The sequence below is a fragment of the Mesorhizobium sp. WSM3859 genome (assembly GCF_002295065.1).
In the GTDB taxonomy this organism is placed as follows: domain Bacteria; phylum Pseudomonadota; class Alphaproteobacteria; order Rhizobiales; family Rhizobiaceae; genus Mesorhizobium.
On sequence record NZ_NSGG01000008.1, the window covers coordinates 56,103 to 110,184 of the forward strand.

General features: G+C 63.3%; 60 protein-coding genes (1 of these 60 running past the window's edge). 33 read left to right on the top strand and 27 right to left on the bottom strand.

Annotated elements, in window-relative coordinates:
• Window positions 1-127: 127 nt before the first annotated feature.
• The 7 genes from sufB (at window position 128) to CK230_RS18215 (ending at window position 6,676) form a co-directional block, all read left to right on the top strand.
• Window positions 128-1,648, top strand: coding sequence for a Fe-S cluster assembly protein SufB (gene sufB / locus CK230_RS18180; RefSeq protein ID WP_095818527.1), 1,521 nt, complete (start codon window positions 128-130; stop codon window positions 1,646-1,648).
• Window positions 1,649-1,872: 224 nt separating this feature from the next.
• Window positions 1,873-2,628 (top strand): Fe-S cluster assembly ATPase SufC, encoded by a 756-nt coding sequence (gene sufC / locus CK230_RS18190; protein ID WP_042644485.1) that lies wholly within the window; start codon window positions 1,873-1,875, stop codon window positions 2,626-2,628.
• A 25-nt stretch (window positions 2,629-2,653) separates the two neighbouring features.
• Entirely contained in the window at window positions 2,654-3,925 is a 1,272-nt protein-coding gene (sufD, locus tag CK230_RS18195; RefSeq protein WP_095818724.1) for a Fe-S cluster assembly protein SufD, read from the top strand.
• Between the two features lie 96 nt (window positions 3,926-4,021).
• Window positions 4,022-5,263: a cysteine desulfurase gene (locus CK230_RS18200; RefSeq protein ID WP_095818528.1), complete on the top strand. Its 1,242-nt coding sequence runs from the start codon at window positions 4,022-4,024 to the stop codon at window positions 5,261-5,263.
• Window positions 5,264-5,268: 5 nt separating this feature from the next.
• A complete protein-coding gene (locus CK230_RS18205; RefSeq protein WP_095818725.1) occupies window positions 5,269-5,661 on the top strand; it encodes an SUF system Fe-S cluster assembly protein in 393 nt (130 codons plus the stop codon).
• Between the two features lie 103 nt (window positions 5,662-5,764).
• Window positions 5,765-6,151: a Fe-S cluster assembly scaffold SufA gene (gene sufA, locus CK230_RS18210; protein WP_095818529.1), complete on the top strand. Its 387-nt coding sequence runs from the start codon at window positions 5,765-5,767 to the stop codon at window positions 6,149-6,151.
• Complete coding sequence (locus tag CK230_RS18215) at window positions 6,152-6,676, top strand: DUF2199 domain-containing protein (RefSeq protein ID WP_176480141.1); 525 nt, start codon at window positions 6,152-6,154, stop codon at window positions 6,674-6,676.
• A 1-nt stretch (window position 6,677) separates the two neighbouring features.
• Here the strand turns inward: CK230_RS18215 and CK230_RS18220 are convergent, their stop codons facing one another.
• A complete protein-coding gene (locus tag CK230_RS18220; RefSeq protein ID WP_095818531.1) occupies window positions 6,678-7,175 on the bottom strand; it encodes a GFA family protein in 498 nt (165 codons plus the stop codon).
• A gap of 89 nt (window positions 7,176-7,264) precedes the next feature.
• Here CK230_RS18220 and CK230_RS18225 point away from each other — a divergent pair, with 89 nt between their 5' ends.
• A complete protein-coding gene (locus tag CK230_RS18225) occupies window positions 7,265-7,588 on the top strand; it encodes a TfoX/Sxy family protein (RefSeq protein WP_095818532.1) in 324 nt (107 codons plus the stop codon).
• A 205-nt stretch (window positions 7,589-7,793) separates the two neighbouring features.
• On the opposite strand, the gene CK230_RS18230 is transcribed toward CK230_RS18225, so the two are convergent.
• A complete protein-coding gene (locus CK230_RS18230) occupies window positions 7,794-8,711 on the bottom strand; it encodes a pseudouridine-5'-phosphate glycosidase (RefSeq protein WP_095818533.1) in 918 nt (305 codons plus the stop codon).
• 38 nt (window positions 8,712-8,749) lie between these two features.
• Window positions 8,750-9,703 carry a carbohydrate kinase family protein gene (locus tag CK230_RS18235; RefSeq protein ID WP_095818726.1) on the bottom strand — a complete coding sequence of 318 codons (954 nt, stop codon included), beginning with the start codon at window positions 9,701-9,703 and terminating at the stop codon, window positions 8,750-8,752.
• A gap of 283 nt (window positions 9,704-9,986) precedes the next feature.
• Between CK230_RS18235 and CK230_RS18240 the strand changes: the two genes are divergently transcribed.
• From CK230_RS18240 to alaS, 3 genes are all read left to right on the top strand, one after another.
• Complete coding sequence (locus CK230_RS18240) at window positions 9,987-10,778, top strand: hypothetical protein (protein WP_095818534.1); 792 nt, start codon at window positions 9,987-9,989, stop codon at window positions 10,776-10,778.
• Between the two features lie 334 nt (window positions 10,779-11,112).
• The gene (gene recA, locus CK230_RS18245) at window positions 11,113-12,210 is read left to right on the top strand and encodes a recombinase RecA (RefSeq protein ID WP_095818535.1); all 1,098 of its coding nucleotides are present in this window, start codon (window positions 11,113-11,115) and stop codon (window positions 12,208-12,210) included.
• 437 nt (window positions 12,211-12,647) lie between these two features.
• Complete coding sequence (gene alaS / locus CK230_RS18250; RefSeq protein ID WP_095818536.1) at window positions 12,648-15,317, top strand: alanine--tRNA ligase; 2,670 nt, start codon at window positions 12,648-12,650, stop codon at window positions 15,315-15,317.
• A gap of 99 nt (window positions 15,318-15,416) precedes the next feature.
• Here the strand turns inward: alaS and CK230_RS18255 are convergent, their stop codons facing one another.
• The 3 genes from CK230_RS18255 to CK230_RS18265 all read right to left on the bottom strand — a co-directional run bounded on the left by CK230_RS18255 (window position 15,417) and on the right by CK230_RS18265 (window position 17,989).
• Complete coding sequence (locus CK230_RS18255; protein ID WP_095818537.1) at window positions 15,417-16,010, bottom strand: demethoxyubiquinone hydroxylase family protein; 594 nt, start codon at window positions 16,008-16,010, stop codon at window positions 15,417-15,419.
• Window positions 16,003-16,617, bottom strand: coding sequence for a glutathione S-transferase family protein (locus tag CK230_RS18260; protein ID WP_095818538.1), 615 nt, complete (start codon window positions 16,615-16,617; stop codon window positions 16,003-16,005). The genes CK230_RS18255 and CK230_RS18260 overlap by 8 nt, the downstream gene beginning before the upstream one ends.
• A 160-nt stretch (window positions 16,618-16,777) precedes the next feature.
• Entirely contained in the window at window positions 16,778-17,989 is a 1,212-nt protein-coding gene (locus tag CK230_RS18265; protein ID WP_095818539.1) for an NADP-dependent isocitrate dehydrogenase, read from the bottom strand.
• Between the two features lie 208 nt (window positions 17,990-18,197).
• Between CK230_RS18265 and CK230_RS18270 the strand changes: the two genes are divergently transcribed.
• The 3 genes from CK230_RS18270 to murI all read left to right on the top strand — a co-directional run bounded on the left by CK230_RS18270 (window position 18,198) and on the right by murI (window position 20,708).
• On the top strand, window positions 18,198-19,046 hold the full coding sequence (locus CK230_RS18270; protein ID WP_095818540.1) for an RNA methyltransferase: 849 nt from the start codon (window positions 18,198-18,200) through the stop codon (window positions 19,044-19,046).
• An 81-nt stretch (window positions 19,047-19,127) separates the two neighbouring features.
• Entirely contained in the window at window positions 19,128-19,727 is a 600-nt protein-coding gene (locus tag CK230_RS18275) for a hypothetical protein (protein WP_095818541.1), read from the top strand.
• Window positions 19,728-19,907: 180 nt separating this feature from the next.
• A complete protein-coding gene (gene murI / locus CK230_RS18280) occupies window positions 19,908-20,708 on the top strand; it encodes a glutamate racemase (protein ID WP_095818727.1) in 801 nt (266 codons plus the stop codon).
• Between the two features lie 3 nt (window positions 20,709-20,711).
• Here the strand turns inward: murI and CK230_RS18285 are convergent, their stop codons facing one another.
• Complete coding sequence (locus CK230_RS18285; protein ID WP_095818542.1) at window positions 20,712-22,094, bottom strand: RNB domain-containing ribonuclease; 1,383 nt, start codon at window positions 22,092-22,094, stop codon at window positions 20,712-20,714.
• A gap of 192 nt (window positions 22,095-22,286) precedes the next feature.
• Between CK230_RS18285 and CK230_RS18290 the strand changes: the two genes are divergently transcribed.
• Window positions 22,287-22,469, top strand: a complete 183-nt coding sequence (locus CK230_RS18290) for a DUF3008 family protein (RefSeq protein ID WP_095818543.1) — start codon at window positions 22,287-22,289, stop codon at window positions 22,467-22,469.
• 66 nt (window positions 22,470-22,535) lie between these two features.
• Here the strand turns inward: CK230_RS18290 and CK230_RS18295 are convergent, their stop codons facing one another.
• A complete protein-coding gene (locus CK230_RS18295; protein ID WP_095818544.1) occupies window positions 22,536-22,739 on the bottom strand; it encodes a hypothetical protein in 204 nt (67 codons plus the stop codon).
• Window positions 22,740-23,108: 369 nt separating this feature from the next.
• On the opposite strand from CK230_RS18295, the gene rpsD reads away from it, so the two are divergent.
• The 3 genes from rpsD (at window position 23,109) to CK230_RS18310 (ending at window position 25,548) form a co-directional block, all read left to right on the top strand.
• Window positions 23,109-23,726 carry a 30S ribosomal protein S4 gene (gene rpsD / locus CK230_RS18300; RefSeq protein WP_095818545.1) on the top strand — a complete coding sequence of 206 codons (618 nt, stop codon included), beginning with the start codon at window positions 23,109-23,111 and terminating at the stop codon, window positions 23,724-23,726.
• Window positions 23,727-23,834: 108 nt separating this feature from the next.
• The gene (ttcA, locus tag CK230_RS18305; protein ID WP_095818728.1) at window positions 23,835-24,731 is read left to right on the top strand and encodes a tRNA 2-thiocytidine(32) synthetase TtcA; all 897 of its coding nucleotides are present in this window, start codon (window positions 23,835-23,837) and stop codon (window positions 24,729-24,731) included.
• Window positions 24,721-25,548, top strand: a complete 828-nt coding sequence (locus CK230_RS18310) for an inositol monophosphatase family protein (protein ID WP_095818546.1) — start codon at window positions 24,721-24,723, stop codon at window positions 25,546-25,548. The genes ttcA and CK230_RS18310 overlap by 11 nt, the downstream gene beginning before the upstream one ends.
• A 39-nt stretch (window positions 25,549-25,587) precedes the next feature.
• Here the strand turns inward: CK230_RS18310 and CK230_RS18315 are convergent, their stop codons facing one another.
• The 6 genes from CK230_RS18315 to CK230_RS18340 form a co-directional block, all read right to left on the bottom strand.
• Window positions 25,588-26,856, bottom strand: coding sequence for a multidrug effflux MFS transporter (locus CK230_RS18315; RefSeq protein WP_095818729.1), 1,269 nt, complete (start codon window positions 26,854-26,856; stop codon window positions 25,588-25,590).
• A 157-nt stretch (window positions 26,857-27,013) separates the two neighbouring features.
• Window positions 27,014-27,349: a Grx4 family monothiol glutaredoxin gene (gene grxD / locus CK230_RS18320; protein WP_040981263.1), complete on the bottom strand. Its 336-nt coding sequence runs from the start codon at window positions 27,347-27,349 to the stop codon at window positions 27,014-27,016.
• A gap of 251 nt (window positions 27,350-27,600) precedes the next feature.
• Window positions 27,601-27,834, bottom strand: a complete 234-nt coding sequence (locus CK230_RS18325) for a BolA family transcriptional regulator (RefSeq protein ID WP_006206026.1) — start codon at window positions 27,832-27,834, stop codon at window positions 27,601-27,603.
• Window positions 27,835-27,944: 110 nt separating this feature from the next.
• On the bottom strand, window positions 27,945-28,469 hold the full coding sequence (locus CK230_RS18330) for a hypothetical protein (protein WP_095818547.1): 525 nt from the start codon (window positions 28,467-28,469) through the stop codon (window positions 27,945-27,947).
• A complete protein-coding gene (gene purL / locus CK230_RS18335) occupies window positions 28,466-30,697 on the bottom strand; it encodes a phosphoribosylformylglycinamidine synthase subunit PurL (RefSeq protein WP_095818548.1) in 2,232 nt (743 codons plus the stop codon). The genes CK230_RS18330 and purL overlap by 4 nt, the downstream gene beginning before the upstream one ends.
• Window positions 30,698-30,844: 147 nt before the next feature.
• On the bottom strand, window positions 30,845-32,251 hold the full coding sequence (locus CK230_RS18340; RefSeq protein WP_095818549.1) for a PLP-dependent aminotransferase family protein: 1,407 nt from the start codon (window positions 32,249-32,251) through the stop codon (window positions 30,845-30,847).
• A gap of 91 nt (window positions 32,252-32,342) precedes the next feature.
• Here CK230_RS18340 and CK230_RS18345 point away from each other — a divergent pair, with 91 nt between their 5' ends.
• On the top strand, window positions 32,343-32,591 hold the full coding sequence (locus tag CK230_RS18345; protein ID WP_095818730.1) for a DUF1127 domain-containing protein: 249 nt from the start codon (window positions 32,343-32,345) through the stop codon (window positions 32,589-32,591).
• A gap of 98 nt (window positions 32,592-32,689) precedes the next feature.
• On the opposite strand, the gene CK230_RS18350 is transcribed toward CK230_RS18345, so the two are convergent.
• The 7 genes from CK230_RS18350 to purC all read right to left on the bottom strand — a co-directional run bounded on the left by CK230_RS18350 (window position 32,690) and on the right by purC (window position 36,425).
• The gene (locus CK230_RS18350; protein WP_095818550.1) at window positions 32,690-33,352 is read right to left on the bottom strand and encodes a Pr6Pr family membrane protein; all 663 of its coding nucleotides are present in this window, start codon (window positions 33,350-33,352) and stop codon (window positions 32,690-32,692) included.
• A 7-nt stretch (window positions 33,353-33,359) separates the two neighbouring features.
• Complete coding sequence (locus CK230_RS18355) at window positions 33,360-33,770, bottom strand: hypothetical protein (protein ID WP_095818551.1); 411 nt, start codon at window positions 33,768-33,770, stop codon at window positions 33,360-33,362.
• A gap of 38 nt (window positions 33,771-33,808) precedes the next feature.
• Window positions 33,809-34,477: a phosphoribosylformylglycinamidine synthase subunit PurQ gene (gene purQ, locus CK230_RS18360; protein WP_095818552.1), complete on the bottom strand. Its 669-nt coding sequence runs from the start codon at window positions 34,475-34,477 to the stop codon at window positions 33,809-33,811.
• Window positions 34,474-35,025, bottom strand: coding sequence for an RNA 2'-phosphotransferase (locus CK230_RS18365; protein ID WP_095818731.1), 552 nt, complete (start codon window positions 35,023-35,025; stop codon window positions 34,474-34,476). Before CK230_RS18365 ends, purQ begins: the two co-directional genes overlap by 4 nt.
• A 29-nt stretch (window positions 35,026-35,054) precedes the next feature.
• Window positions 35,055-35,309, bottom strand: coding sequence for a hypothetical protein (locus CK230_RS18370; protein ID WP_095818732.1), 255 nt, complete (start codon window positions 35,307-35,309; stop codon window positions 35,055-35,057).
• 19 nt (window positions 35,310-35,328) lie between these two features.
• A complete protein-coding gene (gene purS / locus CK230_RS18375) occupies window positions 35,329-35,568 on the bottom strand; it encodes a phosphoribosylformylglycinamidine synthase subunit PurS (RefSeq protein ID WP_095818553.1) in 240 nt (79 codons plus the stop codon).
• A 62-nt stretch (window positions 35,569-35,630) separates the two neighbouring features.
• Window positions 35,631-36,425, bottom strand: coding sequence for a phosphoribosylaminoimidazolesuccinocarboxamide synthase (purC, locus tag CK230_RS18380; RefSeq protein ID WP_042644540.1), 795 nt, complete (start codon window positions 36,423-36,425; stop codon window positions 35,631-35,633).
• Window positions 36,426-36,700: 275 nt separating this feature from the next.
• On the opposite strand from purC, the gene CK230_RS18385 reads away from it, so the two are divergent.
• Both CK230_RS18385 and CK230_RS18390 read left to right on the top strand, forming a co-directional pair.
• The gene (locus CK230_RS18385; protein WP_095818554.1) at window positions 36,701-37,021 is read left to right on the top strand and encodes a DUF1476 domain-containing protein; all 321 of its coding nucleotides are present in this window, start codon (window positions 36,701-36,703) and stop codon (window positions 37,019-37,021) included.
• 110 nt (window positions 37,022-37,131) lie between these two features.
• On the top strand, window positions 37,132-37,905 hold the full coding sequence (locus CK230_RS18390; RefSeq protein ID WP_095818555.1) for an HpcH/HpaI aldolase/citrate lyase family protein: 774 nt from the start codon (window positions 37,132-37,134) through the stop codon (window positions 37,903-37,905).
• 7 nt (window positions 37,906-37,912) lie between these two features.
• On the opposite strand, the gene CK230_RS18395 is transcribed toward CK230_RS18390, so the two are convergent.
• Entirely contained in the window at window positions 37,913-38,470 is a 558-nt protein-coding gene (locus CK230_RS18395; RefSeq protein WP_095818733.1) for an alpha/beta hydrolase, read from the bottom strand.
• 189 nt (window positions 38,471-38,659) lie between these two features.
• Here CK230_RS18395 and CK230_RS18400 point away from each other — a divergent pair, with 189 nt between their 5' ends.
• Window positions 38,660-39,472, top strand: a complete 813-nt coding sequence (locus CK230_RS18400; protein ID WP_095818734.1) for a VOC family protein — start codon at window positions 38,660-38,662, stop codon at window positions 39,470-39,472.
• 201 nt (window positions 39,473-39,673) lie between these two features.
• Here the strand turns inward: CK230_RS18400 and purB are convergent, their stop codons facing one another.
• Complete coding sequence (gene purB / locus CK230_RS18405; protein WP_095818556.1) at window positions 39,674-40,981, bottom strand: adenylosuccinate lyase; 1,308 nt, start codon at window positions 40,979-40,981, stop codon at window positions 39,674-39,676.
• Between the two features lie 305 nt (window positions 40,982-41,286).
• On the opposite strand from purB, the gene CK230_RS18415 reads away from it, so the two are divergent.
• A complete protein-coding gene (locus CK230_RS18415; RefSeq protein ID WP_095818735.1) occupies window positions 41,287-41,544 on the top strand; it encodes a DUF2171 domain-containing protein in 258 nt (85 codons plus the stop codon).
• Window positions 41,545-41,559: 15 nt separating this feature from the next.
• Here CK230_RS18415 and CK230_RS18420 read toward each other — a convergent pair whose 3' ends face one another.
• Window positions 41,560-42,576: a P1 family peptidase gene (locus CK230_RS18420; RefSeq protein ID WP_095818557.1), complete on the bottom strand. Its 1,017-nt coding sequence runs from the start codon at window positions 42,574-42,576 to the stop codon at window positions 41,560-41,562.
• Window positions 42,576-43,646 (bottom strand): branched-chain amino acid ABC transporter substrate-binding protein, encoded by a 1,071-nt coding sequence (locus tag CK230_RS18425; protein WP_095818558.1) that lies wholly within the window; start codon window positions 43,644-43,646, stop codon window positions 42,576-42,578. The genes CK230_RS18420 and CK230_RS18425 overlap by 1 nt, the downstream gene beginning before the upstream one ends.
• A 192-nt stretch (window positions 43,647-43,838) precedes the next feature.
• Here CK230_RS18425 and CK230_RS18430 point away from each other — a divergent pair, with 192 nt between their 5' ends.
• From CK230_RS18430 to CK230_RS18460, 7 genes are read left to right on the top strand one after another with little or no spacing between them, the layout of a single operon-like run.
• Window positions 43,839-44,333, top strand: a complete 495-nt coding sequence (locus CK230_RS18430; protein ID WP_095818736.1) for a flavin reductase — start codon at window positions 43,839-43,841, stop codon at window positions 44,331-44,333.
• Between the two features lie 29 nt (window positions 44,334-44,362).
• Entirely contained in the window at window positions 44,363-45,286 is a 924-nt protein-coding gene (locus tag CK230_RS18435) for a MoxR family ATPase (protein ID WP_095818559.1), read from the top strand.
• 5 nt (window positions 45,287-45,291) lie between these two features.
• Window positions 45,292-46,542 (top strand): VWA domain-containing protein, encoded by a 1,251-nt coding sequence (locus CK230_RS18440; protein WP_176480143.1) that lies wholly within the window; start codon window positions 45,292-45,294, stop codon window positions 46,540-46,542.
• Window positions 46,543-46,599: 57 nt separating this feature from the next.
• On the top strand, window positions 46,600-46,938 hold the full coding sequence (locus tag CK230_RS18445; RefSeq protein WP_095818560.1) for an XdhC family protein: 339 nt from the start codon (window positions 46,600-46,602) through the stop codon (window positions 46,936-46,938).
• A 5-nt stretch (window positions 46,939-46,943) separates the two neighbouring features.
• The gene (locus CK230_RS18450) at window positions 46,944-47,648 is read left to right on the top strand and encodes an XdhC family protein (RefSeq protein ID WP_095818561.1); all 705 of its coding nucleotides are present in this window, start codon (window positions 46,944-46,946) and stop codon (window positions 47,646-47,648) included.
• Window positions 47,645-49,261 (top strand): molybdopterin-binding/glycosyltransferase family 2 protein, encoded by a 1,617-nt coding sequence (locus tag CK230_RS18455; protein ID WP_095818562.1) that lies wholly within the window; start codon window positions 47,645-47,647, stop codon window positions 49,259-49,261. Before CK230_RS18450 ends, CK230_RS18455 begins: the two co-directional genes overlap by 4 nt.
• 33 nt (window positions 49,262-49,294) lie before the next feature.
• On the top strand, window positions 49,295-50,185 hold the full coding sequence (locus CK230_RS18460; protein WP_095818738.1) for an alpha/beta hydrolase: 891 nt from the start codon (window positions 49,295-49,297) through the stop codon (window positions 50,183-50,185).
• 12 nt (window positions 50,186-50,197) lie between these two features.
• Here CK230_RS18460 and CK230_RS18465 read toward each other — a convergent pair whose 3' ends face one another.
• Window positions 50,198-51,247 (bottom strand): DUF1176 domain-containing protein, encoded by a 1,050-nt coding sequence (locus tag CK230_RS18465; RefSeq protein ID WP_095818563.1) that lies wholly within the window; start codon window positions 51,245-51,247, stop codon window positions 50,198-50,200.
• 142 nt (window positions 51,248-51,389) lie between these two features.
• Between CK230_RS18465 and CK230_RS18470 the strand changes: the two genes are divergently transcribed.
• Window positions 51,390-51,896 carry a DUF1993 family protein gene (locus CK230_RS18470; RefSeq protein ID WP_095818564.1) on the top strand — a complete coding sequence of 169 codons (507 nt, stop codon included), beginning with the start codon at window positions 51,390-51,392 and terminating at the stop codon, window positions 51,894-51,896.
• 49 nt (window positions 51,897-51,945) lie between these two features.
• On the opposite strand, the gene CK230_RS18475 is transcribed toward CK230_RS18470, so the two are convergent.
• Complete coding sequence (locus tag CK230_RS18475; protein ID WP_095818565.1) at window positions 51,946-52,110, bottom strand: DUF1127 domain-containing protein; 165 nt, start codon at window positions 52,108-52,110, stop codon at window positions 51,946-51,948.
• A gap of 385 nt (window positions 52,111-52,495) precedes the next feature.
• Here CK230_RS18475 and CK230_RS18480 point away from each other — a divergent pair, with 385 nt between their 5' ends.
• Together CK230_RS18480 and CK230_RS18485 are read left to right on the top strand one after the other, a co-directional pair.
• Window positions 52,496-52,954 carry a hypothetical protein gene (locus CK230_RS18480; protein WP_095818739.1) on the top strand — a complete coding sequence of 153 codons (459 nt, stop codon included), beginning with the start codon at window positions 52,496-52,498 and terminating at the stop codon, window positions 52,952-52,954.
• 108 nt (window positions 52,955-53,062) lie between these two features.
• A protein-coding gene (locus tag CK230_RS18485; RefSeq protein ID WP_095818566.1) for an aldo/keto reductase crosses the window boundary here: on the top strand, window positions 53,063-54,082 show its 5' portion. The gene runs 48 nt beyond the window's last position; only the first 1,020 of its 1,068 coding nucleotides appear in the window; it begins with the start codon at window positions 53,063-53,065; its stop codon lies off the right edge, out of view.

Here is a 54,082-nt window from a genome sequence, read left to right on the forward strand (position 1 = left end):
TGAATTTCCGGTGGATACGCACTATATGGAGCTTACTCCGTTGCGCACCCCCGCCGGGATGCGATCACAGCGGTGCCATAGTTTGAAAACTGCCGGGCCTTGACCCCGGCGTGGATGGAGAACGCTTATGCCTGCTGTGCAGGAGACGATCGATCGAGTCCGAAAGATCGACGTCGACCAGTATAAATACGGATTCCAGACAGAGATCGAGATGGACAAGGCCCCGAAGGGCCTGAGCGAAGATATTATTCGCTTCATCTCGGCCAAGAAGGATGAGCCGGACTGGATGCTGGAATGGCGTCTGGGGGCCTATCGCCGCTGGCTGACGCTGGAAGAGCCGACCTGGGCGCGCGTCCATTATCCGAAGATCGACTTCCAGGACATCTATTACTACGCCGCGCCGAAGAGCACGCCGGGGCCGAAGTCGCTGAGCGAGGTCGATCCTGAACTGCTAAAGGTCTACGAAAAGCTTGGCATTCCGCTCAAGGAGCAGGAGATACTGGCCGGCGTGCAGAAGCCCGCGGTTGCGGACGAGGAAGCGGAGATAGGCGACAACGTCTACAAGTCCGGCCGCGTTGCGGTCGACGCCGTGTTCGATTCCGTTTCGGTGGTCACCACCTTCAAGGAAGAGCTCGCCAAGGCGGGCGTTATCTTCTGTTCGATCTCTGAAGCGATCCGCGAGCATCCGGAACTGGTCAAGAAATATCTCGGCTCGGTCGTGCCGACCTCGGACAATTTCTACGCGACGCTGAACTCGGCCGTGTTCACGGACGGCTCCTTCGTCTTCGTGCCCAAGGGCGTCCGCTGCCCGATGGAGCTCTCGACCTATTTCCGCATCAATGAGAAGAACACCGGCCAGTTCGAGCGCACGCTGATCATCGCCGAGGAGGGGGCTTACGTCTCCTATCTCGAAGGCTGCACGGCGCCGCAGCGCGACGAGAACCAGCTGCATGCCGCCGTGGTCGAGTTGATCGCGCTAGACGATGCCGAGATCAAATATTCGACGGTGCAGAACTGGTATCCCGGCGACGCCGAGGGCAAGGGCGGCATTTATAACTTCGTCACCAAGCGCGGCGACTGCCGCGGCGACCGCTCGAAGATCTCGTGGACGCAGGTCGAGACCGGCTCGGCCATCACCTGGAAATATCCGAGCTGCATCCTGCGCGGTGACGATTCCAGCGGCGAGTTCTATTCGATCGCGGTGTCGAACGGCTACCAGCAGGTCGACAGCGGCACCAAGATGATCCATCTCGGCAAGAACACGTCGAGCCGCATCATCTCCAAGGGCATCGCCGCCGGATTCTCGCAAAACACCTATCGCGGCCAGGTCTCGGCGCACCGCAAGGCGACCAACGCGCGCAACTTCACCAATTGCGACTCGCTTCTGATCGGCGACCAGTGCGGCGCGCACACCGTGCCCTACATGGAAGCCAAGAACGCGACGGCGAAGTTCGAGCACGAGGCGACGACGTCGAAGATCTCCGAGGACCAGAAGTTCTACGTCATGCAGCGCGGCATCCCCGAGGAAGAGGCGATCGCGCTGATCGTCAACGGCTTCGTCAAGGACGTCATCCAGCAGTTGCCGATGGAGTTCGCCGTCGAAGCGCAGAAGCTGATCGGCATCAGCCTCGAGGGGAGTGTGGGGTGACAAAGTCGCCCAAGCGCGAATCCGCGGAAAAGCATGTGTATCTGCGGGAGTGGATGGACGGTCTGCGGGTTTGGAATTGGCGTTGTATTCGGCCGCACTCGGCGTTGCCTTGCTCGTCGCGGCCTACTCGCCGGCTGGCTTTTGGCACGGGTTTCTGGAAACCCTGAAGCAGTTGTTAAATCAAGTTTAGCCGAGCAGACGGCTACGCATAGGACGAAATAGAAATGCTTGAGATCAAGAACCTTCACGCCCGCATCGTCGATGACGGCACCGAGATCATCCGCGGCCTGAACCTGACGGTGAAAGCCGGCGAGGTCGCCGCCATCATGGGGCCGAACGGCTCGGGCAAATCGACGCTGTCCTACATCCTTGCCGGCCGCGAGGACTATGAGGTCACCGAAGGCGATATCCTCTATAACGGCCAGTCGATCCTCGAGATGGATCCGGCCGAGCGCGCCACGGCGGGCATCTTCCTCGCCTTCCAGTATCCGATGGAGATACCGGGCGTGGCGACCATGGAATTCCTGAAAGTGGCGATGAACGAGCAGCGCAAGGCGCGCGGCGAGGAACCTCTGAAGGTGCCGGAGTTCCTGAAGCGCGTGAAGGAAGCGGCGGCCTCGCTCAGCATGGACATGAACATGCTGAAGCGGCCGCTCAATGTCGGCTTTTCCGGCGGCGAGAAGAAGCGTGCCGAGATCCTGCAGATGAAGCTGCTCGAGCCGAAGCTCTGTGTGCTGGACGAGACCGATTCCGGCCTCGACATCGATGCGCTGAAGATCGTCTCCGACGGCGTCAACGCGCTGCGTTCGCCGGAACGCGCCATTGTCGTCATCACCCACTACCAGCGCCTGCTGGAGCACATCGTGCCGGATTCGGTGCACGTGCTCTACAAGGGCCAGGTCATCAAGTCGGGCGACAAGTCGCTGGCGCTCGATCTCGAGGCCAACGGCTACGCCGGCGTGATTGGCGAAGCCGCGTGAGATGGGAGCAGTCGAGGCGAAAGTCATGAACATGCACGCACAGCCCCAGCGGACCTTGGCCGAGACGGCGCTGATCGACGCCTTCGGCGAGCGTCTGTCGCTGCTGCCCGGCGACGGCGCGGTGATGGTGAAGCGCGACGACGCGATCGAGGCGATCAAGCACGGCCTACCGACGCGCCGCGTCGAATCCTGGCACTACACGGATCTGCGCCGGCTGCTGACCTCGGTGCCGGCTTTCGAAGTCGGCGCGGTCGTCAAGGCGCTTGCGCCGGTTCTTGAAGGGTCGGCCGTGCTGCCTGTGCTGAACGGAGTCTCACAAACGAAGCTGCCGGAGGTCGAGGGCGTCACGGTGCAGCGCTTGTCGGAGAAGCTGACCGACGGCAGCGTGGCGCCGGGGCTCGATCCCTATGGCGATGACGACGCGATCGGCGCGCTCAACACCGCCTTCGTCGCTGACGGCTATTTCGTCGATATCGCCGACGGCGCCGAGCTGGAAAAGCCGGTCGAATTGCAGAACCTGCAGGCCGGCGGCCAGTCGCATGTACGGCTCTTGGCGCGTGTCGGGGCCGGCGCCAAGGCGATAATCGTCGAGCGCCAGACGGGTGAGGGCGACGAGACGCTGGTCTCGTCGGTCAGCCAGCTCGTGGTCGGCGACGGCGCGGAAGTGACCTGGCTGATCGTGCAGGAGCAGCCGGACACGGCCACGCATCTCGCCCAGTTCAAGGCGCATATCGGCAAGGACGCAAAGCTGACACTGTTCGTGATGAATGCCGGCGGCAGGCTGGTGCGCCAGGAAGTCGTCGTCAGGACGACGGGCGAGGGCGCCGATTTCAAATTGCGCGGCATCAATCTTCTGGCCGGCGACACGCATACCGACACCACCATGGTGCTCGACCACGCCGTGCCGCACACGACGTCGACGGAAGTGATCCGCAACGTGGTGACCGGCAAGGCGCGCGGCGTTTTCCAGGGCCGCATCAACGTGCATCAATACGCGCAGAAGACCAACGCCAAGATGGCTTGCAACACGCTGCTTCTGTCGGATGACGGCGAGTTCTCGACCAAGCCGGAGCTGGAGATCTTCGCCGACGACGTGGTCTGCGGCCACGGCGCGACGGTCACTGAGATCGACCACAACCATTTGTTCTACCTGATGGCGCGCGGTATCGACGAGAAGTCGGCACGGGGCCTGCTCGTGAAGGCTTTCGTTGCCGAAGTGATCGAAGAACTGGATGACGAGGCGCTGGTCGAAGCGCTCGAAGAGCGGCTCGACGGCTGGTTTTCGACGCACGGGTAGCGCTTAACCTTCTCCCCTTGTGGGAGAAGGTGGATCGGCGCGCAGCGCCGAGCGGGGTGCTGGACGGAGTGAGGCGTTGCCTCAAGAGAGCTTGTGATGGACCAGAAGATCGAAACCACCCCCTATGACGTCGAGGCGATCCGCCGCGACTTCCCGATCCTGTCGCGCCAGGTCTATGGCAAGCCGCTGGTCTATCTCGACAACGGCGCTTCGGCACAGAAGCCGCAGGTGGTGCTCGACACGATCCAGCATGCCTATTCCCAGGAATACGCCAACGTGCATCGCGGCCTGCATTTCCTGTCGAATGCCGCGACCGACGCCTATGAGAATGCGCGCAAGTCGGTGCAGCGGTTTTTAAACGCGCCGAGCACCGACAACATCGTCTTCACCTCCAACGCCACCTCGGCGATCAACACGGTCGCCTATGGCTGGGGCATGCCGCGGATCGGCGAGGGCGACGAGATCGTGCTGTCGATCATGGAGCACCATTCCAACATCGTGCCGTGGCATTTCATCCGCGAGCGCCAGGGCGCCAAGCTCGTCTGGGTGCCTGTCGATGATCTCGGTGTGTTTCACATCGAGGAATTCGAGAAGCGGCTGACCGGCCGCACAAAACTCGTCGCGATCACGCAGATGTCGAATGCGCTGGGCACGGTGACGCCGATCAAGGAGATCGTGCGCATCGCGCATGCGCGCGGAATTCCGGTCCTCGTCGACGGCAGCCAGAGCGCCGTGCACATGCCGATCGACGTGCAGGACCTCGACTGCAATTTCTTCGTCTTCACCGGACACAAGGTCTACGGCCCGTCGGGCATCGGCGTGCTCTACGGCAAGAAGGACAGGCTGGAAGAGATGCGGCCCTTCATGGGCGGCGGCGAGATGATCGAGGAGGTGACGGAGGACATCGTCACCTACAACGATCCGCCGCACCGTTTCGAGGCCGGCACGCCGCCGATCGTGCAGGCGATCGGGCTCGGTGCCGCGTTGGACTACATGGAAAAGGTGGGCCGCGAGCGCATCGCGGCGCATGAAGCCGACCTCAAGACTTACGCGCACGAGCGGCTGCGAGCGATCAACTCGCTGCGCATCTTCGGCGACGCGCCCGGCAAGGGCGCCATCATCTCGTTCGAATTGCAGGGTATCCACGCGCATGACGTGTCGATGGTGATCGACCGTCAGGGCGTCGCGGTGCGCGCCGGCACGCATTGCGCTCAACCATTGTTGAAACGCTTCGGCGTCACCTCCACATGCAGGGCATCCTTCGGCATGTATAATACCAGGGCCGAAGTCGACGCTTTGGCCGAGGCGCTGGAAAAAGCGCGAAAGTTCTTCGGGTGATGATGATGGACGATGTGAGCGCGACCGCAGAGACTGCTCCGGAAATGGCCGGCAACGGCATCGTCTCGGCCTCGGCTATCCCCGCCGATGAGCTGGCCCGGCTGACCGACGACATCGTCTCGGCGCTGAAGACGGTCTACGACCCGGAAATCCCGGCCGACATCTACGAGCTTGGCCTTGTCTACAAGATCGACATCGAGGACGACCGCTCGGTCAAGATCGACATGACGCTGACCGCGCCGGGCTGCCCGGTGGCCGGCGAAATGCCTGGATGGGTCGAGAACGCGGTCGGCGCCGTCGAGGGCGTGTCCGGTGTCGAGGTCAACATGGTGTTCGACCCGCCATGGACGCCCGACCGCATGTCGGAAGAGGCGCAGGTCGCGGTCGGGTGGTACTAGGCAAGCACAGGCTGGCGCACTTGCGCCGGTGGTAAAACTTCACCATTTTAGGTGAGAATCATTCGGCAGGCCTTGAACCTGCAGGGAATGGAGAAGGAAAAGCATGGGACGCTTCGCCGTCATCACGATGACCGAAAAGGCCGCCGATCGCGTGCGCGAGATCGTGGCTGCGCGCGACAACGCGCATGGCATCCGCCTCGGCATCAAGAAGGGCGGCTGCGCCGGCATGGAGTACACCGTGGATCTGGTGACCGAGCCGAACCCCAAGGACGACCATATCGAGCGCGATGGCGCGCATGTCTATGTCGCGCCGGAGGCCGCGCTCTTCCTGTTCGGCACTGAAATGGATTTCGAGCAGACGACGCTGCGCACCGGCTTCACCTTCAAGAACCCGAACCAGAGTTCGGCCTGCGGCTGCGGCGAATCCGTCGAACTGAAGCCGGCCGATCTTAAGGCGTTGGCCGAGGCGCGCGCTTCAAGCGCTGCTTAGGTGAGCGCTGAGGCATATCGTTGGCGATGTGCCTGCTGTGATCAGGAATATACCGGGCTTCCCACAGACATGGCGTTCGGCGCGCCGGTGAACCTGGAAGCGCTTGACGAAGTGGCTCGATCGACCTTCCGCAAGAACGACGATTTTTGTGTTGTGACCTACGCTACGGGGCAAACAGACCGGTTCATTCGTTGCCTGCTGCCTTTGCCCGTGCCTCAGTTGTCCGAAGAGTTCTGTTTCGGCGTTTGGATGTCGGTCTCGGAAAGAAGCTGGAATGTCTATCGGGACGGATATGACACGGGCGAGTATGGGGATGACCTCTGCTTCGGTTATCTGATGCACGACATTCCCGAGTATCCAAGCTCGATGCACCTCCATGCCAATGTTGTGTTCCAACCTGGCAATCAGCGTCCCAGGGTGTTTCTGCATGATGCAGACCATCCCCTGGTGGTCGCGCAGCGCGAAGGAGTGGATGTGACGCAGATCGAGCGCTGGGTTGCGCTTACGCATCGCCCTGAAGCCTAGGCTAATCGACCCACATGCCCGTGCGTTTGTGCCAGTCGGCGATCGATTCCTCGGGATAGACGTCGAAAACCTTGTCCTTCTTGCCGACCACCGGCTCGACCCAGTTCGCCTTGTATTTCAGCATCAGATGCACCTTTTCCGGCGGTTTCGGCAGGTCGGTGTCGATCGCCGAGGCGAAGGGATGCACGAGATCCGGCCAGGTCGGGTCGTAGAGCCAGAGCGCTGAGCCGCATTCGCGGCAGAAATTGCGTTCGCCGGTCGAGACCTCGCAGTGCGGATGCTCGTCATCCTCGATTTCGGCGCGATAGACGCCGAGGCTGCGCTTGCCCGTGATTTTCAAAGTCTCGTAGTCGGCGCCGAGATTGATGGCAGAACCGCCGCCGCCCTGCTGCTTGCGGCAGATCGAGCAGTAACAGAGCATGAACGGCACCGGCGTGTGGCTTTCCACTTCGAAGCGGACGACGCCGCAGCGGCAGGAGCCTTTGAGCAGGACAGGCATGACGGAACTCCATTTTCCGGGTCTCAACCTGTCAGCATGCTTTTGGTTGCGGCGATGACAAGGCTGATAACGGATGAGATGATTGCGGCATGGACAATGAACGCCTTGAAGAACTGTTCGAAAGCCTGGGGCCGATCAGCATCCGCAAACTGTTCGGCGGCAAGGGTATCTATTGCGACGGCGTTATCGTCGCGGTCGTCGTGCGCAACGAACTGATGCTGAAGGCGGACGAGCAACGTGCGCCGGCCTTCGAGGCAGCGGGCTGCAGGCAGTGGGCATATACGGGCTCGCGCCACGGCAAGACGGTGGCGATGCCCTATTGGAGCGTGCCGGACGAGGCGTTCGACGATCCCGACGAGATGGCCGTGTGGGCGCGGCGGGCCTATGAGGCGGGAAGACGGGCGGGGAAGTGATTTTGAGCTGCTGACAATGTGAAGGGCACTTCGAGGCCGCCCCCTCATCCGGCCGCTTCGCGGCCACCTTCTCCCCGTTGGGGAGAAGAGGTTGGCGCAGGCGGCGGCGCGCCTCCTCTCCCCTCGGGGAGAGGTCGGATTACCCCGAATTGCTCTTCGCAATTCGGCCTTGGCAATCCGGGTGAGGGGGCTTCGCCGCGGGTCTCTACAGCGCCTTCGCGATCTCCGCCGCCAGCCGGGCATTGTTCTCGACCAGCGCGATGTTGGTCTTCAGGCTGCGGCCGCCGGTCAGTTCGAGGATCTTCGACAGCAGGAACGGCGTCACCGCCTTGCCGGTCACATTCTGCGCCTCGGCCGCCTTCTGCGCGGCGTCGATATAGCCGGCCATTTCGTCGGCCGGGATCTCGTCATTGTGCGGCACCGGATTGGCGACCAGAATGCCGCCGCCCAGACCCAGCGCCTGGCGCGTGCGGTAGAAATGGGCGATGTCTTCAGGCGCATTGAGCGTCAGCGGTGCGCGGAAGGGCGATTGCCTGGACCAGAAGGCGGGCATGGTTTCGCTGCCGTGGCCGATGACAGGCACGCCGCGCGTTTCGAGCACCTCCAGCGTCTTTTCGATGTCGAGGATCGCCTTGGCGCCGGCCGAGACGACGATGACCGGCGTGCGCGCCAGCTCGTCGAGATCAGCCGATATGTCGAAGCTTTTCTCGGCGCCCTTGTGGACACCGCCGATACCGCCGGTGGCAAACACTTTTATGCCGGCCATATGCGCGGCGATCATCGTGGCCGCGACGGTGGTGCCGCCCGTGCGCTTTTGAGCGACGGCAAAGCCGATGTCGGCGCGAGACAGCTTCATGGCGTCGCCGGTCATGGCGAGCGATTCGCGTTCGCCATCGGACAGGCCGATCTTAATGCGGCCGTCGACCACGGCGATCGTCGCCGGCACCGCGCCGGCATCGGCGATGATCTGCTCGACCTTGGCCGCCATCGCGCCATTGTCGGGGTAGGGCATGCCGTGGGTGATGATGGTCGATTCCAGCGCCACCACCGGCCGGCCGGCGGCAAGCGCCTCCGCCACGGGCGGGTGGATGTCAATAAAGGGGCGGGCGGTCTCGGGCGTCATGGCTGTCTCCGCAAGGAGGAACTGGATGGTTGGTGGCCCTATGCCACCTCCCGTGCCTCCGGCACAAGGGCAAGCGCCTGCGTGAAGTTGGCGATCGTGAAGGACGGCACGGCCTCCGGGCTCTCGATGGCGAGCATGGCCGCCGCGACGCCCTCGCGCAGCGCTGCGCGCAGCGGCAGGCCGCGCAGCAGGGCGGCGACCGTCGTGCCGGTCAGCGCATCGCCGGCGCCGGTCACATCGGCAACCCGGCGCGGCGCAGGCGGGTCGAGCTCGAAGACGCCGGTGTCGTCATAGCCCAGCACCGGAGCGCTGCCGGCCGTGACCACGCCGGCATTCAGGCCAACCTGCCTGAGCGCGTCGACAAGGGTTTTCCCGGACATTTCGGCGCCGACCAGCGCGGCGGCTTCGCGGCGGTTCATGAAGAGCAGCGACAGCCTGTCGAGCAGCGGCGTCAGCCGAACGACCTTGGCCGGCGAAACGGCGATGGAGAAGACCGGGCGGCCGCCGGCAAGCGCCACCAGGCGTTCCAGCGCCGTCGTCGGCAGGTTGGCGTCGCACAGGATCGCATCGGCGGCGGCGATCGCCTCGCGCACCTTGGAACGCCTGATCTGCTTGGGAAAGGCGAGGTCATAAAGCGCCATGTCGGCCAGCCCGACGATCAATTCGCCCTCGGCGTCGATCAGCGCCGTGTAGCTCGGCGTCGTGCGGTCGAGGAACACCACCGAGAGATCCGTTATCCCGGCGTTGTCGATCGCCGAGGCGACCGTGTCCGCCGCCGCGTCGCCGCCGCGCACCGAGATCAGCGAGGCCGACACGCCGCGCTTCACCACGCTGCGCAGCGCGTTGAAAACCACGCCGCCGACATCCTCGCGCATCATGCCGGGATTTGAGGCGGCTGGCACATAAGTGCCGGAGACCTGGCCGCGCCGGTCGATATGGGCGCCGCCCAAAGCCAGGATCGTTGGGGCCAGGATAGTTGGGGATGTCGGCATTTCGGGTCGGTGACTTTCATTGATCGTGCGGCTGCGCACACTAGGTTTCCTCAGGTCGCCCTGCAATCGGGGTCGCGATTCGGGATGGCTGAACGGCGAAGACTCTTCCGGCGCGGTGACTCCAGAACGCGCCGAACACATGTCCGAACGGGCTAGCCCGGATGTGTCCCGTTGAAGCATCAGGCAAGGACGCCATCAGGTCAGCATCCTCCCGCGACCCGCCGCCGTCGTAAGAGCGCGGCCATCAGGCTGAATTCCATTTGGAAACATGTCATGGTGGGCGATGCTAAATCATGCGCTTGTTTATTACTGCGTTTATGGCGGCGATCCGTTCTACGAGTGTCTCCGCATCTCACTGGATTCACTGCTGCGCATCGGCGGCTACACCGGCGCCGTCGGTGTCGCATGCGATCGCTCGAAGGCCGATCTGCTGCCTTATATCCCGGAAGCGATGCATGCTCGGCTGATCGTGGCGCCTGCGACACGCGAGCGCGGCTGGTTCAACCGCTATGACATCGGTCACGGCCGCTTCGACCAGTTCAGCCCTGTCGTGTATGCCGATATCGATGTGGTGTTCGACCGGGACGTCAGTCCGGTGCTGATGATGCCGCTCTTGCGGCGCAAGGTGTTCCTCGCCACCGAGCAGCTGGATTTCGCCAACCTCCCGCCAACCAGATGGCCGGAATATTCGGGCGATTTCTTCGGGAGGTATCTGTATCTCGCCGACCTCTGGCCACCTCTGCCAATGCCGCTTGGCAACTCCGGTTTGCTAGGCTTCGAAGATATCGATCTGGTGAAACCATTGTTTGCCGCGGTCTCGGAACTGGCCGACAAACAGAGCGCCGAACGATTGCGTGTTTTCGGCGACCAGCCGATCCTCAACTTCCTGCTTCAGAAGATGTATCTCGGCGATTTCGACAGGATGAACCGTCATGTCCGCATCGCGCGAAGTATTGCCGAAGTTCCTGTCGAAGCGCGGCAAGGCGTCGTGCACTTCAATGTCTTTACCACTGAAGCGAAGATCAAGGCGATGCGGGCCTATCTCGACGGCATCAGCTTGTCCGCGGCCAGATGACCGAAGTGTCGTCCGGCAGCTCGGCGCCGGTGTGGATCGCCTGGCGGCGGCGATAAGCCGAGACGCTGGACGGCACACCGCGACTAGGCGAAGGCAGTCGGGCGAAACCTTTTTGATTCGTATTTGACTAGTGGCTGGCCTTTCGCTCAACGACTGCATGTTCGGACGGGATACGTCCGGCGCTAGACATGGTAGTACAAAAATAGAACAGATCGAGATGTTGATTATTTTTCAAATTGTTGATACCTCTTGCCAAATGAGAACAAAAAAGGTACAAATCGGGCAGGGATCACGGATTGTCCGGCCTTCATTGACGACCACGGGGTGATGTATCATGGCTCAGAATACTTTGCGGCTTGTAGAGGATAAGGCAGTGGACAAATCAAAGGCTCTGGATGCGGCGCTGTCGCAGATCGAGCGCGCTTTCGGCAAGGGCTCGATCATGCGGCTCGGCGCCAACGAGAAGGTGGTCGAGATCGAAACCGTGCCGACGGGATCGCTGGGCCTCGACATCGCGCTCGGCGTCGGCGGCCTGCCGCGCGGCCGCATCATCGAGATCTACGGGCCGGAAAGCTCGGGCAAGACGACGCTGGCGCTGCACACGGTCGCGGAAGCGCAGAAGAAGGGCGGTATCTGCGCCTTCGTCGATGCCGAGCACGCGCTCGATCCGGTCTATGCCCGCAAGCTCGGCGTCGACCTCGAAAACCTTTTGATCTCGCAGCCCGACACCGGCGAGCAGGCGCTGGAAATCTGCGACACGCTGGTGCGTTCGGGCGCCATCGACGTGCTGGTGGTCGATTCGGTCGCGGCGCTCACGCCGCGCGCTGAAATCGAAGGCGAGATGGGCGATGCGCTGCCCGGTCTCCAGGCTCGTTTGATGAGCCAGGCGCTGCGCAAGCTGACCGCCTCGATCTCGCGCTCCAACACCATGGTCATCTTCATCAACCAGATCCGCATGAAGATCGGCGTCATGTTCGGCTCGCCCGAGACCACCACCGGCGGCAACGCGCTGAAATTCTACGCCTCGGTGCGCCTCGACATCCGCCGCATCGGCTCGGTCAAGGACCGCGACGAGGTCGTCGGCAACCAGACCCGCGTCAAGGTGGTCAAGAACAAGCTGGCTCCGCCCTTCAAGGTGGTCGAGTTCGACATCATGTATGGCGAGGGCGTGTCCAAGACCGGCGAGCTCGTCGATCTCGGGGTCAAGGCCGGCGTGGTCGAGAAGTCGGGCGCCTGGTTCTCCTATAATTCGCAGCGTCTCGGCCAGGGTCGAGAGAACGCCAAGCTGTTCCTGCGCGACAATCCCGACACGGCGCGCGAGATCGAGATGGCGCTTCGGCAGAATGCCGGGCTGATCGCCGAGAAATTCCTCGAGAATGGCGGCTCCGAAGGCGGGGACGACGGTTTCGAGGACGAAGCCGGCGCCATGTAGGGCTGGCCCAGGAAGATCGCGCAGCGGTTTCCTGTTCGGGATTGAGCGCGAGCAATTCGTCGGCTTAGCCGGAGTTCGGCCACAATCCTGGTCTATTGGGTTATGCTTATGTAATCGAGTTCTTGAGTACTGCGTACCCGAACCGCCGGCCTTCGCGCCGGCGGTTTTGCGTTTCGGGGTAGCGCCGCGTGGCCGGCGGATCGTTTAATTGGTCTAAAGCGCGTCGCGATCCTTCGGATTCGCTCCGTGCGCTTTAGGTCTTTGGTTTTACGCATGTCTTCATCCCGAAACCGGTTCCCACTTTCGGGAGACATGCTTTAACTCCGTGTTTCTGGACAGGCTCAAGAGCTATCGCTAAAAGGCCCATCTATCTTCTGAAACACCAAGCCCATCAGCCGCCGGCAACGCCGGCGGTTCTCGTGAAAAGGCAGTATGCAATGAGTGGCGTGAACGACATCCGGTCGACATTCCTCGACTACTTCCGCAAGGAGGGCCACGAGATCGTCGCCTCCAGCCCGCTGGTGCCGCGCAACGATCCGACACTGATGTTCACCAACGCCGGCATGGTGCAGTTCAAGAACGTCTTCACCGGCCTGGAGAAGCGTCCCTATTCGCGGGCGTCTACTGCGCAGAAGAGCGTGCGTGCCGGCGGCAAGCACAACGACCTCGACAATGTCGGCTACACCGCGCGCCATCTCACCTTCTTCGAGATGCTCGGCAATTTCTCGTTTGGCGACTATTTCAAGGAGCGCGCGATCGAGCTTGCCTGGAACCTGATCACCAAGGGTTTTGGCCTGAATAAGGACAAGCTGCTCGTTACCGTCTATCACACCGACGACGAGGCGGCGGCTTACTGGAAGAAGATCGCCGGTTTTTCCGACGACCGCATCATCCGCATCCCGACCTCGGACAATTTCTGGGCGATGGGCGACACCGGCCCCTGCGGTCCATGCTCGGAAATCTTCATCGACCGCGGCGAGCATATCTGGGGCGGCCCGCCCGGCAGCCCCGAAGAAGACGGCGACCGGTTCCTGGAATTCTGGAACCTGGTGTTCATGCAGTATGAGCAGGTGACCAAGGAAGAGCGCATCGACCTGCCGCGTCCCTCGATCGACACCGGCATGGGCCTGGAGCGCATGGCGTCGATCCTGCAGGGCGTCGACAGCGTCTTCGAGACCGACCTGTTCAAGCACCTGATCGATGCCGCGTCGTCGGCGCTCGGCCAGGGGCCGAACCAGGAGAACGTCGCGTCCTACCGTGTGATCGCGGATCATCTGCGCTCGTCCTCCTTCCTGGTGGCCGACGGCGTGCTGCCTTCCAATGAGGGCCGCGGCTATGTGCTGCGCCGCATCATGCGCCGCGCCATGCGCCACGCGCAGCTGCTCGGCGCAAAGGAGCCCTTGATGTGGCAGCTGGTGCCGGCGCTGGTGCGCGAGATGGGCCAAGCCTATCCCGAGCTGGTGCGCGGCGAAGCGCTGATCACCGAAACGCTGAAGCTCGAGGAAACACGCTTCCGCAAGACGTTGGTGCGCGGCCTCGGCCTGCTTTCGGACGCCACCGAGACGCTGCATGCCGGCGACATGCTGGACGGCGAGACGGCGTTCAAGCTCTACGACACTTATGGCTTCCCGCTGGACCTGACGCAGGATGCACTGCGCCAGCGCAGCATCTCGGTCGATATCGCGGGTTTCGCCAACGCGATGGAGCGGCAGAAGGCAGAGGCGCGCGCGCATTGGGCGGGCTCGGGCGAAGCCGCGACCGAGACGGTCTGGTTCTCGGTGCGCGAAAAGACCGGCGCGACCGAATTCCTCGGCTACGAGACTGAGGCTGCGGAAGGCATCGTCCAGGCGCTGGTCAAGGACGGCAAGACCATCGACAGCGCCGGCCAGGGCGATGCGGTCGCCGTGGTTGTCAACCAGACGCCGTTCTATGGCGAATCCGGCGGCCAGATGGGCGACACTGGCGTGATCTCGGGTGACGGTTTCTCGATCGAGGTTTCCGACACGCAGAAGAAAGCCGACGGTCTGTTCGTTCACATCGGCAAGGTGGCTAAAGGCACGGTGAAGACGGGTGCCGCCGTCGAGCTCAAGGTCGACCATGCGCGCCGCTCGAAGCTGCGCGCCAACCATTCCGCGACGCACCTCATCCACGAGGCGCTACGCGAGGTGCTGGGCACCCATGTCGCGCAGAAGGGCTCGCTGGTCGCGCCCGACCGCCTGCGCTTCGACATTTCGCACAACAAGCCCATCTCCGCGGAAGACCTTGAAGAGGTCGAGCGCATGGCGAACGAGATCGTCGTGCAGAACAGCCCGGTGACGACGCGGCTGATGTCGGTCGACGACGCGATCGCCGAGGGCGCGATGGCGCTGTTCGGCGAGAAATACGGGGACGAGGTGCGTGTCGTGTCAATGGGCACCGGCCTGCATGGCGCCAAGGCCAATCGTCCTTATTCGGTCGAGCTGTGCGGCGGCACCCATGTCAGGTCGACCGGCGACATAGGCCTGGTGCGCATTCTGTCGGATAGCGCGGTGGCGGCGGGCGTGCGCCGCATCGAGGCGCTGACGGGCGAGGCTGCCCGCAGGCATCTCGACGAACAGGACAAGCGCCTGAAGGCCGCGGCGGCGACGTTGAAGATCTCGCCGGCCGATGTGCCGTCGCGCGTCGAAGCGCTGCTCGAAGAGCGCAAGAAGCTCGAAAAGGAGCTTACCGAGGCGCGCAAGAAGCTGGCGCTGGGCGGCGGCTCGGCCGTTGCCGATGCCCCGGCCGCGAACGAGACGGTCGCCGGCGTCGGCTTCCTCGGCAAGGCGGTCAGCGGTGTGGCGCCGAAGGACCTGAAGCCGCTTGCCGATGCCGGCAAAAAGACGCTCGGCTCAGGCGTGGTGGTCTTCGTCGGCGCCGGCGAGGACAACAAGGCAAGCGTGGTCGTCGGCGTCACCAACGACCTGACCGGCCGCTTCAGCGCCGTCGATCTGGTCCGCGTCGCGTCGGCCGCGCTTGGCGGGCAGGGCGGCGGCGGGCGTCCCGACATGGCGCAGGCCGGCGGCCCAGATGCATCCAAGGCAAACGACGCGATCGCGGCGGTGAAAGCGGCGCTGGAGGCGGCTTAAAGCGCGTCGCGCTGAACCGGATTCAGGCGCCGCGCTTTAAGCCTTTGTTTTGATGCATGTCGTTGCCCCAGAACCGGTGACACTTCTGGGCGACATGCATTAGATCGGGGTGCCAGGAAGCTTTGCCGCTTTCAGAGCGCGCGCCATTCTCACGGAGTCGCCCCAGGTGGACAGCCAGATGAGGCAATCCGTGGCGACAGCGATTGTTGAGCGCAGGAGGTGCACCAGCGGACCTGGTGCAGTCAGCTGCTCCTCGGCGTGGTGGAGATGGGCCAGCTCTTCCTTGCGGATCGACAGGATGATGGCGTGCAGGGCGCGATCACGCTCGAGAAGGTAGTGGAGCTGGTCGTCGAGGTGGCGGTGCACTGTCGCTTCGACGGCGGCGGTGCATGCCCAGATGCCTTGCCGGCCGAGCAGGGCGGTGCAAAAGCCCAACAGCCAGCCACCCCAACTCCAAAATTGCATCACACGGCACGGACGCGATTTTCGCGCCGGCATAGCGGCACGGAAAGCGGCGCAATGCTGGCGCTCGTGTCCCAGCATTTCCGTCAAAGACGGCACGCAATCTGGTGAGAGGTACCTGGCGACGAGGATTTGCGCCGAATAGATCCTGATCGCTCCAAATTCGCCGGCGTGGTTGACCCGGACGATTCTGGCCACGGTCAGCGCTTCGCGGCGAGGAAGCTCATCCATTGGAGAAGCTTGCTCGCTTGGCGATACGATCCCACCAATCCTGCAAGTCGGGGAAGCGGGCAAACAGCTTCTGCCCTTCCGCGACCTTCAGGAAGTAAGCAATAATCGGCGCCGCATGCAGGTCGGCCAGCGTCAGTTGCTCACTAAGCAGCCAGGGCCCTTTTGCCTTCAGCGATGTCAAAACCTTCAGCATTGTCTCAGCCTGAGCGAGACCGCCGGCGATCAGCGCCTCATCCGGCGGCGTCTTTTCGAGCCGCTCGACGGCGACGTCCCAGACCATGGCGCGGTAGCCATAGGCGTCGAGCATGCCGATGATCTGGGTCATCCTGGCGCAGCCGCGGGCGTCGACCGGCTGCAGGGCAGGGCCATCAAAAGCTTCGTCGACATAGCGCGCGATGGCGACTGTCTCGAACAGACGGAAACCGTCATGCTCGAAGGCCGGGATGCGGCCGAACGGGTGAAGCTCCAGATACCAGGCCGGAATGCCTTCGGCGGCGAAGATATCGAGCGGCACGAGTTCATAGTCGACGCCCTTTTCCCGCAACGCCATCCGCGCGATGCGCACATAGACGCTGTAGTCGGAGCCGTAGAGAGTTGGCCTGGCCATCGATCAGCTCTTTTGCTTACCCTAGAAAAAACGAAGGCTCCTTTCGGAGCCTTCGACATAAGGGACTTTGTCACACGGCCCAGCCCTACGCTATGGCTCCGGGCGTTCGTCGCTTGAAAAGCCCATGTGGGGACTTTTCATGCGCTTCGCGCACCGCTTCTCACCCCATGGCCTTCTGCAAGTTCTCGTCGATCTTGTCGAGGAAGCCGGTCGTCGAGAGCCAGGGCTGGTCGGGGCCGATCAGCAGCGACAGGTCCTTGGTCATGAAGCCGCTCTCGACGGTCTGGATGCAGACTTTCTCCAGCGTCTCGGCGAAGCGCTTCAGCTCGGCATTGTCGTCCAGCTTGGCGCGGTGGGCGAGGCCGCGCGTCCAGGCGAAGATCGAGGCGATCGAATTGGTCGAGGTTTCCTCGCCCTTCTGGTGCTGCCGATAGTGGCGGGTCACGGTGCCGTGGGCGGCTTCCGCCTCCACCGTCTTGCCGTCCGGCGTCATCAGCACGGAGGTCATCAGGCCGAGCGAACCGAAGCCTTGCGCCACGGTGTCCGACTGCACGTCGCCGTCATAGTTCTTGCAGGCCCAGACATAGCCGCCGGACCATTTCAGGCTGGAGGCGACCATGTCGTCGATCAGGCGGTGCTCGTACCAAAGTTTCCGCGCCTTGAACTCAGCCTCGAATTCCTTCTCGTAGACCTCCTGGAAGATGTCCTTGAAGCGGCCGTCATAGGCCTTGAGGATGGTGTTCTTGGTCGATAGGTAGACCGGGAAATTGCGCAACAGGCCATAGTTCAGCGAGGCGCGGGCAAATTCGCGGATCGACTCGTCGAGATTGTACATGGCCATGGCCACGCCGGAGCCCGGCGCATCATAGACCTCGTGCTCGATCACCTGGCCGTCCTCGCCGACGAACTTGATCGTCAGCTTGCCCTTGCCGGGGAAGCGGAAATCGGTGGCGCGATACTGGTCGCCGAAGGCGTGACGGCCGACGACGATCGGTTTGGTCCAGCCCGGCACCAGGCGCGGCACGTTCTTCATGATGATCGGCTCGCGGAAGATGGTGCCGCCGAGGATGTTGCGGATGGTGCCGTTGGGCGACTTCCACATCTTCTTCAGCTTGAACTCCTCGACGCGCGCCTCGTCGGGGGTGATCGTCGCGCATTTCACGCCGACGCCCCATTTCTTGATGGCGTTGGCGGAGTCGATCGTCACCTGGTCGTTGGTGGCGTCGCGGTGCTCGATGCCGAGGTCGTAATATTCAAGCTTCAGGTCGAGATAGGGGTGGATCAGCTTGTCCTTGATGAACTGCCAGATGATGCGGGTCATCTCGTCGCCGTCGAGTTCGACGACCGGGTTCGCCACCTTGATCTTCGCCATGGAAAGAGTGCCTCGTTGCTGGGGGATCTGGACGGCCTTGCCCGCATGGTTTCGGCCGGGGATGCGGAGCGTATATCAAAGGCTTTTTCGCCGCGCAAACCACGATCCGCGCCGGGATGGACGTGTGCCGCTGTTGTGAATGCTTCATTTTCCGGTCCGGATATGGCAGGGGACGCCGAAACGCCGCAAACCCCGGTTACCCACAGCCATGCCAGTCACCGAAGATAGAGCAAACACTGCCTCCGCCGGACCGGCGATCATCCTGGTCGAGCCGCAGCTCGGCGAGAATATCGGCATGGTTGCGCGCGCGATGGCGAATTTCGGCCTGTCCGAGCTCAGGCTCGTCAATCCGCGCGACGGCTGGCCGAGCGAGAAGGCGCGCGCGGCAGCCAGCCGCGCCGATCATGTCATCGACGCTACCCGCGTCTTCGACGATCTGGCGTCGGCGGTTGCCGATCTCAACTTTGTCTTCGCCACGACGGCGCGCGAGCGTGACGGCTTCAAGCCGGTGCGCGGGCCGGTGGAAGCGGGCAGGGCGCTCCGGGCGCGCGCCGAGGCCGGACTGCGCACCGGCATCCTGTTCGGCCGCGAGCGCTTCGGCCTCTATAATGACGAGGTCGGGCTCGCCGACGAGATCGTCACCTTTCCAGTGGATCCCGGCTTTTCCTCGCTCAACATCGCGCAGGCGGTGCTTTTGATGTCCTATGAGTGGATGAAGTCCGGCCTCGCCGACGAAACCCAGACCAATTTCTCCGGGCCGGAGCTGGCGCCGGCGACCAAGGAGCAGCTGCACAGCCTGTTCGCCTATCTCGAGAACGCGCTGGAAGCACGAGGCTACTTCCGCCCGGAAGAGAAGAAACCGAAGATGGTCGACAATCTGCGCGCCGTGCTGACGCGTGCGGGCTTCGCCGAACCCGAGCTCAAGGTTCTACGCGGCATCATCTCGTCCCTGGACAGGTTCTCGCCGGCCATGCCACGCGGCGACGGCTCGCCGGGAGACGATCCGAGACGGTTGCCGGCGGGTGCGCGCAGTCGTGCCAAAGACGAAGAAAGTTAAAATCGATAAGCTGTGAGCATTTGAAGTAACCGAATTTTATTCGGTTGTGCCTCATCCTTGCTGCAATAATGGGGGTGGCACATGTTTGCGTCCAATATTGGTCGACTGCGCTTTTTCCTTTACTCTCTCGGTCTCGCCGTCGCCGAAACCGTGGTGATCGTTGTCTGCATTGTCGGTACAATCGGTTTTGAGGGACTGATCAATTCGGGACCTGGCCCGGCGCGTCAGGGCATGGCAGGCGCGGTTCTGATCGCCTCGCTTATCTTTGTCGCCTTGCGCGGCAACATCGCCTCGCGCCGCGTCCGCGACGCCAACGGGCGCCGCTGGATCCTGTGGGCCTACATCGCCCTTTCCGCCGTCTACGCCCTTTTGCAGGCGGGCGTGCTGCTTGTCGTCAAGTTCGGCGATCCCGATAGCATTCCGGGCGGGCTGAACCTGCTCGGACTTTCGATATTCGGCCTCTGGTGCACAATCCTGTGGGCGAAACCCGTCGCGGGCAGCAACATCGACGAGTTGACGGATGTGTTCGACTTCGACGGTCCGCTGCCGGCATCGACGCGCACTGCACGCACCGCCGCGCCGGCCGCTCCACGCGCCGCGGTCTCATCCGCACGCGTTCCGCCCGCGCCGCAGCCCTTCGGCAGGCCGCGCCCTGCAGGCTTCGGCAAGCGCGGCATATGAGCGAGCCTACGAAACAGCTGCGCAAAAGCTGCTCGCATTCGCCTCTTCAAGACCACGATCATTCGCGATAGAAGCGCCTGCGGTCCAATCACGGACCTGCCGCCTCTCTTTGTTTTGACGCAATTCCGGACGGAAAACCGTTTCACACTTTTCCTGGAATTGCTCTATGACCGGATGACAATGAGCGATCGATCAAGCCAGCGCCCGATCCTGATATTCGATTCCGGTGTCGGTGGCCTGACCGTGCTGCGCGAGGCGCGCGTGCTGATGCCCGACCGCCGCTTCGTCTATGTCGCCGACGACGCGGCTTTTCCTTATGGCGCCTGGGAAGAGCCGGCGCTCAAGGACCATATCCTCACGCTGTTCGGCAAATTGCTCGACCGGCTGCAGCCGGCGATTTCGGTCATTGCCTGCAACACAGCCTCGACTCTGGTGATCGATGCGCTGCGCGACAAATTCCCCGGACATCCCTTTGTCGGCACCGTGCCGGCGATCAAGCCGGCCGCCGAACGCACGCGCTCCGGCCTCGTCTCCGTGCTGGCGACTCCGGGCACGGTGAAGCGTCAGTACACGCGCGACCTGATCAGCAAATGGGCGCAGAAATGCCATGTCCGCCTGGTCGGCAGTGACCGGCTGGCGGGGCTCGCCGAGATCTATATGCGCCAGGGTTTCGTCGACGAGGAAGCGGTGCGCGCCGAGATCGCCCCCTGTTTCCTCGAACGCGAGGGCAATCGCACCGACATCGTCGTGCTTGCCTGCACGCATTATCCGTTTCTGGTCAACCGCATGCGCAAGACCGCCCCCTGGCCGGTCGACTGGATCGATCCCGCCGAGGCGATCGCACGGCGCGCCATGTCGCTGCTCGAACCGGTCGGAGAAACATCCAGCGAGAGCGAGCCCGATCTCGCCGTCTTCACCTCGGGCATGGTGGATTTCGCAACGAGGCGGCTGATCCAGGGGTTTGGACTTACTGCACCTTAGCGCTCAAGCGGATTCGAAGACGATGCTGCGCTGATCCGGATCGGCCAAGACCAGCTTTAGCGTCAGGCCGGCGCCTTGCCTGAGCCCGGAGGCCTTCACGTTGGCAACGACAGGCATATCGGCGAGCTGCACGCGCACGCCGTGATCGACGAAGTCGGTGACGACGGCCTTGAACGTTTCCCCCTCATGTCCCTTGAGCATCACCGCCTCGGCAAGGTCGATGGCCGCGTGGTTGATCTGCGAAGCGCGGGCGTCCGAGCGCCCCATCACCTTCGGCAATCTGGCGAAGGCTTCGCTGACGGCCTGCGGCACGGGCTGGCCGTTGGCGATTGCCAGCGCGCAGCGCACGACATAGCGGTCGGCCAGCCGCCTGAGTGGCGCGGTGGCATGCGCATAGGTCGCGGCCATCGCCTCATGCCAGGGGACGACGCCCTCCTGATAGGGCTGGTAGGACGCCCCATTGCCTGCGCGGCGAATCTCCAGCATCAACGCCGCCTGTTGCGGATCGGCCGGATCGAGCGTGCGCTGATAGTCGCGCAGGCTGGTGGAGGCCGGCCAGGACAGGCCGAGCGCCTGCGCCGCGTTGCGCAGCCGTTGCACCTTGGCAGCACCCGGCCCCGACATCACCCGGAACAGTCCGGTCTTGTGCGCCAGCATGGCGTCGGCGATCGCCATATTGGCGGCCAGCGATAGCGCGGCATTGTCCTGCTCGGATTGCAGCAGCGGCCTGAACGAAAGCCGGAACGTGCCGTCGGCCTGCCTTTCCACCTCCTGTTCGGGCGGATCGACGCGCGAAGCGCCGCGGCGCTGTTCGTTTGCCGCCATGCGCCGTGCCAGTTCGGCGAAGCCGGCCGGAACATCCGAAGCCTTGACACTGTCATAGGCGAGCTTGGCGCGGCTTTGGATGATGGCGCGCTCCGCGCCATCCAATTTCACCGCGCCGTCCCCGGCAACCCGAACCGTGAAGATGACCGCTGGGCGCGGTCCATCGGGCAACAGGCTCGCCGCGGCCTCGGCAAGCCCTGGCGGGTAGAGCTCGGCCTTGCCGTCCGGCAAATAAAGCGTCTCACCCCGGTTCCAGGCTTCGAGATCAATCGCGTCGCCGTCCTGAACGAACCAGGCCACGTCGGCAATGGCGTAATGCAAGAGGAGGTCGCCGCCGCTCGCCTCGATCGAGAACGCCTGATCAAGATCGGTGGAGCTCGCCGGATCGAGCGTGACGAAGGGGATCGCGGTGCGATCGGCATGCTGGCTGGGTACACGCTTTGCTGCCGCTTCCGCCGTAGCCGCTACCTCCGGCGGAAATCCATCCGGCACGTGGAATTCGGTGCGGATTTTCGCGAGGCCGGTGGAGAGGGCCTGTGACGGATCGGTCAGCGATTTCATGCCGTCGTCCTACAACGGGGTTCCGGACACGGGAAGTCTGCCAACGAAGATCAGGCTTCCGGGGATTGAGCTGCTGACGCCGGAACTGCCGCCGAAGCGCGGCGTTTCTACTCTATCTGATTGACGCAATTCCTGAGGGAAAACCGTTTTACACTTTTCCTGGAATTGCTCTCCAGCAAAGGAGAAACGAACATGCCCGCCACATCGCAAGCCCAGCAAAAGGCAGCCGGCGCAGCGCTTTCGGCCAAGCGCGGCGAGATCAAGAAGAGCGAACTCAAGGGTGCTTCGCGTGAAATGTATGAATCGATGAGCGAGAAGCAGCTCGAGGAATTCGCGGAGACCAAACGCAAGGATCTGCCCAGCAAGAAGTCATAAGATCGGTCGAATGAAGGCCCGAGGCGTTGGCCGCGGGCCCGCGTCAATCCGTTGCTGCGCGATAGGCTAGTAGCGCCACCAGCAGTGCTTGGTCTTGTAGCGGACGACGTAGCGGTGGCCGTGGCGCCAGACCACTTTTTTCTTCACCACGACGCGGCAGACCTGCTTGTGGCCATACCAATGCCTTGCCATGGCCGGTTCAGGCGTCATGACCGCCATCGACGCGGCCAAGACGGCGGCTCCGGTCAGGGTCAGGAAGAACTTCTTCATGGGAATTCGGACTCCTCTGCTCTAGTCCCTTCATCAATGCCGAGCGTTTACGTTCGAAGACGTCGCATCCGCCCCGACGGCGCCGGCGTGCAACTTTCCGCCACATCCAGCATCGCATGCAACGCAGGGACGATAACGGTTTGCCCCTGACGTCGCCAGCCACAAGCTTGACAGCGGTTAAATCTGTGTTTAACAGGCCCACCAACACCGGGTGGCGACGCCCGGTGGTTTCTTTTGACGTGTCCCGTGGGTTTCCGTCGCTTTGCGTGGAAAACCCTGTCAGGTCTCGAAAACGGAGGCCAGAGGAGGGCGCGTTTCCTTCGCCCGGAGCCATGGGGTCCCGGGTATATTGTTTTGAAAGGGAATGCGATGAGCAAGCGCGAATCCGCGAAATACAAGATCGACCGCCGCCTTGGCGAAAACATCTGGGGCCGCCCGAAGTCCCCGGTCAACAAGCGTGAATACGGCCCCGGCCAGCATGGCCAGCGCCGCAAGGGCAAGCTTTCCGACTTCGGCCTGCAGCTGCGCGCCAAGCAGAAGCTGAAGGGTCACTATGGCGACGTTTCGGAAAAGCAGTTCCGCAAGGTCTATGAAGAGGCCAACCGCCGCAAGGGCGACACCTCCGAAAACCTGATCGGTCTGCTGGAGTCGCGCCTCGACGCGATCGTCTACCGCGCCAAGTTCGTACCGACCATCTTCGCCGCCCGTCAGTTCGTCAACCACGGCCATGTCAACGTAAACGGCAGGCGCACCAACATCGGTTCGTATCGCTGCAAGCCGGGCGACCTCATCGAGGTGCGCGAGAAGTCGAAGCAGCTCGTGATCGTGCTGGAATCGGTCGCTCTCGCCGAGCGCGACGTCCCGGACTACATCGAAGCCGACCACAACAAGATGACCGCGACCTTCGCGCGGGTTCCGGGCCTCTCGGACGTTCCGTTCGCCGTGCAGATGGAGCCGAACCTGGTCGTCGAATTCTACTCGCGCTGATCGAACTCAATCAGCCGCAACATCCAAGGCCGCCCCTCGAGGCGGCCTTTTCTTTGTTCGCTATGTCCGGTAAGCCGTGCGCCAACAGGACCCGTGGGCACCAGCGCCATGAACATGCTGCCAGATGTGAAATCCCTAGAGCCGATCGACGATGAGGCCGATGGCGGCTTCCATCCGCTGTTTCGCGACGTGCCGTCCTCGGTCGAATTCAACAAGCTGCGCAAGCGGCTGTTGAGGCTCACCCGCCAAGCGATCGACGATTTCGCCATGGTCAAGCCCGGCGAGCGCTGGCTCGTGGCGCTCTCGGGCGGCAAAGACTCCTACGGCCTGCTGGCGCTTCTGCTCGACCTCAAATGGCGCGGCCTGCTCCTCGTGGATCTGCTTGCCTGCAATCTCGACCAGGGCCAGCCGAATTTCCCGAAACATATCCTGCCCGACTATCTCAACGCCAACGGCATCGCGCATCGCATCGAATACCAGGACACCTATTCGGTGGTGACCGACAAGCTGCCGGAAGGCAGCACCTATTGCTCGCTCTGTTCGCGGTTGCGGCGCGGTCATCTCTATCGCATCGCGCGCGAGGAGGGGTGCTCGGCGCTGGTGCTCGGCCACCACCGCGAGGACATCCTCGAGACCTTCTTCATGAACCTGCTCCATGGCGGTCGCCTTGCCGCCATGCCGCCCAAGCTCCTCAATGACGAGGGCGACGTCATGGTGCTGCGGCCGCTCGCCTACAGCGCCGAGGCTGATCTCGAAAAATTCGCCAACGCGATGAAATTCCCGATCATTCCGTGCGACCTGTGCGGCAGCCAGGAAGGGCTGCAGCGCAACGCCATGAAGGCGATGCTCGACGACATCGAGAAGCGCATGCCGGGCCGCAAGGATACGATGATCCGCGCCATGACCAATGTGCGGCCCTCGCACCTGCTCGACCGAAAACTGTTCGATTTCGCTGCGCTCAATGCGCGCCTCACCACAGGGCAAGACATTTCCGATGACATTTGACGATCGCGCGATCGACTGGCTGGCCGACCTTCTTGCCGATGCAGCCAGGGTTGAAATCATGCCGCGTTTCCGGCGGCTCAGCGAGGGCGACGTTCGCCAGAAGAGCTCCGCCGCCGACCTCGTCACCGAGGCGGACGTCAATGCCGAGAGGCTGATCACTGCCCGGCTGCGCGAGCGCTATCCAGACGCCATGGTGGTCGGCGAGGAGGCCTGCTCCGACAATCCGGCGCTGCTGTCGGGCCTTGGCGATGCCGCGCTTGCCTTCGTCATCGATCCGGTCGACGGCACCTTCAATTTCGCCTCCGGCGTGCCGCTATTCGGCGTCATGGCCGCTGTCGTCGTCAATGGCGAGACCGTCGCCGGCATCATCCACGATCCGGTCGGCAAGGACTGGCTGATCGGCGCCAAGGGCGCCGACAGCCATATCCGCCACGCGCATGGCGCGCTGGAGAAGGTTCGCGTCGCGGCGCCGGTGCCCATGGCGCAGATGACCGGCGCCGTTTCCTGGCAGTTCCTCCAAGAGCCTGAACGCTCGCGGCTCGCCCGCAACCAGACCAAGACGCTGTCGCAATTCGCCTATCGCTGCGCGGCGCATGAATACCGGCTGCTTGCGAGCGGTCACGCCCATTTCGTGCTCTACAACAAGCTGATGCCCTGGGATCATCTCGCCGGCGCGCTGATCCATCAGGAAGCCGGCGGCCATGTCGCGCGCGTCGATGGCAGCGCCTATCTGCCGTCGCATGTCGATGGCGGTCTTCTGGTCGCGCCGGACAAGCCAACCTGGGACGAGTTGCGCCGCGAGCTCTGGGCTGAATAAGCCGCGCCCAGGCCGGCGGTCTGCCGGCTAGGCGGCAATCTAGTGCAGATCGGTGACGTGCCCCGAAACAGGGGGATTGTGGGGCTGGAACATCCTGCCCCGCTCGGCGATCAGGATCATCAGCAAGGCCGCGACCGAGACGCTGCAGAAGCCGGCGGCCAGAGGCGTGACCGTGCCGTTATAGGCCTGGCCGATCGCCGCGCCGATCAGAGCACCGAGAAAAGTCTGCATGAAGCCCAGGATGGATGCCGCCGTGCCGGCGAGTTCGCCGAGCGGCTCCATGGCCAGAGCGTTGAAATTCGCGCCCAGCCCGCCGAATGGCAGCATCGCGCCGGCAAAGAAGGTGACGAAGAGCCAGAGCGGCATCTGCATCTCCAGCGAGACCACCAGCCAGGCAAGGCTGATGCACAGGAAGATGAGTAGCGCGCCCTGCGACAGGCGGCGCATGCCAATTTGGCCGACCAGCCGCGAATTGAGATAGTTGGAGAAGGCAAGCACGCCTGCGACGCCGGCGAAGATCAGCGGGAACAATTCGCCGACATGGAAGATGTCGATGTAGATCTGCTGCGCCGAACTGATGAAGCCGAACATGGCGGCGAAGATGAACGTGCTGGCAAAGGCATAGCAAAGCGTGAGCCGGTTGGTGAGCACGATGCGGAAGCCGCCGAGCACGGATCCTACCGTGAGCGAGCGGCGATATTCGGGATGCAGCGTCTCCGGCAGGCGCAGCAGAGCCCAGGTCGAAACGATCAGCGCGCCGATAGCCATGGTGACGAAAATCCAGTGCCAGCTGGCGAACAGCATGACGAACTGGCCGATGCTGGGCGCGATGACCGGGATGGCCATGAACACCATGAAGATCAGCGACATCACCTCGGCCATACGCCGGCCTTCGAACGTGTCGCGCACGATCGAGACGGCGATGACGCGGGTTGCGGCCGCGCCGATGCCCTGGATGAGACGCCAGGTCAGCAACAGAGCGAAACTGGGCGCCATGGCGGCGGCAGCCGCAGCCACGACATAGACAACCAGGCCAAAGACCAGTGGCGCGCGGCGTCCGAAGCGATCCGAAATGGGCCCAAAGAAAAGCTGTCCGCCGCCGAAGCCGAGCATATAGGCGGTGATGACATATTGGCGGTGGTTCTCGCTCTCGACGCCGAGCGAGGCGCCGATCTGCTGCAGCGCCGGCAGCATGATGTCGATGGCCAGGGAGTTGAGCGCCATCAGCGCTGCGCATAGCGCGATGAATTCCCAGCGCGGAATGGGCAAGCTGCTTGCCCGTTGCGACGCTTCCACCTGCTTGTCCACGGCAAAGTCCGATCTTTCAACGAACAAGCGCCGGCTGGCCGGCGCGCTGGTTCGTCTCATCCCCGCGATGCGGGTTCATGATTGCCGAGGTGGGGGCGGCCCCGGGCGATGCCTGCCGGCCGAAGGGTTAGCCTTCGCGCCGGCGAGCAAGATTGAATCAGGCCGCGCCTTTGACGCTGACGCCCTTTTCGACCAGGAAGTCCTGCAACTCGCCGGCCTGGAACATTTCACGCACGATGTCGCAACCGCCGACGAATTCGCCCTTCACATAGAGCTGCGGGATGGTCGGCCAGTTGGAATAATCCTTGATGCCCTGGCGCAGTTCGGCCGAGTCGAGCACGTTGACGCCTTTGTAGTCGGCCCCGATGTAATCGAGGATCTGCACCACCTGGCCGGAAAAGCCGCATTGCGGAAAGCCGGGGGTGCCCTTCATGAAGAGCACGACGTCGTTGCTCTTCACTTCATTGTCGATGTAGTCGCTGATGCCGGTCATGGACGATCCTTTCACGCCTGTGGGAGTCAGGCTCGAAGCATGTCCATCAAATAAACCCATAGGGTGGCTGAAACAAGACGTTAGCCGAGACACTGGCCCAATGGGCAAGGGATAACGCGATTTTGGGCCAAGGCTAGAACGGTTCACCGTATCAAGGTAACGCCGAACCGCTCTATCTCTTTGTTTTACGCAATTCCGGACGGAAAACCGTTACACACTTTTCCTGGAATTGCTCTGGGTGGCGATAGCGCTCAGTCCGGGACGCTGGTCTGCAGCGCCAGCGCATGCAGCACGCCGCCCATATTGCCCTTCAATGCGTCATAGACCATCTGGTGCTGCTGGACACGGCTCTTGCCCCGAAAACTCTCCGCAACAACCTCGGCAGCGTAATGGTCGCCGTCGCCGGCGAGGTCACGGATCGTCACCTTGGCGTCCGGAATGCCTTCCTTGATCAGTTTTTCGATGTCGTGGGCATCCATTGCCATGGCAAAATCCTGTCTCGTGCGCGGGCAGCTAGGCAGCACCGGTATGGTCTGACTCGGGAGCCTAAAGCCTTTCCGGCCCGGATTGAAGCCGTTCCGTCCGTGACAGCGGCCTAAGAATTATCCCGCTTCGAATGGACCACGCCGTCTTCAGTGACGTCATCGCGGGTCGAGAAGGCCCGGCCAAGGCTGAAGGTCAGTATATAGAGCGGGATGTTGATCAGCAGGCCGACGATCGGAAGATAGCTCGTCATTCGCCAGGCGGACGAGAAGAAGGGTTGGCCATAGCCGTCGCAGACCAGGGACGAGCCATAGTCCCAAGTCGTTCCGATGATCGCGGCAACGACGAAGAGCTTGATGCAGGTCGCGACATGCCGTGCCCGCGCCGGCTCCGGGGCGAGCCTGTCCCACAGCACCAGGCAGACGACCGGAACCGCGTAGATCAGGGTCTGCAAGACGAGCATCGGCAAAGCGGCATTGGCCCCGGCAAGGAACTCGGCGCGGGTTTCCAGCCGTGGGCACACCTCGCTCGAGGTCGTCGACAGCAACAAGAAAACGAACGGGCCGAGAAACCAGAAGAAGAACAGCGAAGGCCAGAAGACGACTGCGACCAGGGCCCTGGCGGTAAGCCTCGTCAACTGGCCTGGTCCATGAAGCGCGGGAACCAACCTTCATGGGCAGCCTTCAACTCGCTCACCGGGATCGCACGGGCGTCGCCGAGTTTCAGCGTGCTGCCGCCCGTGGTGCCGATCCAGGGCGCGAAGATGCCAAGCTTCTCCTGCTCCTGGCGGATCCGGTCCCATTCGCCGCTTTGAGGGTCGATCGACAGCGTCAGCAGGTAGCGGCCCTGGTCTTCGCCGAACCAGACTGGAATCGGGTCGGTGCCGGTCAGCCCCGGGATGGTGGCGCCAACGCCGGAGGCCATCGCCATTTCCGCCAGTGCTATCGCCAGGCCGCCGTCCGAAACGTCGTGCGCGGCGGTGACGATGCCGGACGAGATCAGCGAGCGCACATGGTCGCCGACGCGCTTTTCATGCGCGAGGTCGATCGGCGGCGGCGGACCGTCGGCGCGGCCATGGATGTCGCGCATATAGATGGACTGGCCGAGATGGCTGCCCCAGCTCGGTGGCGCGCCGACCAGCACGATCATCTGGTCTTCGGCGGCAAAGCCGATGCGCGCCATCTTCGACCAGTCTACGATCAGCCCGACGCCGCCGATGGTCGGCGTCGGCAGGATGCCGCGGCCATTGGTTTCGTTGTAGAGCGAGACATTGCCGGAGACGATCGGGAAGCCCAGCGCCCGGCAGGCATCGCCGATGCCCTTAACGGCGCCGACGAACTGGCCCATGATCTCGGGCCGCTCCGGATTGCCGAAATTGAGGTTGTCGGTGGCGGCGAGCGGCAGCGCGCCGGTGGCGGTCAGGTTGCGCCAGCATTCGGCCACGGCCTGCTTGCCGCCTTCGTAAGGGTCGGCCTCGCAGTAGCGCGGCGTGACGTCGGAAGAGAAGGCGAGCGCCTTGGTCGGATGGCCTTCGACACGCACCACGCCGGCATCGCCGCCAGGAAGCTGCAGCGAATTGCCCTGGATCAGCGTGTCGTACTGCTCCCACACCCAGCGGCGCGAGGAGAGGTCCGGCCCACCCAGCATCTTGAGCAGCGCGTCGGCGATATCCGCCTTCGGCGCATCATTCGCTGCCAGTGGTGCCGGCTTCTTCGCCTCGACCCAGGGACGGTCATATTCCGGCGCCTGGTCGCCCAGTTCCTTGATCGGAAGGTTGGCGACTTCGTCGCCCTGGTGGATGACACGGAAGCGCAGGTCGTCGGTGGTCTTGCCGACAATGGCGAAGTCGAGCCCCCATTTGCGGAAGATCGCTTCGGCTTCCTCTTCCTTCTCGGGGCGCAGCACCATCAGCATGCGCTCCTGGCTTTCCGACAGCATCATCTCATAGGCGCTCATGCGCTCCTCGCGCACCGGCACCTTGTCGAGGTCGAGCTCGATGCCGAGATCGCCCTTGGCGCCCATCTCGACGGCCGAGCAGGTCAGGCCGGCCGCGCCCATGTCCTGGATGGCGATGACGGCGCCCGACGCCATCAGCTCGAGGCAGGCTTCCAGCAGGCATTTTTCGGTGAAGGGATCCCCGACCTGCACGGTCGGGCGCTTCTCCTCGATCTTGTCGTCGAACTCGGCCGAGGCCATGGTGGCGCCGCCGACGCCGTCGCGTCCAGTCTTGGCGCCGAGATAGACGACCGGCAAGCCGACGCCCTTGGCCTGCGACAGGAAGATGGCATTGGTCTTGGCAAGGCCAGCCGCAAAGGCGTTGACCAGGATGTTGCCGTTGTAGCGGGCGTCGAAATTGACCTCGCCGCCGACGGTCGGCACACCGAATGAATTGCCGTAACCGCCGACGCCGGAAACCACGCCGGCGACCAGATGCCGGGTCTTGGGATGGTCCGGCGCGCCGAAGCGCAGCGCGTTCATCGCCGCGACCGGCCGCGCGCCCATGGTGAAGACGTCGCGCAGGATGCCGCCGACGCCGGTCGCCGCGCCCTGATAGGGCTCGATGTAGGAGGGATGGTTGTGGCTCTCCATCTTGAAGACGACGCAGTCGCCGTCGCCGATGTCGACCACGCCGGCATTCTCGCCTGGACCCTGGATGACTTGCGGCCCGGTCGTCGGCAGGGTGCGCAGCCATTTCTTGGACGACTTGTAGGAGCAGTGCTCGTTCCACATCGCCGAGAAGATGCCGAGCTCGGTGAAGCTCGGCTCGCGGCCAACCAGATCCAGGATGCGCTGGTATTCGTCGGGCTTCAGTCCATGCGCGGCGACGAGCTCGGGGGTGATCGGCACGGAATTGGAAATGGTCATGAGCGGCGATTTTTGTCCGTGGGAGAGGGGAGGTTCTTTGAGTCTCGTCTTATCGCAAGCTTTCGCGCGATACACCCCCACCAGATAGGGAAAACGCCGGAAAACTGCCACTCCGGTGACGCTTAGGGTCGGGGCTTTCAGGCTTGATCAGGAAAAACTGTCGTAACCGGCGCGGCCTTCGTCGAGCAGGCGGCGGATGACGGCGACGCCGCCGGCGACATCCTTGCTTTGCCGCGGTTGCGATACGCCGAAGCGCACGCCGTGAAAGACCTGCTCGGAGCGTCCGGCCTTGAACTCGTCCTCGTCGTCGATAAGCACGCCTTGCGCCAGGCAGGCGTTCTTAAAGGTGCCGGACAGCCAGGGGTCCGGCAAGGTCAGCCAGACGAAGGGCACGTTGTCCCTTGCCTTGAAGTCGAACCCCGCCAGCACGTCGCGCACGACAGCGAGGCGCGCCTGGATTTCGGCAATGCAGCGCTTACGGATATCGCCCGCCTGGCCGGACATCACCAGCCGCGTGCCGACCTCGGCCAGCAGGAAGGGCAGGCCGCCGGTCATCATCTTGTGCGCGACACGGATGCGGTGGCGGTAGGCCGGCGCGCAGGAAAGCCAGCCGCCGCGCACCCCGGCGGCGACCGACTTCGAAAGGCCGCCGGCGACAATGGTGCGCTCGGGCGCATATTCGGCCAGCAGCGGTGTCGGGTCGTCGGTGAGCTCGCCGTAAAGGTCGTCCTCGATCAGCGCGACGTTGTACTCGCGCGCAATCTTTGCGATCGCCTGGCGTCGCTCCGCCGACAGCGTCACCAGCGTTGGATTCTTCGCGGTCGGCATCAGGAACATCACCTTTGGATGTTTCTGCGCGCAGACGCGCTCGAAATCATCCGGGTCGATGCCGTTGTCGTCAGTCGAGACCAGAGCGATGCGTCGCCCGATCAGCCCGGCGCTGCGGGCGATCTGCGAATAGGTGAGGTGCTCGAAGACGACGTAGTCGCCGGGCATGGTCAGCGCCGCGATCGCCGCCATGACCGCGGCATGCGTGCCCAGCGTCGGCACGATCGAATCGGGCGAGGGGCGGAAGGAATTGCGCGCCAGCCAGCGGCTGCCCGCCTCATACCAGCGTTCGGGAAAATCACGCGTGTAGCTCGAAATATCGTACGGATGTTCCTGCGCGGTACGCGCCAGGATATCGGCGATCACCGCGCCCTGGCCGACATCGGGCGCGGCAGTGCTGTCGAAGCGCAGCTTGCCGCTCGGCGCGTCGATGGGGCGCGTGCCTTGCAAGCCGGGTTCGACGGGCCTTGGGGCTTCGGCGCGCTGGCCGAGCACATAGGTGCCGCGACCGACCTCGCCGCTCACCAGGCCACGTTCGCGCAGCAGCTGATAGGCCCTGCCGATGGTGCCGACGGTCGTGCCGATGTCATAGGCGAGGTCGCGCTGCGGTGGCAGTTTTGCACCGGCATCGATGACGCCCTTGTCGATATCTGACTCAATGCTGTCAGCAAGACGCTGGTATAGCGGACCGGAGCCAGAGGAGAGGTCAGGGAGCCAATTTGTCATGGTGACAATTTTCTATATTGCACCGCTCGATGAGTCAATCCATATCGAGGCGGCGGTTGTAAAGGTACAATCGAGACAAGGCAGAACGACAATGAATACAATTGAGACAATTCGCTACGCTCACCCAGCTTTTGGCGCGCAGACCGAGCCCTTGGCCCATCGCGGCTTTGTCGGCCGGATGGTGGCTATGCTCCGTTCCATCGCCACGCAGATCGGCCGCATGCTGGAGCGCCGGCGCGGCCGCCTCGCATTGCTGGAGATGACGGACGAGCAACTCAAGGATATCGGCGTATCGCGCTGCGATGCCCATCGCGAAGGCATCAGGTCGTTCTGGGAGTGATGATCTAGTGCGTTTTCACAGAAACGGTGAAACGCACTATCTCCTTGTTTTTGCGCAATTCCGGACGGAAAACAGCTCACACTTTTCCTGGAATTGCTCTATCGGCGGCCCGATTGGACGCGGGTTGCGGGTTTCCCCCGCACCCGGCCGATGCCGTGATCGACTAGCACGGCAAGCACGCTCAATCCGATGAACAGCGCCGTGACGCCCACAGCCGAAACGGCGACGCTGGCCGAGCCGTTCTTGACGACGTCGAGGAACGGGTAGGGTACTTCGCCAGCGAAGGGCGCGCGGATCAGCGCGTAGGCGAGGTAGGCGAGCGGATAGATCATCCACCAGGAGATATCGCGCCAGCGCGTCGAGCCATCCGCGCCGGCAATGAGCCACCACAGCACGAAGATCAGCGGCGTGACATAGTGGAGCAGGATGTCGCATAGCAGGAACAGGCCCTGCGGTTGCCACAGGCCCGACAGGACGGTCGCATAGACGATGAAGACCAGCGTGATGGCGACCGCGACGCCGGCCCGCATGCGCTGCCCGGCGAAGGCCGGGAACCAGGCATAGCCGGTGGGCGATAGCAGCGAAGCATGCACCATCACAGCGGCGATGTTGGTCAAGATGGTGAAGAAGCTGAAAAGAAAGACGATCGAGCCAAGCAGGCTGCGCCCGGCCGCCATCGACGCCGGAATGGTGATCGCGGCTTGCAGGACGAGCCCGATAAGCCCGATAACCAGTCCCGCCATCTGCAGGAACCGGCTCATGGCAGGTTCACGCGGCAGCCGCGCAGGACGGATTGCCGGCCTGCCAGCGGGCAATATCGGAGCCGATGCGCGCGCCGAGCGGCTCGTTCATCAGCGGCCCGAACACGTCGACGCGGCTGGAATTGCCCTGCGCCTGCACCACCAGCAGCGGCTTGCCGCCATAATGCTTGGCGGGCACGAGCAGGAAGCGCGGCGTGCCGCTGTAGGAATTGAGCTCATTGGCCATCTGGTAGGCCTTGAAGGCCGGATCCTTGCTGGCGATCCAGCATTTATGCGCCGAGATGGCGACCTGTTCCATGGCCAGCAGCGAGGCGCTTTTGCCTGATGGAACCGGCGTCGTCTTAGGGCTGGATTGGCAGGAAGCCAAGGCAAGCCCGCTGGCGGCCAAGAGAGCAAGGCGAGCAATCGTCGGTCTCATCGTCAGTCCGCCCCGCGTCCCGATAGGATGTTAAAGGATCAAGCCGCGATGCCGAGCGCGCTTTCGAACAGCGCGCGACCGTCATTGCCGCCATGCGCTGCCTCGATCAGGTTTTCGGGGTGCGGCATCAGACCGAGCACATTGCCCTTGTCGTTGACGATGCCGGCGATGTCGTTGATCGAGCCGTTGGGGTTGGTGCCTTCCGCGTAGCGGAACACCACCTGGCCTTCGCCTTCGAGCCGGGCGAGCGTTTCAGCATCGGCGAAATAATTGCCGTCGTGATGCGCTACTGGCGAGCGGATGATCTGTCCCGGCTGGTAGCCGCGGGTGAACATGGTGTTGGCATTGGCGATCTCAAGCTTGACCTGCCGGCAGACGAATTTCAGTGAGGCGTTGCGCATCAGCGCGCCGGGCAGCAGTCCTGCCTCGACCAGGATCTGGAAGCCGTTGCAGACGCCGATGAGGGTGACGCCCTTGGCGGCCTTTTCGGCCACCGCCCGCATCACCGGCATGCGCGCCGCGATCGCGCCGCAGCGCAGATAGTCGCCGAAGGAGAAGCCTCCGGGGATCGCGATCAGGTCGACATCGGGGATTTCGGTGTCGGTCTGCCACACCGTCGCCGGCGCCTGGCCGGATATCTTGGTCAGCGCCGCGATCATGTCGCGGTCGCGGTTTAGGCCAGGCAGGAGGACGACGGCTGATTTCATGGCAGTTCCCGTTCACTGATGTCACGCAGATACCGGGGCGGCACGCTATCGGTCAACCAGACGCCATTGTCGGAAAGAAAGAAAATCAGCCCATCCCCGGCCATGGCCGCCGAGTCGACCTGAAGGATAACATCTTTTCCCTTGCGGCGCCGCGCGACGCTGCTAGCGGTCTCGATATCATTCGACAGATGCACATGCTGGCGCGATTGGCTGGTGAGGCCTTCGCGCAGGATCGCCGGAAGAAATTCTTCCTTGGTGCCATGATAGAGCAACTCCGGTGGCGCGCTCGATGCCAGCCCGAGGTCGATGTCGACGCTGTGGCCCTGCACGGCGCGGATGCGGCTGCCCTCGATGGCAAACCGCTTCTTAGGGTTCTCCGCGACAACGCGCGCGACATCGGCGGGCGAGGCGCCGAATTTCCGCTCGATCACCGCGCAGAGCGCACCGAGATCGGCCCAGCCGTTTTTGTCCAGAACAAGCCCCGCTTCCTGCGGCGCATGCCGCAGCACGAGGCTCATGAATTTCGAGATCTGCATGTCGTTCGGCATGAGTTGCAGTTTCACATGCCGAACCAGCGTTATTTCGGCTCAAAAGGCTTTTGTGCCTCAGCGAGTTCACGCAATTCGAGGCGTTGCTCTATCCGTTCAAGACGTTGATCGATGCGACCCGTTATCGCGTAGATGTTGCTGACATCCGTTTGTGTGCCCAACGCCTGCAACCTGACCGCAACGATCTCGTGCCTGACCTCGCCGAGACCATCCTCAAGCCGGTCCATTCGTGAATGGATTTTCTTGAGGAGTTCGTACATCAGCTCGTTCGTCACTTCAGGCATCAGCCGCTCCGGCACAACCTCAGGTAAGCGTCACACTATAGTTCTCAATCACCGTGTTCGCCAGAAGCTTGTCGCACATGGCCTTGAGATCGGCTTCGGCCTTGGCCTTGTCGGTTCCGTTGAGCTCAATGTCGAACACCTTGCCCTGGCGCACCTGGCCGACACCGTCGAAGCCCAATCCGGAGAGCGCATGCTCGATCGCCTTGCCCTGCGGGTCGAGGACGCCGTTCTTGAGGGTCACGGTGATGCGGGCTTTCATCGATACTCCTAAATGACGGATCTGGCGGTGGACCTGCCATTACCCGGCAGGCCCGTTAGTATTCAGTGCTTCAGGCCCTTGGGCGCATCGGAAGAGGCGACGAGGACCGGACCTGTCGGGCGCGGCGGCTCGTTCTCATTGATGATGCCGAGACGGCGGGCGACTTCCTGATACGCCTCGACCAGGCCGCCCATGTCGCGGCGGAAGCGGTCCTTGTCGAGCTTGTCCTGCGTGGCGACATCCCACAGCCGGCAGGAATCCGGTGAAATCTCGTCGGCGACGACGATGCGCATCATGTCGCCCTCGAACAGGCGGCCGCATTCGATCTTGAAGTCGACAAGCTGGATGCCGACGCCGAGGAACAGGCCGGACAGGAAGTCGTTGACGCGGATGGCCAAGGCCATGATGTCGTCGATTTCCTGCGGGCTCGCCCAGCCGAAGGCGGTGATGTGCTCTTCCGACACCATCGGATCGTCGAGCGCGTCGGCCTTGTAGTAGAATTCGATGATCGAGCGCGGCAGCACCGTGCCTTCCTCGATGCCCAGGCGCTTGGACAGCGAGCCGGCGGCGACGTTGCGCACGACGACCTCGAGCGGGATGATCTCGACTTCCTTGATCAACTGCTCGCGCATGTTGAGCCGGCGGATGAAGTGGGTCGGAATGCCCATGCGGTTCAAGTGGTTGAAGATGTGCTCGGAAATGCGGTTGTTGAGCACGCCCTTGCCATCGACCACTTCGTGTTTCTTCTTGTTGAAGGCGGTGGCGTCATCCTTGAAGAACTGGATCAGCGTGCCCGGCTCAGGTCCCTCATAGAGGATCTTGGCCTTGCCTTCGTAAATGCGGCGGCGATTTTTCATTTGATTTTTTCTCTGGGTCTGCGGGCAGGCGGCAAGTGACCGGTTCCTGTCCGTCTGCCTAAATTAGTATGGCGACGGCGGTGTTCAATGCCGGTGTTATCGCAATCGCCTGGTTTGCTCAATCGCCAAATCCGGCGAATCAACCGCTTTCGGGACTGAAATGCCGCAGCGCAGCATGCGACGAAGTATATTGACCGGGTCGCAGCCTTTTGATTTGTGCTTGCCCACCACACATATTCACCGCGAACGCGAATCGGATTGATCGGAGGGACGTCATGAGCAGCATGAAAGACCGCGAAGAGGGCTTTGAGCGCAAATTCGTCTTCGACGAGGAACTTCGCTTCAAGGCCGCGGCGCGGCGCAACAAGGCGCTTGGCCTGTGGGCCGCCGAGAAGCTGGGCAAATCCGGCGCCGATGCCGAAGCCTATGCCAAGGAAGTGGTGGTCTCCGATATCGAGGAGGCGGGCGACCACGATGTCTTCCGCAAGATTCGCAAGGATTTCGATGCCGCCGGCGTCAACCAGTCCGACCATCAGATCCGCCGCACCATGGACGAGTTGATGGCGCAAGCGATCGAGGAGATCAAGAATGCCTGAGGCCGGGCTCTAGCTGGACCAATCGACCGCCCGGCCAAACCGGGCGGTTTTTCTTTGCCTTTGCCGTCGTTTCCGGCTGAAACTGCGGATTGTCATCAAGGAAAAGTTCGATGTCGCTCAAGTCCCGCCTGGCCGCCGACGAAACGCTGTTCACCGCCTGGTCTGGAGTGCCGGACGCGCTGACGGTGGAAATCATCGCCAAGCAGGGTTTTGACGCCGTCACCCTCGACATGCAGCATGGCGGCCATCATGAAGATAGCGTGCTGCGCGGCCTGGTGCCGGTGCTGGCCGCCAGCAAGCCGGCGCTGGTGCGCATTCCGGTCGGGCGCTTCGACATGGCAAGCCGCGCGCTCGATTTCGGCGCCGAGGCAGTGATCGCGCCGATGGTGAACTCGGTGGCCGACGCAAGGCAGTTCGCCGCCGCGATGAAATATCCGCCGCTGGGCGAGCGCTCCTGGGGGCCGACTTACGCGTTCCCGCGCCACGGCAAGGGCGACCACGCCGAATGGTTGCGCGACTCGAACCAGCGCACCATGGCCTTCGCGATGGTCGAGACGCGGGCGGCGTTCGAGGCGCTCGACGGCATCCTCGATACACCCGGCATCGACGGCATCTTCGTCGGTCCGTCGGATTTCTCGATCGCCTGGTCGAACGGAACGACCGTCAATTCGACGCTGGAAAGCATGATGGAGACGGTCGCGTCGATCGCCGAGCGGACGCGCAAGGCCGGAAAGCATGCGGCGATCTACGTCATCGAGCCGGCGGTCGCCGGCCGGGTCGTGTCGATGGGCTATCGGCTGCTGGCCATGGGTTCGGACCACACGCTGATCTCGCTTGGCGCGAAGACGCTGCTGAAAAGCATGCGGGATTCGATCGGCGCTTGAGGTCGGCCTAGGGCTGCTTCAGCTCAGTCAGAAATTTGGCGAAGGTCATCGAACCTTCCGGCCACGGGCCGAAGCCGGCATCGTGGTTGAGATGACCTGCCTCGCCGGCGTCGATGAAGAGCGACCCCCAGGCGGCGGCGAGATCCTCGGCGATCTCGAAGGCGCAGAACGGGTCGTTGCGGCTGGCGATGACGATCGACGGGAAGGGCAGCGGATCGCGCGAATAAGGGCCAAAGGTCATCAGATGTTTCGGCCTGATTTCCGGGTTCGAGACATCCGGCGGCGCGACGAAGAAAGCGCCGGCGACTGGCTTCTTGAATTGCGGGATGGCCTGCACCGCCGCCGCGACGCCAAGCGAATGCGCAACGAGCACCACCGGGCGTTCGGCCTCGTTCACGGCGTTCGCCACGCTCGCCGTCCAGTCCTCGCGCACGGGCTTCGTCCATTCCGCCTGCTCGACCCGGCGCGCCGTCGACAGTTTCGACTGCCAGCGGGTCTGCCAGTGCTCGGGGCCGGAATTGGTGTAGCCCGGCACGATCAGGATATCTGCGTCTTTGACTTTCATGGCGCCGATGTAGCGAGCGGCTTTGCCGGCTGCAACCCTGTCGGACATATCGATACGATCACAATCGTGAACAACTTGTTCGATTCTTGCTGTCTTGTGTGAACGATCGCAATGGACGATCTGAGGGAAGAAGAGCCGGTTGCCTGGAATCCTATATTGGGAACCAGCGTCTGCCGGATGGAGAACTTGATGAGCGAACTGCCTTTTGCCGCGACCACCCCCGTCAGCGTTTCGCGTGTCGGCCTGAAGGCACGCGACGCCGAGAGCCTGGCCGCCTATTACCGCGCCGTTGTTGGTCTGCAGGAACTGAGCCGCGCCGACGGCGCCATCACGCTCGGCGCCGCCAACCGCCCGCTGCTGGTGCTTGAACAGGATGCTTCGGCGAAGCCCGACGATCCACGCAGCGCCGGGCTCTTCCACACCGCTTTCCTGTTGCCGTCGCGCGCCGATCTTGGCCGCTGGATCAGCCACGCCGCTGCCAACCGCATCGGCATCGAGGGCGCGTCCGACCATCTGGTCAGCGAGGCGCTCTATCTGACCGATCCGGAAGGCAATGGCATCGAGATCTATGCCGACCGCCGCCCGCAGGACTGGAAATGGAACGGCGGCAGAATAGCCATGGCGACCGAGCGGCTGAACCTGCCGGCGGTGGTGGGCAGCGTGCCGGCGGGCGATGCCGGATGGCAGGGCGCGCCAGAAAACACCATTGTCGGCCATGTGCATCTGCGCGTCGGCCGGCCGGAAGATGCGGAGGCCTGGTGGCACGACCAGTTCGGCTTCGACACCGTCGCCAAATATGGCAGCCAGGCGGTGTTCCTGTCGTCCGGCCATTACCATCACCATATCGGCGCCAATGCCTGGCAGAGCGCCGGCGCCGGCCGTCGCGATCCGTCTCGCGCGGGCCTCGCCTGGGTCCAGATGCGCTCGGATAGTGTGAAGGATGAGACTTCGCGGGAAGACCCGTGGGGCACGGTGATCAGGACTGTGCCGGGGAAGGCTTGAGCCGGCGTCGGTGACAGCGTCTTTCTCCCCGTCACTATACGGGGAGAAATGCCCGGCAGGGCAATGAGGGGCAGCGCCGAGGTTGCGAAGTTATCGTTCTTGTAAAATAGGATAAGTGGCATTACGGCCGAGGTCGGCGCCGCCCCTCATCCGCCCTTCGGGCACCTTCTCCCCGTCTAGAGACGGGGAGAAGGAAAGACCTCAAGCTTCCCCAAAAACCCGCTTGAAGATCGTGTCGACATGCTTGGTGTGGTAGCCGAGGTCGAATTTCTCGCGGATCTCGGCTTCGGAGAGGGCCGCGGTCACGTCCTTGTCAGCCAGCAGTTCCTCCAGGAAATCGGCGCCGTGCTCCCAGACTTTCATGGCGTTGCGCTGCACAAGGCGGTAGGCGTCCTCGCGTGACAGGCCGGCCTGGGTCAGTGCGAGCAGCACGCGCTGCGAATGCACCAGGCCTCTGAACTTGTTGAGGTTCTTCTCCATATTCTCGGGATAGACGAGCAGCTTGTCGACGACGCCGGTGAGGCGCGCCAGCGCGAAATCCAGAGTCACCGTCGCGTCCGGCCCGATCATGCGTTCGACCGAGGAATGCGAAATGTCGCGCTCGTGCCAGAGCGCCACGTCTTCCATGGCAGGCAGCGCCATCGAACGCACCATCCGGGCAAGGCCGGTGAGGTTTTCGGTCAACACCGGGTTGCGCTTGTGCGGCATGGCCGACGAGCCCTTCTGGCCCGGCGAGAAATACTCTTCCGCTTCCAGCACTTCGGTGCGCTGCAGATGGCGGATCTCGACGGCGAGGCGCTCGACCGACGAGGCGATGACGCCCAGCGTGGCAAAGAACATGGCATGCCGGTCGCGCGGAATGACCTGGGTCGACACCGGCTCCGGCTTCAGCCCGAGCTTTGCCGCCACATGCTCTTCGACATAGGGCTCGATGTTGGCGAAGGTGCCGACCGCGCCGGAGATCGCACATGTTGCAATGTCCTCCCGCGCGTGCACCAGTCGCTCGCGGCAGCGCGAGAACTCGGCATAGGCCTGTGCCAGCTTGACGCCGAAGGTGGTCGGCTCGGCATGGATGCCATGGCTGCGGCCGATGGTGACGGTGTCCTTGTGCTCGAAGGCGCGGCGCTTCAGGGCGCCAAGCAGCGCATCGATGTCGGCGAGCAGGATGTCGCTGGCGCGCGTCAGCTGCACGGCAAGGCAGGTGTCGAGCACGTCCGACGAGGTCATGCCCTGGTGGATGAAGCGGGCGTCCGGTCCGACGAATTCGGCGAGATGGGTCAGGAAAGCGATAACGTCATGCTTGGTGACACGTTCGATCTCGTCGATCTTGGCGACGTCGAACTTGGCCGCGCCGCCTTTTTCCCAGATCGTCCTTGCCGCTTCCTTCGGGATGACGCCCAGCTCGGCCAGCGCATCGCAGGCATGCGCCTCGATCTCGAACCAGATGCGGAAGCGGGTTTCGGGCGACCAGTTGGCGACCATTTCCGGCCGGGAATAGCGAGGGATCATCCGTTTTTCAGTTCCTGCTTGGGAGAAGCGTCGGCCGCGTCCTAACAGAGGCGGGCCCAATGCTCAACGCCGCTGCCGCGCAAACCAGATGCTTGTCGCGACAAGTGCCGCGAAACCCAGCTGAAAATAGAGCCGGACGCCAAGCGGGAGGAACTGGTAGAGCGCGGTGAGCAGCGCGAAGGTGTGAATTCATATCTATCACGCCATGGTGAACGAGACGTGCGGTGCGATGCATCCAATCCGGCGTTCATTTGTTATTGTCGGCCGTCTCGCATCCGAAGGGGCACATCCAGCGGAGAACCAGCATGAGCACCGACATCAGCAAGATACGCGGACATATGGAAGTGATCGGCGCCGACGGCGTCCATATCGGCGCCGTCGACAAGGTTGAGGGTGACCGGATCAAGCTGACCAAGGCCGACAGCGGCATGGGCTCGCACAAGGGACATCACCATTACATTTCGCTCGCCCTGGTCGCGGAGATCGACGGGCAGAAGGTCTGGCTTTCCGCGAATTCCGATGTCGCGGTCACCTTCGAGGAAGAGAAATCCGATCCGACCTGATCGGCGCCGACGCGATCAGCGCGACGCCCATACCGGGAACAGATCGCCGTCGGCCGGTGTCGCGGCATGGACGCCGCGGCTGATGGCCCGCGCCATGGTCGCGCCGGCCGCCGCGAACAGGTCGATCGCGGCATCGGCACCGAGCTCGATGCCGCTTCTGCCGGTCGCCAGGGCAAACACCAGATCGCCGTCGGCCGGCGTATGCGTAGGCCAGATGGCGCGGGCGAAGCCGTCATGCGCCGAAATCGCCAGCCGCTTGGCCGCCGCTTTGGTGAGGACGGCGTCCGTGGCGATGACGGCGATGGTGGTGCTACCGGCTTCCCCATGTCCGCCAACATGCCTGTCGCGGTATTTCAGCAGGATCTTCCTGGCATCTTCGGGCAGCGGATCGGGGTAACCCAAGCCGCCGAACTCGTCGCCGATCTCGAAAGGCGCTGCCCAGAAATGGCGGCTGCCGCCGACCGTCACCGAGCCGGTGGGATTGACGGCGGCGAGCGCGCCGATGGTGACGCCGCTGTCGAGCAAGGTCGAAGCCGAACCCAGTCCGCCTTTCAGGCCGGAGGTCAGAGCGCCGGTGCCGGCGCCCGCCGTGCCGATGGCGAAATCGGCGGTTGCCGCCTGCACGGCCTCATAGCCAAGCTCGCGATAGGGCGGATAACGACCCCAATCCTTGTCGCCGCCATTGCGCAGGTCAAACAGGATCGCAGCCGGCACGATCGGCACGCGGAAGCCGCCGACCTCGACGCCGATGTTCTTCTCGCGCAGCGCCGCCTGCACGCCCGAGGCGGCGTCGAGGCCGAAGGCAGAGCCGCCCGACAGTACCACGGCATGGATCGTTGCGATCGAATTCTGCGGCTCGAGCAGGTCGGTCTCGCGCGTGCCCGGCGCGCCGCCCAGCACCTGAATGCCGGCCACGGCAGGTTCATCACACAGCACCACCGAGACGCCGGATTTCAGCCTTGGGTCGGTGGCATTGCCAACACAGAGGCCCGCAACGTCGGTGATCAGATTGCGCGGACCGGTGCGGAACATCACTTGTCCTCCAGCGGTACGAAATGCGTGCCGTCGAAGCGGAAGACGCGGAACGGGTTCTGGCCGAGGTCGCCCTTGTCGTCGAAGCGGATGGTGCCGATCGCTGTCGTGAAATCATGGCCGGTCAGCGCCTCGCCGAGCGGCCGGCCGGAGCTTTCCGCGCTGGTCAGCGCGGCCTTGGCGATCTCGACCGCGGCATAGGACGGCAGCGTGTAGCCGTCCGGCACGATGTTTTTTGCGCCGAAGGCCTGCACGATCTTGGGGTCGGCGACTTCCGACCATTCCGGCGGTGCGATCATCAGCGTGCCGACGGCGTAAGGCACATCGCCCGGCGGCGTGCGCAGGTTCTCGCCGCCGGCGAAGGCGATGCCGGCGTCGAGGGAGGCGGCGTCGCGGCCCATGATGGCGACGTCATCGCCGTCGCCGCCGGCGAACACCTTGGTCGCGCCGGCCTTCTTCAGCCGGCCGACCAACCCGATCTGGTTGTCGAGCTGCGGCCGGAACGTGTCGACGAAGACCGGCTTCAGCGCCGCCTGCTCGGCCGCGGCGCGGAAGGTCTCGGCCATTTCGCGGCCATAGATGGTGCCGTCATCGACGATGGCGAACAAGTCGTCGCGCCACAGCTGGGTAAGCCTGGCCGCAACCGCGTTGCGCTCATCGTCGCCGCGCGGACCGAGCCGGTATACCGGCCAGCCGGTCTTGGCGCGCCGGTCGGTGAGGCTTTCGGCGCGCACGCCGACCGTGATCACCGGAATGTTGGCACCTTTAAGGATCGGCAGCGCGGCCTCGATCGCCTCGGTGCAGAGAAATCCCACCACGACATTGACCTTGGCGTCGACGAATTCCTTTGCCGCCGTGGCGCCGCCGTCGGCCGTGCAGGCATCGTCGACGGCCTTGATTGCAATGCTGTTGGCCTCTGCAGCCAGGCCGGCGCCAGCCTCGACCTGCTTGCCTAGGATCGCCGACGGACCGGAAAGCGGCGCCGCAACGCCGACCAGCGTCTCGGCATCGGCGCTCGAGGCCAGCGGCAGCCAGAGCAGCACGGCTGATGTCGTCGTGAGAAGACGCATTCGGGCTAAGAGATCCTCCATGCCGGGAATACAGTCCCGACACTATTCCAAGAAATGCCTAAAGGCTGGCTAAGCGCCGCGCAACACGCGAATTTGCGGATTGCGGTCAAGCACTTCGCCCATGCCAGGTAACTTGTGGCGTGCAATATGCCGCCATATATAACGGGCTTGTTCTGACAGGTGGATTATCGCGTGCTGAAGATCAATGACATCGGGCCGCAGCACTATCGCGATGCGATGGCGCATTTTGCCGGCCATGTGCATGTGGTGACCACGGACGGGCCGGGTGGCAAACGCGGCGCTACGGTGATCGCCGCCTGTTCGGTTTCGGACACGCCGCCGACGGTCCTAGTCTGTCTTAATCGCGAAAACGCCAAGAACGAGGCTTTCGTCAAAAACGGCAGGTTCGCGCTCAACACGCTCGCCTCGGACCAGGAAGCCGTCTCGGTCGGCTTTTCCGGTGCCACCGGGTTGCCGGCGGACGAACGCTTCGCGCTTGCCGAGTGGGATGTGATCTCTACCGGCGCTCCGACCCTGAAAGGCGCCCTTGCCGTGTTCGACTGCGAGATCATCGATAGCAAGGACCTTGCCACTCACCGTGTGCTTTTTGGCAAGGTGACAGGCCTGCGCATCGGCGATAATTTGCGGCCGCTGATCTATCACAACCGCGGCTACCATTTTCTTTGAAACGTGCAAGCGGGATCCACGGAGACGAGATGACCGCGCCGCGCCCAGCGCCGAAGTCGATCGACGAAACGCTCGAACTTTTGACCGGCGCGGATTATGTCGCGGACCGTTCGCTGGCGACCGTGCTGTTTCTTTCACTGCGCATGAAGCGGCCCTTGTTCCTCGAAGGCGAGGCGGGCGTCGGCAAGACCGAGATCGCCAAGGTGCTGGCCGACGCGCTCGGTCGCCGGCTGATCCGCCTGCAGTGTTATGAAGGGCTCGACGTTTCCTCGGCCGTTTATGAGTGGAATTATGCCGCGCAGATGATCGAGATCCGCATGGAGGAGGCGGCCGGCAAGGTCGTGCGCTCCGACATGGAGCGCAACGTCTTTTCCGAAAAATACCTGATCCGCCGCCCGGTGCTCGATGCGCTGACCGGCAAGGCCGGTGCCGCGCCGGTGTTCCTGATCGATGAGCTTGACCGCACCGACGAAGCCTTTGAGGCGTTCCTGCTTGAGATCCTGTCGGACTTCCAGGTCACGGTTCCCGAGCTTGGCACGATAAAGGCTGAAGAGCCGCCGATCGTCATCATCACCACCAACCGCACGCGCGAGATCCACGATGCGCTGAAGCGGCGCTGCCTCTATCACTGGGTCGATTATCCGAACGCTGAGCGCGAGCTGGAGATCGTTCGGCGCAAGGTGCCGCAGGCGAACCGCCGGCTGTCGGCGGAGGTCGTGTCCTTCATCCAGAAGCTTCGCCAGGTCGAACTGTTCAAGGCGCCAGGCGTTGCCGAAACCATCGATTGGGCCGGTGCGCTGACCGAACTCGACAAGGTGGCGCTCGATCCGGAGACCGTGTCGGACACGATCGGCGTGCTTTTGAAATACCAGGACGACATCGCCCGTATCGGCGAAGGCGAGGGCCGGCGCATCCTCAATGAGGTGAAGGCCGAGCTTTCGGCGGCGGAGTAAGTGCGATGCCCGTGCCGCGTCCGGAACCCAAAGAGGCGGTCGCCGATGGGCGTATTGCCGACAACATTGTCTATTTCGCCCGTGCCTTGCGCAAGGCCGGCATGCGCGTCGGGCCGGCTTCGGTAAAGGATGCCATCGAGGCGGTGCTGGCCGCCGGCATCGGCTCGCGCGACGATTTCTACTGGACGCTGCATGCGGTGCTGGTCTCGCGGCACGAGGACCATCCGGTCTTCGACGAGGCCTTCCGCCTGTTCTGGAAATCGCGCGAGCTGATCGAGAAGCTGCTGGCAATGTTCTCGCCGGTCGCGCCGGACAACGCTGAAAAGCAGAAGCCGCGGGCGGCCGAGAACCGCGTCAGCCAGGCGATGTTCGAGGGCCACCAGAAAAATCAGCCGGCGCGGGAAGTGCCGGAGATCGAGGTCGATGCGCGGATGACTTTTTCCGGCAACGAGGTGCTGCGCGGCAAGGATTTCGCCCAGATGGACGCCGGCGAAATAGCCGAGGCCAAAAAGGCGATCATGGCCTTGCAACTTCCCTTCGATCTTGTCCGCACACGGCGCTTCAAGGGCGATGCGCAGGGGCGCCGCATCGATCCGCGCGCCATGATGCGCTCGGCCGCGCGCACCGGCGGTGAGCTTATCCTGCCGAAATTCCGCTCGCAGCGCGAAGTGCATCCGCCGCTGGTGGTGCTTGCCGACATTTCCGGCTCGATGAGCCAGTACACGCGCATCTTCCTGCATTTCCTGCATGCGCTGACCGAAAAGCGCCGGCGCGTGCACGCCTTCGTCTTCGGCACGCGGCTCACCAATCTGACCCGCCAGATGCGCCATCGCGATCCCGACGAGGCGCTGGCCGAATGCTCGGCGGCGGTGAAGGACTGGTCGGGCGGCACCCGCATCGGCGACACGCTCGCCGAATTCAACCGGTTGTGGTCAAGGCGCGTGCTCGGGCAGGGCGCCGTGGTGCTTTTGATCACCGACGGGCTGGAGCGCGACGACGTCACCGGCCTGTCGCAGGAGATGGAGCGGCTGCATAAATCATGCCGGCGGCTGATCTGGCTTAATCCGCTGTTGCGCTTCGACGGCTTCGAGGCGCGGGCCCGTGGCGTGAAGGCGATGCTACCCTATGTCGACGAGTTTCGGGCAGTGCATAATCTCGACGCGCTGGCCGATCTTTGCGCCTCTCTCGACCAGCGGCCGGCGGCCTCGGTCGATCCGCGCCGCTGGTTGCAAACTGGCGGGAGGCGTGCCGCGTAGCCATATGCTCTGCCAGGGAATGTCCCGGCGGGAAAACAGACTTTGCGAGAAGCGACGATGGATGAGAGCATTTATCTCGATGAGGCCCGCGATCCCCTGATCATCGCGGAAGGCTGGATGAAGGACGGCAAGGATGTCGCCATCGCGACCGTGGTCGAGACCTGGGGTTCGGCGCCGCGTCCGATCGGCAGCCATCTTGTCATCGACGCCGAAGGGAATTTCCACGGCTCTGTCTCCGGCGGCTGCGTCGAGGGCGCCGTGGTGACGGAGGCGATGGACGTCATCGGCTCGGGCAAGGCCAGGATGCTGGAGTTCGGCGTCGCCGACGAAACGGCCTGGCAGGTGGGGCTGTCCTGCGGCGGCCGCATCAAGGTCTATGTCGAAAGGCTGGGCTGACCGCAGTGGATCCGTACGTTCTAAAGACCATCAATGAAGAACGCCGCGCCCGCCGCGCCGCGGTGCTTGTCACCGATCTCGGCGACGGGCGGGATCGCATCGTGCGCGAAGGCGACCCTGTCGCGGGCGATCTTGGAACAGCGATCGCCAATGCGTTCCGCACCGGCAATTCAGGGTCTGTGGAGGCGGAAGGGCGGACTTTCTTTCTCAACGCGCATCTGCCGCGCCCGCGCCTCGTGGTGATCGGCGCCGTGCATATCAGCCAGGCGCTGGCGCCGATGGCCAGGATCGCCGGCTATCCCGTCGAGATCATCGATCCGCGCACCGCCTTCGCCACGCCGGAACGCTTTCCCGACGTCGCGCTGCATGCCGAATGGCCGGAGGATGTGCTGAAGCGCGCGCCGCTCGACGGCTACACCGCGCTTGCGGCCGTCACCCACGACCCGAAGATCGACGATTTCGCGCTGAAGGCGGCGCTCGACGCCCGCTGCTTCTATGTCGGGGCGCTCGGCAGCCGCAAGACCCACGCCAAGCGTGTCGAGCGCCTGCTGGCGCTCGGCGCCGGCGCCGACCAGATCGCCCGCATCCATGCGCCGATCGGCCTCGACATCGGTGCGGCAAGTCCGGCCGAGATCGCTGTCGCCGTCCTTGCGCAGACCATCCACGCCTTCCGCTCGCGCGGCCTCGAAACAAAAGGCGCAGTGGCGTGAAATTCGGACCGGTTCCGATCGACGAGGCTGAAGGGGCGGTGCTGGCGCATGCGACGGCCGCGGGCGAAAAGCGGTTCCGCAAGGCGCACCGGCTGAGCCGCGAGGATATCGCGGCGCTCAAGGCGGCGGGCATCGGCGAAGTCGTCGCAGCAGTTCTTGACCGGGACGATCTCGGCGAGGATGCCGCCGCCGCGAAGATCGCGTCCGCCATGAGCCACCGCAATATCGAGGTCAAGCCGGCCGCCACCGGACGGGTGAACCTGCATGCAGCCGCCTCGGGCGTGTTTACCGTCGATGCCGGGATGATCGATGCCATCAATGCCGTCGATCCGGCGATCACCATCGCGACGCTGGCGCAGCATGCACCGGTCGAGAAAGGCCAGATGGTCGCGACGGTGAAGATCATCCCCTTTGCCGTCGCCGCAAGCCTGGTGGACAGCGTGGTGAGAATCTGCGCCGGCCGCGAGATCTTTGCGGTCAACGCCTACCGCCCGATCAATGTCGGCGTCATTCAGACGGTGCTTCCCGGCGTGAAGCCGAGCGTGCTGGACAAGACGCTGCGCGTCACCGAGGCGCGGCTGGCGCGTTCCGGCGGCCGGCTGACGGCCGAGCGGCGCACGCCGCATGAGGTGGCGCCCGTCGCCGCGGCCGCGACCCAGCTGGCGCGCGACAACGACATGGTGGTGATCTTCGGCGCCTCGGCGATGAGCGATTTCGCCGATGTCGTGCCGGCCGCGATCGAGCGTGCCGGGGGTACCGTCGTCCGCGCGGGCATGCCGGTCGATCCCGGCAATCTGCTGGTGCTCGGAACACTCGACGGCAAGCGCGTCGTCGGCGCACCCGGATGCGCGCGCAGCCCGAAGGAGAACGGCTTCGACTGGGTGCTCGATCGCCTGATTGCCGGGCTCGATGTGACGGCCCGCGATATTGCCGGCATGGGTGTCGGCGGGCTTCTGATGGAAATTGCGACCAGGCCGCAGCCGCGCGAGCCGGCGCCGCAGCCGACAAGGTTGGCGCTGAAGGTCGATATCGTGCTTCTGGCCGCCGGCCGCTCGAGCCGCATGGGCGGCCCGAATAAGCTTCTGGCGCTGTTCGACGGCGAACCTTTGGTGCGCCGCACCGTCGGGCGCGCACTGGGCTCGAAGGCCGCCACTACCATCGTCGTCACCGGTCATCAGCGTGAGCGGGTACGTTCCGCGCTTGGAGGCCTTGAGGTGAAACTAGCCGACAATCCCGATTTCGCCGATGGCCTGGCCTCGTCCTTGAAGGCGGGCATTGCGAGGGTCGCGCCTGACGCGGCCGGCGCCATGATCGTGCTCGGCGACATGCCCGGCGTTTCGTCGAATGACCTCGACAGCCTGATCGATGCGTTCCGCCGTTCCGGCGGCCATGCGGTCGTGCGCGCCTCGCACCAGGGCAAGCGGGGCAATCCGGTGCTTTTGCCGCGATCGCTTTTCGCGGCGGTCGCGCAGCTCGAGGGCGATACAGGCGCGCGCCATCTGGTCGAAGCCGAGGGTCACTACGTCATCGATGTCGAGATCGGGCAGGGCGCCTCGATCGATGTCGACACGCGCGAGGCGCTGGAAGGGGCTGGCGGCGTGCTGCAGGATTGACAAAGCAGAGCCGAATTTCGCATGCCTCTCGGCATGTCATTGCGCTTCCTCTTCGCCCTGCTCGTTGCAACCGGTCTTACCGTCCAGGCTGCCCATAGCCAGACGCTTTCGCTAAAACCGTTCAAGGACGACCTCTTCGCCTATCCGGCGGCGCTGTCCACCGGCGACAACGGCGCCTACACGGTGCTCGACTATCATGAGATGCGCGACATCAACCAGCGCGACGAGGTGCCGGAAAAGCGCGTTCGCGCCCAATACACCGATCCCGGCGTGCGCAAGGTGCAGCAGGACCTGATGTTGAAGACCGACGCCGGCGACATCAGGCATGTGGCGGTCGGCCGGACGGAAGGCGCTTCCATCATCGTGCTCTACCTGCACGGGCAAGGCGGCAGCCGCAAGCAAGGCGTCGACGATTTTACTTTCGGCGGCAACTTCAACCGCATCAAGAACCTGATGGCCGCCAACAACGGTCTTTATCTCTCGCCTGATTTTCCCGATTTCGGTGACAAGGGCGCGGCGCAGGTCGCTGCATTGATCGATCACTATGCCCAGACATCGCCGGGCGCGAAAATCTTCGTCGCCTGCGGCTCGATGGGCGGCATGATCTGCTGGAAGCTCGCCGCGCGCAACGATACCGGACGGCGCATAAACGGGCTGCTGCTGCTCGGCTCGCTGTGGGACGAGAGCTTTTTCTCGAGCCCTGCTTTCAGGCGCCATGTGCCGGTTTTCTTCGGACAGGGCAGCCATGATGTGGTTTTTCCGGTGGAGAAGCAGGAGGCTTTCTTCCGCTCCGTCATCGCCAAATCGAAAGCCTATCCGTATCCGACCCGCTTCGTGCGCTTCGAGACCGGCACGCATGGCACGCCGATCCGCATGGTGGACTGGCGCGGCACGCTGAACTGGATGCTGACGAAGGCGCCGTGACCTTCCGAGGAATTATGGCGCGGTGTTGTAGTCGATGATCGTCTGCGGATTGATCTCGCCGTCATAGGAAGCATCGACGTCGTACTGGACGAGCGAGAAGTCACCGTTGCGGAACAGATAGGTCCCCGATGACGAGGCATCGCCGACACCACGCCATTTGTCGGATGTGGTGATGGTTTTCGTATTCTCGTCATAGTCCGAGTTGGTCGCCCAGCCGCTGGTCTTGAAACCTATGATGTGGATCGACTCGACCTTGCCTTCGCTGTTGTTGTTCTCGTAGCGGATATCGAGATCCGGCTCGGTGAACTGCAACTGGGTCACGCCGTTGACGTCGTCAGCGATGTAGTAGACCGCCGTCTCGTTGTAGGCGGCCATCGAGCAGAAGAAGCGGAACAACCGCGTCTCGCGCTCCGGGTCGGCGGCTTGAGCGTCCTTGTCCTTGTAGTGGATCGAATGGGCCTCGGGCTCACCGATCGGCTTGCCGTCGGGATCCTGTTTGTCGCACTGCCCGCCATAAGTGGCGAGAAACGCCTTCCTGGCCTGTTCCAGCGCTTCGTCCTTCTTCGGCGGTGGCGGGCCGTCGCCGCAGCTTGCCGGCACGGCGCTGTCGAAATCCTCCGTCGACGGCTTCAGCGCGCCCTTGTCGATGAACATCGGTTGGAAAGGCGGCTCCTGGACCTGCGCATTGACCTGGCGGACCGTGTAGCAGCCGGCGAAAACCTTGGCCTCGCCCTTCTTGTCGGTCGCCTGGATGGCGACCGGGACGCTGTAATAGATGCTGCCGGCGGCACCTTCGTCCGATACAGCGCCGGTCTTGACTTCAACGGTATCGGTGCCGTCGTAGCCTTTCACGAAAGCGTTGAAATCCTTAGCCGGCTTCGTATCGCCGAAATAACCCCAGGCGCGGGCGAATTCGTGGCGATTGATGGCGCTGTAAAGCGAGCGGATGACGGCGTCGGCGCTGGACCTGTCGTCGATATAGGGGGCGTCCGCCGCAGGTGCGGAATGCGCGAAGCCGGCCAGTGAGAGAATGACGATCGCTGCGAAAACGGCTCTTTTCATCGAATCCTCCGCTCGGTAACAAAAATACTACCACGGCGATTGCGGCGGCGCGGTGACGCGGAGGGTATCACCACTTGAAGAATCCTGGCCGGAAGCGCTAGTTCACGGCCCGCGGCGCTGGGGCCGCCTGGGGAGATTATCGGTGACCATTTCCATGTACGACATATCGGTTGGCGTCTTTTCCGCCCGGCTGAAGGCGCTGGCCAGCGTGCTGACGGCGGCGGAGCAGAATGCCAGCGAGCGCAAGATCGATCCGCAGGTGTTCCTCACGGCGCGGCTGGCGCCGGACATGTTTGCGCTGGCCAGACAGGTCCAGATCGCCACCGACCATGCCAAGGGCGCGCCGTCGCGGCTCGCCGGCCGCGAGGTGCCGAAATATGAGGATAATGAAGCGAGCTTTGCCGAGCTGCAGGCCCGAATCGCCAAGACGCTCGATCATCTGGCGACGTTCGCGGCGGCCGATCTGGAAGCTTCGGAGGACCGGACGATCGAATTAAGGCTTGGCGGGCGCGAAACCACGCTGCCCGGCCTGCAGTACCTGCTGCATGTCGCGATGCCGAATTTCTATTTCCACGTCACGACCGCCTACGACATCCTGCGCCACAACGGCGTGCCGCTCGGCAAGCAGACATTTTTGGGAAATCGCTGACTTTTTGATGACTTTGAGGTTTCCCGGCAGCCCGGGAAACCTCTTTGGTTCAGCGGGCCGACATCTCGCGCGCGATGCGCGGAAAATCCGCTGGCTTGATGCCGATATCGGCGCGGTCGGCATTGCTCATCGCGTTCAGAAGCGCGAGCGCCGCGCGGTAGCGCTGGTGCTCCTGCGGCCGTGGCCGAGCGAACATTTCAGTGAAGAACCCCATGACAGTTGCCCCTGTTGGTCCTCCCGACAACAAAATATAATCGATTTGTTAAAATTGTGCAGTGCAGCAATTGCATGGCTGCCATGCCGCATCAGATTTTTCGGACACAATCGATTTTTCGTGAAACTTTCCGGTGGGCTCGACCGTAGGGGCCTATGCCGGCCCATGGCTGGCTTTTTCCTCGCCACTCCTGGCGACCTTGCCGGACTGCACGAAAATGCGGTCCGGCTTTTTTACTTGATGGCTCCGGCAGGCAAAATGCCTGCAATTGTTAACGTCGCCAGAAGTCATTTTTAACGAGGGCGCCCTATTTTCAGTGGCATCAACGCACGCCGTCACGAGGGAGGCTGAGATCGGCACCGGTAACAAGCTCGATTTCGCTTCGTTGCTCGACGAACTGATCGTCGCCTCGGAAAAAGGCGAGGAAGAGGGGGCCCGGCCGTCTATCCCGTTCGACTATCTGTCCGTTGCCGATGAACTTCATTCCGGCCGCATCAAGGTCGCGAGCGAAAGTGTCGCCGCCGAATATCGCGAGTCCGCCGCCGACCTTGCCGCGGAGTTCACAGCACTTCTCGACCAGGCAAAGCTGTCGCTCGCGGGTGAAGAGCATCGACCTCAGGAGCAGCTGCCGTCGATCGATCCCGAAGCAATTGCCGGCGAGCTCGGCCTCGACCGCCCGGCTAAAAATGCCGATTTCGGCCGCATCCGGCGCAATTTCGCTTTCGCCAACCATCCAGATCGGGTCGCGCCGCATCTGCGCCAGCGCGCCATGATCCGCATGCAGGTCGCCAACATGCTGATCGACGAGGCCAAGCGGCGGGCCTTGGCCGCCACCCGTCGATAACAGTCACGCAAAAGTCGAAGACAGCGGGCTTGGAGAAGCCCAAGCCTTTGCTTTATGCTTGACTTTCCTCCCCGCGCTGTCCGCGCAACCTCCCGCCGGAGAAATCCCATGCATAAACGCCGCCTCGGTCGGACCGACCTCCTTGTTTCGCAAATCTGCCTCGGCTCGATGACCTGGGGTCAGCAGAACACCGAAGCGGAGGGCCACGCGCAGATGGATCTGGCGTTCTCACGCGGCGTGAATTTCATCGACACCGCGGAGCTTTACCCGATCCCGCCCAAGGCGGAGACGCAAGGGCGGACCGAGAAGACCATCGGCAGCTGGATGAAGGCCAATCGCAACCGCGACAAGGTCATCCTTGCCTCTAAGGTGGTCGGCCGCACGGCCAACACATGGTTTCGCGGCGATCGTCCGTCGAAGCTGGTGCGCGCCGACATTTTCGACGCGGTCGAGAAATCGCTGGCCAAGCTCGGCACCGATTATATCGACCTCTACCAGATCCACTGGCCGGACCGGGACATTCCGTGGGGCTCGAATCCGACGCGCGTCGGGGCGGTGGCGCGCCGGCCCGACGCCGCGGGCACGCCCGACGACGAGACGCCGATAGCCGAAACGCTCGCCGTTTTCGAGGAACTGGTGAAAGCCGGAAAGATCCGCCATCTCGGCCTCTCTAACGAAAGCTCCTGGGGCGTCATGCGCTTCGTCTTCGAAGCCGAAAAGGGCGCGGGTCCGCGCGTCGCCTCGCTGCAGAACGCCTATAACCTCGTCAACCGGACCTTCGAAGTGAACCTTGCCGAAGTCTGCGAGCGCGAGCAGATCGCGTTCCTTCCCTATTCGCCGCTAGCCCAGGGCTATCTCACCGGCAAATACGATCATGGCGCGCGGCCGCAGGGTTCGCGCTCGCAGCTCTTCAACCGCGGTCAGCGCTACGAGACGCCGAATGCGGCGGAAGTGCTGCTTCAATACAATGAGCTGGCGCGCTCGTTCGGCATGGAGCCGGCGCTTTTCGCCAATGCCTATGTGACAAGCCGGCGCTTCGTCACCGCGAACATCGTCGGCGCGACCACGACAGCGCAGCTCGAGACGGCGCTGTCCTCGGCCGACATCATCTGGACGGAAGAGATGCAG

What these genes read in the sequence shown, in the direction of transcription:
- sufB (WP_095818527.1), top strand. Translation starts at nt 128, where the DNA reads ATGCCTGCTGTGCAGGAGACGATCGATCGAGTCCGAAAGATCGACGTC.
- sufC (WP_042644485.1), top strand. Translation starts at nt 1,873, where the DNA reads ATGCTTGAGATCAAGAACCTTCACGCCCGCATCGTCGATGACGGCACC.
- sufD (WP_095818724.1), top strand. Translation starts at nt 2,654, where the DNA reads ATGAACATGCACGCACAGCCCCAGCGGACCTTGGCCGAGACGGCGCTG.
- CK230_RS18200 (WP_095818528.1), top strand. Translation starts at nt 4,022, where the DNA reads ATGGACCAGAAGATCGAAACCACCCCCTATGACGTCGAGGCGATCCGC.
- CK230_RS18205 (WP_095818725.1), top strand. Translation starts at nt 5,269, where the DNA reads ATGGACGATGTGAGCGCGACCGCAGAGACTGCTCCGGAAATGGCCGGC.
- sufA (WP_095818529.1), top strand. Translation starts at nt 5,765, where the DNA reads ATGGGACGCTTCGCCGTCATCACGATGACCGAAAAGGCCGCCGATCGC.
- CK230_RS18220 (WP_095818531.1), bottom strand. Translation starts at nt 7,175, where the DNA reads ATGCCTGTCCTGCTCAAAGGCTCCTGCCGCTGCGGCGTCGTCCGCTTC.
- CK230_RS18225 (WP_095818532.1), top strand. Translation starts at nt 7,265, where the DNA reads ATGGACAATGAACGCCTTGAAGAACTGTTCGAAAGCCTGGGGCCGATC.
- CK230_RS18230 (WP_095818533.1), bottom strand. Translation starts at nt 8,711, where the DNA reads ATGACGCCCGAGACCGCCCGCCCCTTTATTGACATCCACCCGCCCGTG.
- CK230_RS18235 (WP_095818726.1), bottom strand. Translation starts at nt 9,703, where the DNA reads ATGCCGACATCCCCAACTATCCTGGCCCCAACGATCCTGGCTTTGGGC.
- CK230_RS18240 (WP_095818534.1), top strand. Translation starts at nt 9,987, where the DNA reads ATGCTAAATCATGCGCTTGTTTATTACTGCGTTTATGGCGGCGATCCG.
- recA (WP_095818535.1), top strand. Translation starts at nt 11,113, where the DNA reads ATGGCTCAGAATACTTTGCGGCTTGTAGAGGATAAGGCAGTGGACAAA.
- alaS (WP_095818536.1), top strand. Translation starts at nt 12,648, where the DNA reads ATGAGTGGCGTGAACGACATCCGGTCGACATTCCTCGACTACTTCCGC.
- CK230_RS18255 (WP_095818537.1), bottom strand. Translation starts at nt 16,010, where the DNA reads ATGGATGAGCTTCCTCGCCGCGAAGCGCTGACCGTGGCCAGAATCGTC.
- CK230_RS18260 (WP_095818538.1), bottom strand. Translation starts at nt 16,617, where the DNA reads ATGGCCAGGCCAACTCTCTACGGCTCCGACTACAGCGTCTATGTGCGC.
- CK230_RS18265 (WP_095818539.1), bottom strand. Translation starts at nt 17,989, where the DNA reads ATGGCGAAGATCAAGGTGGCGAACCCGGTCGTCGAACTCGACGGCGAC.
- CK230_RS18270 (WP_095818540.1), top strand. Translation starts at nt 18,198, where the DNA reads ATGCCAGTCACCGAAGATAGAGCAAACACTGCCTCCGCCGGACCGGCG.
- CK230_RS18275 (WP_095818541.1), top strand. Translation starts at nt 19,128, where the DNA reads ATGTTTGCGTCCAATATTGGTCGACTGCGCTTTTTCCTTTACTCTCTC.
- murI (WP_095818727.1), top strand. Translation starts at nt 19,908, where the DNA reads ATGAGCGATCGATCAAGCCAGCGCCCGATCCTGATATTCGATTCCGGT.
- CK230_RS18285 (WP_095818542.1), bottom strand. Translation starts at nt 22,094, where the DNA reads ATGAAATCGCTGACCGATCCGTCACAGGCCCTCTCCACCGGCCTCGCG.
- CK230_RS18290 (WP_095818543.1), top strand. Translation starts at nt 22,287, where the DNA reads ATGCCCGCCACATCGCAAGCCCAGCAAAAGGCAGCCGGCGCAGCGCTT.
- CK230_RS18295 (WP_095818544.1), bottom strand. Translation starts at nt 22,739, where the DNA reads ATGAAGAAGTTCTTCCTGACCCTGACCGGAGCCGCCGTCTTGGCCGCG.
- rpsD (WP_095818545.1), top strand. Translation starts at nt 23,109, where the DNA reads ATGAGCAAGCGCGAATCCGCGAAATACAAGATCGACCGCCGCCTTGGC.
- ttcA (WP_095818728.1), top strand. Translation starts at nt 23,835, where the DNA reads ATGAACATGCTGCCAGATGTGAAATCCCTAGAGCCGATCGACGATGAG.
- CK230_RS18310 (WP_095818546.1), top strand. Translation starts at nt 24,721, where the DNA reads ATGACATTTGACGATCGCGCGATCGACTGGCTGGCCGACCTTCTTGCC.
- grxD (WP_040981263.1), bottom strand. Translation starts at nt 27,349, where the DNA reads ATGACCGGCATCAGCGACTACATCGACAATGAAGTGAAGAGCAACGAC.
- CK230_RS18325 (WP_006206026.1), bottom strand. Translation starts at nt 27,834, where the DNA reads ATGGCAATGGATGCCCACGACATCGAAAAACTGATCAAGGAAGGCATT.
- purL (WP_095818548.1), bottom strand. Translation starts at nt 30,697, where the DNA reads ATGACCATTTCCAATTCCGTGCCGATCACCCCCGAGCTCGTCGCCGCG.
- CK230_RS18340 (WP_095818549.1), bottom strand. Translation starts at nt 32,251, where the DNA reads ATGACAAATTGGCTCCCTGACCTCTCCTCTGGCTCCGGTCCGCTATAC.
- CK230_RS18345 (WP_095818730.1), top strand. Translation starts at nt 32,343, where the DNA reads ATGAATACAATTGAGACAATTCGCTACGCTCACCCAGCTTTTGGCGCG.
- CK230_RS18350 (WP_095818550.1), bottom strand. Translation starts at nt 33,352, where the DNA reads ATGAGCCGGTTCCTGCAGATGGCGGGACTGGTTATCGGGCTTATCGGG.
- CK230_RS18355 (WP_095818551.1), bottom strand. Translation starts at nt 33,770, where the DNA reads ATGAGACCGACGATTGCTCGCCTTGCTCTCTTGGCCGCCAGCGGGCTT.
- purQ (WP_095818552.1), bottom strand. Translation starts at nt 34,477, where the DNA reads ATGAAATCAGCCGTCGTCCTCCTGCCTGGCCTAAACCGCGACCGCGAC.
- CK230_RS18365 (WP_095818731.1), bottom strand. Translation starts at nt 35,025, where the DNA reads ATGCCGAACGACATGCAGATCTCGAAATTCATGAGCCTCGTGCTGCGG.
- CK230_RS18370 (WP_095818732.1), bottom strand. Translation starts at nt 35,309, where the DNA reads ATGCCTGAAGTGACGAACGAGCTGATGTACGAACTCCTCAAGAAAATC.
- purS (WP_095818553.1), bottom strand. Translation starts at nt 35,568, where the DNA reads ATGAAAGCCCGCATCACCGTGACCCTCAAGAACGGCGTCCTCGACCCG.
- purC (WP_042644540.1), bottom strand. Translation starts at nt 36,425, where the DNA reads ATGAAAAATCGCCGCCGCATTTACGAAGGCAAGGCCAAGATCCTCTAT.
- CK230_RS18385 (WP_095818554.1), top strand. Translation starts at nt 36,701, where the DNA reads ATGAGCAGCATGAAAGACCGCGAAGAGGGCTTTGAGCGCAAATTCGTC.
- CK230_RS18390 (WP_095818555.1), top strand. Translation starts at nt 37,132, where the DNA reads ATGTCGCTCAAGTCCCGCCTGGCCGCCGACGAAACGCTGTTCACCGCC.
- CK230_RS18395 (WP_095818733.1), bottom strand. Translation starts at nt 38,470, where the DNA reads ATGAAAGTCAAAGACGCAGATATCCTGATCGTGCCGGGCTACACCAAT.
- CK230_RS18400 (WP_095818734.1), top strand. Translation starts at nt 38,660, where the DNA reads ATGAGCGAACTGCCTTTTGCCGCGACCACCCCCGTCAGCGTTTCGCGT.
- purB (WP_095818556.1), bottom strand. Translation starts at nt 40,981, where the DNA reads ATGATCCCTCGCTATTCCCGGCCGGAAATGGTCGCCAACTGGTCGCCC.
- CK230_RS18415 (WP_095818735.1), top strand. Translation starts at nt 41,287, where the DNA reads ATGAGCACCGACATCAGCAAGATACGCGGACATATGGAAGTGATCGGC.
- CK230_RS18420 (WP_095818557.1), bottom strand. Translation starts at nt 42,576, where the DNA reads ATGTTCCGCACCGGTCCGCGCAATCTGATCACCGACGTTGCGGGCCTC.
- CK230_RS18425 (WP_095818558.1), bottom strand. Translation starts at nt 43,646, where the DNA reads ATGCGTCTTCTCACGACGACATCAGCCGTGCTGCTCTGGCTGCCGCTG.
- CK230_RS18435 (WP_095818559.1), top strand. Translation starts at nt 44,363, where the DNA reads ATGACCGCGCCGCGCCCAGCGCCGAAGTCGATCGACGAAACGCTCGAA.
- CK230_RS18440 (WP_176480143.1), top strand. Translation starts at nt 45,292, where the DNA reads ATGCCCGTGCCGCGTCCGGAACCCAAAGAGGCGGTCGCCGATGGGCGT.
- CK230_RS18445 (WP_095818560.1), top strand. Translation starts at nt 46,600, where the DNA reads ATGGATGAGAGCATTTATCTCGATGAGGCCCGCGATCCCCTGATCATC.
- CK230_RS18460 (WP_095818738.1), top strand. Translation starts at nt 49,295, where the DNA reads ATGTCATTGCGCTTCCTCTTCGCCCTGCTCGTTGCAACCGGTCTTACC.
- CK230_RS18465 (WP_095818563.1), bottom strand. Translation starts at nt 51,247, where the DNA reads ATGAAAAGAGCCGTTTTCGCAGCGATCGTCATTCTCTCACTGGCCGGC.
- CK230_RS18475 (WP_095818565.1), bottom strand. Translation starts at nt 52,110, where the DNA reads ATGGGGTTCTTCACTGAAATGTTCGCTCGGCCACGGCCGCAGGAGCAC.